The 56,326-nt window shown below is 56.6% G+C and carries 52 protein-coding genes and 10 pseudogenes (2 of these 62 only partly in view); 31 read left to right on the top strand and 31 right to left on the bottom strand.

The features are described 5' to 3' along the window. The 8 genes and pseudogenes from V0Z78_RS18235 to V0Z78_RS18200 form a co-directional block, all read left to right on the top strand. On the top strand, window positions 1-419 hold the 3' portion of the coding sequence (locus V0Z78_RS18235) for a M14 family metallopeptidase (RefSeq protein WP_336346101.1). The gene continues 229 nt to the left of window position 1, outside the view; 419 of the gene's 648 nt are visible here — the last part of the coding sequence; the start codon falls outside the window, past its left edge; it ends in the stop codon at window positions 417-419. Window positions 420-621: 202 nt separating this feature from the next. Then, window positions 622-750: pseudogene (locus tag V0Z78_RS18230) on the top strand (3-hydroxyacyl-CoA dehydrogenase NAD-binding domain-containing protein); the annotation flags it as partial. A 155-nt stretch (window positions 751-905) separates the two neighbouring features. Further along, window positions 906-2,201, top strand: a complete 1,296-nt coding sequence (locus V0Z78_RS18225; RefSeq protein WP_336346100.1) for an ABC transporter substrate-binding protein — start codon at window positions 906-908, stop codon at window positions 2,199-2,201. A gap of 6 nt (window positions 2,202-2,207) precedes the next feature. Continuing rightward, on the top strand, window positions 2,208-3,065 hold the full coding sequence (locus tag V0Z78_RS18220) for a branched-chain amino acid ABC transporter permease (RefSeq protein WP_336346099.1): 858 nt from the start codon (window positions 2,208-2,210) through the stop codon (window positions 3,063-3,065). A gap of 2 nt (window positions 3,066-3,067) precedes the next feature. Further along, on the top strand, window positions 3,068-4,072 hold the full coding sequence (locus tag V0Z78_RS18215; RefSeq protein ID WP_336346098.1) for a branched-chain amino acid ABC transporter permease: 1,005 nt from the start codon (window positions 3,068-3,070) through the stop codon (window positions 4,070-4,072). Next, a complete protein-coding gene (locus V0Z78_RS18210) occupies window positions 4,069-4,839 on the top strand; it encodes an ABC transporter ATP-binding protein (RefSeq protein WP_336346097.1) in 771 nt (256 codons plus the stop codon). The genes V0Z78_RS18215 and V0Z78_RS18210 overlap by 4 nt, the downstream gene beginning before the upstream one ends. Next, window positions 4,840-5,586, top strand: coding sequence for an ABC transporter ATP-binding protein (locus tag V0Z78_RS18205; RefSeq protein WP_336346096.1), 747 nt, complete (start codon window positions 4,840-4,842; stop codon window positions 5,584-5,586). A gap of 24 nt (window positions 5,587-5,610) precedes the next feature. Then, window positions 5,611-6,431: pseudogene (locus tag V0Z78_RS18200) on the top strand (acyl-CoA dehydrogenase family protein); the annotation flags it as partial. 120 nt (window positions 6,432-6,551) lie between these two features. Here the strand turns inward: V0Z78_RS18200 and V0Z78_RS18195 are convergent. Both V0Z78_RS18195 and V0Z78_RS18190 read right to left on the bottom strand, forming a co-directional pair. After that, complete coding sequence (locus V0Z78_RS18195; protein ID WP_336346095.1) at window positions 6,552-6,686, bottom strand: hypothetical protein; 135 nt, start codon at window positions 6,684-6,686, stop codon at window positions 6,552-6,554. Next, window positions 6,683-6,847: a hypothetical protein gene (locus V0Z78_RS18190; RefSeq protein ID WP_336346094.1), complete on the bottom strand. Its 165-nt coding sequence runs from the start codon at window positions 6,845-6,847 to the stop codon at window positions 6,683-6,685. The genes V0Z78_RS18195 and V0Z78_RS18190 overlap by 4 nt, the downstream gene beginning before the upstream one ends. A 312-nt stretch (window positions 6,848-7,159) precedes the next feature. Here V0Z78_RS18190 and V0Z78_RS19145 point away from each other — a divergent pair. The 6 genes and pseudogenes from V0Z78_RS19145 to V0Z78_RS18160 form a co-directional block, all read left to right on the top strand. Next, a pseudogene (locus V0Z78_RS19145) lies at window positions 7,160-7,468 on the top strand (glycosyltransferase); the annotation flags it as partial. A 261-nt stretch (window positions 7,469-7,729) separates the two neighbouring features. After that, window positions 7,730-8,305, top strand: coding sequence for a DUF7342 family protein (locus V0Z78_RS18180; RefSeq protein WP_336346092.1), 576 nt, complete (start codon window positions 7,730-7,732; stop codon window positions 8,303-8,305). Next, window positions 8,302-8,760, top strand: coding sequence for a hypothetical protein (locus V0Z78_RS19140; RefSeq protein WP_409338758.1), 459 nt, complete (start codon window positions 8,302-8,304; stop codon window positions 8,758-8,760). Before V0Z78_RS18180 ends, V0Z78_RS19140 begins: the two co-directional genes overlap by 4 nt. Before the next feature lie 26 nt (window positions 8,761-8,786). Then, window positions 8,787-9,362: a hypothetical protein gene (locus V0Z78_RS18170; RefSeq protein ID WP_336346090.1), complete on the top strand. Its 576-nt coding sequence runs from the start codon at window positions 8,787-8,789 to the stop codon at window positions 9,360-9,362. 337 nt (window positions 9,363-9,699) lie between these two features. Next, on the top strand, window positions 9,700-10,404 hold the full coding sequence (locus V0Z78_RS18165; protein ID WP_336346089.1) for a DUF2270 domain-containing protein: 705 nt from the start codon (window positions 9,700-9,702) through the stop codon (window positions 10,402-10,404). Window positions 10,405-11,126: 722 nt separating this feature from the next. Next, window positions 11,127-12,386 (top strand): inorganic phosphate transporter, encoded by a 1,260-nt coding sequence (locus V0Z78_RS18160; RefSeq protein ID WP_336346088.1) that lies wholly within the window; start codon window positions 11,127-11,129, stop codon window positions 12,384-12,386. A gap of 943 nt (window positions 12,387-13,329) precedes the next feature. Here the strand turns inward: V0Z78_RS18160 and V0Z78_RS18155 are convergent. From V0Z78_RS18155 to V0Z78_RS18105, 12 genes and pseudogenes are all read right to left on the bottom strand, one after another. Next, window positions 13,330-13,611, bottom strand: coding sequence for a hypothetical protein (locus tag V0Z78_RS18155; protein WP_336345995.1), 282 nt, complete (start codon window positions 13,609-13,611; stop codon window positions 13,330-13,332). Window positions 13,612-13,997: 386 nt separating this feature from the next. Further along, complete coding sequence (locus tag V0Z78_RS18150; protein WP_336346087.1) at window positions 13,998-14,309, bottom strand: hypothetical protein; 312 nt, start codon at window positions 14,307-14,309, stop codon at window positions 13,998-14,000. Window positions 14,310-14,490: 181 nt separating this feature from the next. Beyond that, window positions 14,491-14,676: an HVO_0649 family zinc finger protein gene (locus tag V0Z78_RS18145; protein WP_336346086.1), complete on the bottom strand. Its 186-nt coding sequence runs from the start codon at window positions 14,674-14,676 to the stop codon at window positions 14,491-14,493. Between the two features lie 1,293 nt (window positions 14,677-15,969). Further along, window positions 15,970-17,307, bottom strand: coding sequence for an outer membrane protein assembly factor BamB family protein (locus tag V0Z78_RS18140; RefSeq protein ID WP_336346085.1), 1,338 nt, complete (start codon window positions 17,305-17,307; stop codon window positions 15,970-15,972). 157 nt (window positions 17,308-17,464) lie between these two features. Next, entirely contained in the window at window positions 17,465-19,273 is a 1,809-nt protein-coding gene (locus V0Z78_RS18135) for a formate/nitrite transporter family protein (protein WP_336346084.1), read from the bottom strand. A gap of 369 nt (window positions 19,274-19,642) precedes the next feature. Then, window positions 19,643-20,662 carry a DHH family phosphoesterase gene (locus V0Z78_RS18130; RefSeq protein WP_336346083.1) on the bottom strand — a complete coding sequence of 340 codons (1,020 nt, stop codon included), beginning with the start codon at window positions 20,660-20,662 and terminating at the stop codon, window positions 19,643-19,645. A gap of 77 nt (window positions 20,663-20,739) precedes the next feature. Then, window positions 20,740-21,405, bottom strand: a pseudogene (locus tag V0Z78_RS18125) (universal stress protein); the annotation flags it as partial. Between the two features lie 183 nt (window positions 21,406-21,588). Continuing rightward, window positions 21,589-21,804, bottom strand: coding sequence for a hypothetical protein (locus V0Z78_RS18120; RefSeq protein WP_336346081.1), 216 nt, complete (start codon window positions 21,802-21,804; stop codon window positions 21,589-21,591). Then, window positions 21,804-22,196, bottom strand: coding sequence for a HalOD1 output domain-containing protein (locus tag V0Z78_RS18115; protein ID WP_336346080.1), 393 nt, complete (start codon window positions 22,194-22,196; stop codon window positions 21,804-21,806). The genes V0Z78_RS18120 and V0Z78_RS18115 overlap by 1 nt, the downstream gene beginning before the upstream one ends. Before the next feature lie 62 nt (window positions 22,197-22,258). Next, a complete protein-coding gene (locus V0Z78_RS18110) occupies window positions 22,259-22,909 on the bottom strand; it encodes a helix-turn-helix domain-containing protein (protein WP_336346079.1) in 651 nt (216 codons plus the stop codon). 361 nt (window positions 22,910-23,270) lie between these two features. Further along, entirely contained in the window at window positions 23,271-23,681 is a 411-nt protein-coding gene (locus V0Z78_RS19135; RefSeq protein ID WP_409338763.1) for a tyrosine-type recombinase/integrase, read from the bottom strand. A gap of 463 nt (window positions 23,682-24,144) precedes the next feature. Beyond that, window positions 24,145-25,116 (bottom strand): LLM class flavin-dependent oxidoreductase, encoded by a 972-nt coding sequence (locus V0Z78_RS18105; RefSeq protein WP_336346078.1) that lies wholly within the window; start codon window positions 25,114-25,116, stop codon window positions 24,145-24,147. A 443-nt stretch (window positions 25,117-25,559) separates the two neighbouring features. Here V0Z78_RS18105 and V0Z78_RS18100 point away from each other — a divergent pair. From V0Z78_RS18100 to V0Z78_RS18090, 3 genes and pseudogenes are all read left to right on the top strand, one after another. Next, window positions 25,560-26,024: pseudogene (locus tag V0Z78_RS18100) on the top strand (IS5/IS1182 family transposase); the annotation flags it as partial. Between the two features lie 340 nt (window positions 26,025-26,364). Beyond that, window positions 26,365-27,450 carry a hypothetical protein gene (locus tag V0Z78_RS18095; protein WP_336346077.1) on the top strand — a complete coding sequence of 362 codons (1,086 nt, stop codon included), beginning with the start codon at window positions 26,365-26,367 and terminating at the stop codon, window positions 27,448-27,450. A gap of 176 nt (window positions 27,451-27,626) precedes the next feature. Continuing rightward, window positions 27,627-27,989 (top strand): annotated as a pseudogene (locus tag V0Z78_RS18090) (transposase); the annotation flags it as partial. 281 nt (window positions 27,990-28,270) lie between these two features. Here V0Z78_RS18090 and V0Z78_RS18085 read toward each other — a convergent pair. After that, on the bottom strand, window positions 28,271-29,059 hold the full coding sequence (locus V0Z78_RS18085; protein ID WP_336346076.1) for an NAD(P)-binding domain-containing protein: 789 nt from the start codon (window positions 29,057-29,059) through the stop codon (window positions 28,271-28,273). Between the two features lie 218 nt (window positions 29,060-29,277). Here V0Z78_RS18085 and V0Z78_RS18080 point away from each other — a divergent pair, with 218 nt between their 5' ends. After that, the gene (locus tag V0Z78_RS18080) at window positions 29,278-29,637 is read left to right on the top strand and encodes a winged helix-turn-helix transcriptional regulator (RefSeq protein ID WP_084569086.1); all 360 of its coding nucleotides are present in this window, start codon (window positions 29,278-29,280) and stop codon (window positions 29,635-29,637) included. A gap of 334 nt (window positions 29,638-29,971) precedes the next feature. Here the strand turns inward: V0Z78_RS18080 and V0Z78_RS18075 are convergent, their stop codons facing one another. From V0Z78_RS18075 to V0Z78_RS19130, 3 genes and pseudogenes are all read right to left on the bottom strand, one after another. Beyond that, window positions 29,972-30,412 carry a DUF6653 family protein gene (locus V0Z78_RS18075; RefSeq protein ID WP_336346075.1) on the bottom strand — a complete coding sequence of 147 codons (441 nt, stop codon included), beginning with the start codon at window positions 30,410-30,412 and terminating at the stop codon, window positions 29,972-29,974. Window positions 30,413-31,625: 1,213 nt separating this feature from the next. After that, window positions 31,626-31,883: a MarR family transcriptional regulator gene (locus tag V0Z78_RS18070; RefSeq protein WP_336346074.1), complete on the bottom strand. Its 258-nt coding sequence runs from the start codon at window positions 31,881-31,883 to the stop codon at window positions 31,626-31,628. Between the two features lie 153 nt (window positions 31,884-32,036). Beyond that, a pseudogene (locus V0Z78_RS19130) lies at window positions 32,037-32,135 on the bottom strand (CBS domain-containing protein); the annotation flags it as partial. A 252-nt stretch (window positions 32,136-32,387) separates the two neighbouring features. Here V0Z78_RS19130 and rocF point away from each other — a divergent pair. Continuing rightward, a complete protein-coding gene (gene rocF / locus V0Z78_RS18065; RefSeq protein ID WP_336346073.1) occupies window positions 32,388-33,338 on the top strand; it encodes an arginase in 951 nt (316 codons plus the stop codon). Window positions 33,339-33,426: 88 nt separating this feature from the next. Here rocF and V0Z78_RS18060 read toward each other — a convergent pair whose 3' ends face one another. Both V0Z78_RS18060 and V0Z78_RS18055 read right to left on the bottom strand, forming a co-directional pair. After that, window positions 33,427-34,602 carry an MFS transporter gene (locus V0Z78_RS18060; RefSeq protein ID WP_336346072.1) on the bottom strand — a complete coding sequence of 392 codons (1,176 nt, stop codon included), beginning with the start codon at window positions 34,600-34,602 and terminating at the stop codon, window positions 33,427-33,429. Between the two features lie 563 nt (window positions 34,603-35,165). Further along, on the bottom strand, window positions 35,166-35,492 hold the full coding sequence (locus V0Z78_RS18055; protein WP_336346071.1) for a DUF5789 family protein: 327 nt from the start codon (window positions 35,490-35,492) through the stop codon (window positions 35,166-35,168). A gap of 122 nt (window positions 35,493-35,614) precedes the next feature. Between V0Z78_RS18055 and V0Z78_RS18050 the strand changes: the two genes are divergently transcribed. Continuing rightward, window positions 35,615-35,824 carry a hypothetical protein gene (locus V0Z78_RS18050; protein WP_336346070.1) on the top strand — a complete coding sequence of 70 codons (210 nt, stop codon included), beginning with the start codon at window positions 35,615-35,617 and terminating at the stop codon, window positions 35,822-35,824. A 580-nt stretch (window positions 35,825-36,404) separates the two neighbouring features. Then, window positions 36,405-37,358 (top strand): alpha/beta hydrolase, encoded by a 954-nt coding sequence (locus tag V0Z78_RS18045; protein ID WP_336346069.1) that lies wholly within the window; start codon window positions 36,405-36,407, stop codon window positions 37,356-37,358. Window positions 37,359-37,377: 19 nt separating this feature from the next. On the opposite strand, the gene V0Z78_RS18040 is transcribed toward V0Z78_RS18045, so the two are convergent. The 3 genes from V0Z78_RS18040 to V0Z78_RS18030 all read right to left on the bottom strand — a co-directional run bounded on the left by V0Z78_RS18040 (window position 37,378) and on the right by V0Z78_RS18030 (window position 39,783). Further along, window positions 37,378-37,875: a hypothetical protein gene (locus V0Z78_RS18040; protein WP_336346068.1), complete on the bottom strand. Its 498-nt coding sequence runs from the start codon at window positions 37,873-37,875 to the stop codon at window positions 37,378-37,380. An 82-nt stretch (window positions 37,876-37,957) separates the two neighbouring features. Then, entirely contained in the window at window positions 37,958-39,472 is a 1,515-nt protein-coding gene (locus V0Z78_RS18035; protein ID WP_336346067.1) for a sodium:solute symporter family protein, read from the bottom strand. Then, window positions 39,469-39,783, bottom strand: coding sequence for a hypothetical protein (locus V0Z78_RS18030; RefSeq protein ID WP_336346066.1), 315 nt, complete (start codon window positions 39,781-39,783; stop codon window positions 39,469-39,471). The genes V0Z78_RS18035 and V0Z78_RS18030 overlap by 4 nt, the downstream gene beginning before the upstream one ends. A 48-nt stretch (window positions 39,784-39,831) precedes the next feature. Between V0Z78_RS18030 and V0Z78_RS18025 the strand changes: the two are divergent. Beyond that, window positions 39,832-40,046 (top strand): annotated as a pseudogene (locus tag V0Z78_RS18025) (phosphotransferase); the annotation flags it as partial. 402 nt (window positions 40,047-40,448) lie between these two features. Here V0Z78_RS18025 and V0Z78_RS18020 read toward each other — a convergent pair. Together V0Z78_RS18020 and V0Z78_RS18015 are read right to left on the bottom strand one after the other, a co-directional pair. Then, on the bottom strand, window positions 40,449-40,796 hold the full coding sequence (locus tag V0Z78_RS18020; RefSeq protein WP_336346065.1) for a DUF6788 family protein: 348 nt from the start codon (window positions 40,794-40,796) through the stop codon (window positions 40,449-40,451). A gap of 98 nt (window positions 40,797-40,894) precedes the next feature. After that, the gene (locus V0Z78_RS18015; protein WP_336346064.1) at window positions 40,895-42,016 is read right to left on the bottom strand and encodes an alpha/beta fold hydrolase; all 1,122 of its coding nucleotides are present in this window, start codon (window positions 42,014-42,016) and stop codon (window positions 40,895-40,897) included. 630 nt (window positions 42,017-42,646) lie between these two features. On the opposite strand from V0Z78_RS18015, the gene V0Z78_RS18010 reads away from it, so the two are divergent. The 6 genes and pseudogenes from V0Z78_RS18010 to V0Z78_RS17990 form a co-directional block, all read left to right on the top strand. After that, window positions 42,647-43,723 carry a metal ABC transporter substrate-binding protein gene (locus tag V0Z78_RS18010; protein WP_336346063.1) on the top strand — a complete coding sequence of 359 codons (1,077 nt, stop codon included), beginning with the start codon at window positions 42,647-42,649 and terminating at the stop codon, window positions 43,721-43,723. Continuing rightward, window positions 43,705-44,508, top strand: coding sequence for a metal ABC transporter ATP-binding protein (locus tag V0Z78_RS18005; RefSeq protein WP_409338762.1), 804 nt, complete (start codon window positions 43,705-43,707; stop codon window positions 44,506-44,508). The genes V0Z78_RS18010 and V0Z78_RS18005 overlap by 19 nt, the downstream gene beginning before the upstream one ends. Continuing rightward, window positions 44,505-45,515, top strand: coding sequence for a metal ABC transporter permease (locus V0Z78_RS18000; protein WP_336346061.1), 1,011 nt, complete (start codon window positions 44,505-44,507; stop codon window positions 45,513-45,515). The genes V0Z78_RS18005 and V0Z78_RS18000 overlap by 4 nt, the downstream gene beginning before the upstream one ends. Window positions 45,516-45,610: 95 nt before the next feature. Continuing rightward, window positions 45,611-46,018 (top strand): metal-dependent transcriptional regulator, encoded by a 408-nt coding sequence (locus V0Z78_RS19125; RefSeq protein ID WP_409338757.1) that lies wholly within the window; start codon window positions 45,611-45,613, stop codon window positions 46,016-46,018. 115 nt (window positions 46,019-46,133) lie between these two features. After that, on the top strand, window positions 46,134-48,017 hold the full coding sequence (locus tag V0Z78_RS17995) for a polysaccharide deacetylase family protein (protein ID WP_336346060.1): 1,884 nt from the start codon (window positions 46,134-46,136) through the stop codon (window positions 48,015-48,017). 164 nt (window positions 48,018-48,181) lie between these two features. Next, window positions 48,182-48,425: pseudogene (locus tag V0Z78_RS17990) on the top strand (NAD(P)-dependent alcohol dehydrogenase); the annotation flags it as partial. A gap of 28 nt (window positions 48,426-48,453) precedes the next feature. Here V0Z78_RS17990 and V0Z78_RS17985 read toward each other — a convergent pair. Further along, complete coding sequence (locus tag V0Z78_RS17985; RefSeq protein WP_336346059.1) at window positions 48,454-48,948, bottom strand: cupin domain-containing protein; 495 nt, start codon at window positions 48,946-48,948, stop codon at window positions 48,454-48,456. Between the two features lie 80 nt (window positions 48,949-49,028). Continuing rightward, window positions 49,029-49,208, bottom strand: coding sequence for a hypothetical protein (locus V0Z78_RS17980; RefSeq protein ID WP_336346058.1), 180 nt, complete (start codon window positions 49,206-49,208; stop codon window positions 49,029-49,031). 520 nt (window positions 49,209-49,728) lie between these two features. Here V0Z78_RS17980 and V0Z78_RS17975 point away from each other — a divergent pair. After that, on the top strand, window positions 49,729-50,457 hold the full coding sequence (locus tag V0Z78_RS17975) for a DUF7282 domain-containing protein (protein WP_336346057.1): 729 nt from the start codon (window positions 49,729-49,731) through the stop codon (window positions 50,455-50,457). A gap of 1,137 nt (window positions 50,458-51,594) precedes the next feature. Here V0Z78_RS17975 and V0Z78_RS17970 read toward each other — a convergent pair. Continuing rightward, a complete protein-coding gene (locus V0Z78_RS17970) occupies window positions 51,595-52,002 on the bottom strand; it encodes a hypothetical protein (protein ID WP_336346056.1) in 408 nt (135 codons plus the stop codon). A 440-nt stretch (window positions 52,003-52,442) separates the two neighbouring features. Then, complete coding sequence (locus tag V0Z78_RS17965; protein ID WP_336346055.1) at window positions 52,443-53,561, bottom strand: SPFH domain-containing protein; 1,119 nt, start codon at window positions 53,559-53,561, stop codon at window positions 52,443-52,445. A gap of 123 nt (window positions 53,562-53,684) precedes the next feature. On the opposite strand from V0Z78_RS17965, the pseudogene V0Z78_RS19120 reads away from it, so the two are divergent. Beyond that, window positions 53,685-54,001: pseudogene (locus V0Z78_RS19120) on the top strand (hypothetical protein); the annotation flags it as partial. Between the two features lie 966 nt (window positions 54,002-54,967). Continuing rightward, window positions 54,968-55,345, top strand: coding sequence for a thermonuclease family protein (locus tag V0Z78_RS17960; protein WP_336346054.1), 378 nt, complete (start codon window positions 54,968-54,970; stop codon window positions 55,343-55,345). Between the two features lie 373 nt (window positions 55,346-55,718). On the opposite strand, the gene V0Z78_RS17955 is transcribed toward V0Z78_RS17960, so the two are convergent. Together V0Z78_RS17955 and V0Z78_RS17950 are read right to left on the bottom strand one after the other, a co-directional pair. Continuing rightward, the gene (locus tag V0Z78_RS17955) at window positions 55,719-56,099 is read right to left on the bottom strand and encodes a PIN domain-containing protein (RefSeq protein WP_336346053.1); all 381 of its coding nucleotides are present in this window, start codon (window positions 56,097-56,099) and stop codon (window positions 55,719-55,721) included. Continuing rightward, window positions 56,100-56,326: the 3' portion of a winged helix-turn-helix domain-containing protein gene (locus V0Z78_RS17950; RefSeq protein WP_336346052.1), read on the bottom strand. It continues 151 nt past the right edge of the window; the window shows 227 of its 378 coding nt (coding positions 152-378); the start codon falls outside the window, past its right edge; its stop codon occupies window positions 56,100-56,102. It lies immediately after the preceding gene.

The raw sequence follows: 56,326 nt of genomic DNA, 5'->3' as shown, positions 1-56,326 counted from the left end.
TGGTGGCATTGAGGCTGCTCATCTCGCTACTGAGTATACGATCGAGTGGGACGCTCGTCGTCATCCCCGAGACAAACAAGCCTGCAGTCAAGCGTGACAATAACCACGGCTCGAACGGCGATCTGAACCGCCAATTCCCCATTGGATCGGAACCGATGACAATGGCCGCTCGCGGTATTTGGGATGAAGTCGTTGACGTCGATCCGGATTACCTGATCGATATGCACAATGCGACTGGTATCTATGGCAGTGACGGCATTGGTCAATCGATTTTTCCGACGGCTAACGTCGTGAGTGCCGCTGAAAGCACTGTTGACTATATGAACACGACCCATCTTCCGGATACTGACTCACTTTCCGCGCATGATTTCCATGGTCGGACCAGCGATCTCGGAACAGCATCCGCTTCTTATTCATAAGGCTGCAGCCGATCTGGACATTGATGGCTGGTTGACTGAAGTTACTCGTACCGCGCTTACCGTCGATAATATGGCGTTTTTACAGGATATGATAACACGAGAGCTACTCAATCAGAGCGGTGTTGGTGTCGTTTCCGAGCCAGCATTTTCGAACCCGTTGTGAACTACCCTACCCTACAGCTCGCCTGACAACTCGCGGAACATGGGCCACGGGATCACGGAGGTCGTCGCCATCGCGGGCTACGACGTGATGATGCGCGACGTCGAGCGGGAGTTCGTCGAGGACGGCTACGCCTCGATCGAGTGGAGCCTCAAGAAGCTCGCCGAGAAGGGATCCTCGAGGAGTCCCCTGAGACGGTGCTCTCCTGTGAACTCCTCTCGCTCGTCAAGTGATCGCGCCAGAGTACGTTACCGTGGTCAGATCGTGCGAAACCATTATACATGATGTTAAATAACACCGATAGCATGGTTAACAGAGATAATGCCATGAGTGAACATACGGCTCGGATCGCCCGGCGATCGATCGGCCGACGGGGGTTTCTCGGTACGGTCGGGACGGGTGCGGCGGCGCTCGCGGGCTGTCTGGGCGGCGGCGACGATGACGTCGTACGGATCGGTCACCTCGCTCCGCGGGAACTGGACATGGGAATCGGCGCGACCCGCAGCGCGGAGATGGCCGTCGAGGAGGTCAACGACGACGGCGGCATCATGGACCGGGACGTAGAGCTGGTCGCGGAGGACAGCGCGGGCGTCCCCTCAGAGGCGAGTACCAAGGCACAGGAGATGGTCCAACAGGAGGACATCGACGTAATGATCGGCACTTTCGTCAGCGAGGTCGCACTCGGCATCATCGACTTCTTGGCTGACCAGCAGGTGCCGTTCATCGTCTCCGGATCGGCCTCGCCGGAGATCACGCGCGATCACGCCGGTCAGGACTACGAACAGTACAGGAACGTCTTCCGGGTCAACTCGATCAACACCAATTTCCAGGCTGAAGCGCTCGCGGACTACGCGGAGTTCCTCGCGGACGAGCACGGCTGGAACTCCTTCGCCGTCACGCCTGAGAACGCGGCGTGGACCCAGCCCTTCTCCGAGATCCTGCCAGCTCAGCTCGAGGAGCGGGGACTCGAGGTCGCGCTCGACGCTCGGATCGCCCGCGACACCGACGACTTCACTCCCGTTCTGGACCAGGTCGAAGCAAGCGGGGCCGACGTCATGCTGAAGACGTTTGCCCACATCCCCGGCCCGGGGATGCTCTCGACCTGGCGACAGAACGAGTACCCCTTCGCTCAGGAGGGGATCAACGTCGCCTCGATGTCGCCGCAGTTCTGGGACGACACCGGCGGGGGATGTCTCTACGAGACCACCGCGGAGTCGGGAGCGGGCGGGACCGCCACGGTGACCGAGAAGACGATCCCGTTCACCGATGACTACCAGGAACGCTACGAGGATCGTCCCACTGCACCGATGTACATGGGGTTCGGCAGCTACGACGCGGTTCACATCTACAGGGAGGCGGTCGAGCGGGCGGGCACCGCCGACTATGCGGAGGACCCCGACGCGTTCGTCGACGCGATGCTCGAGACCGATCACGTCGGGACCGCCGGCCGGATCCAGTTCTTCGGATCCGACCACGAGTTCCCTCATGACGTGAAACCGGGTCTCGATTTCGCTCCGTTCCCGGTCCAGCAGTGGCAGGAATCCGGCGGCGGGGAGAAGGTCTGTACCTTCCCCCGTGAGATCGCGACCGACGATCATGTGATGCCGGAGTGGCTGGCCTGACCGCTCATGGTTGACCTCCTGTCAATCCTGATCACCGGGGCGATGGTCAGCGCCGTCTACGCGCTGATCGCGATCGGATTCACCATGATATTCGGCGTGGGCGGCGTGTTAAACCTCGCTCACGGTGGCCTCCTGATGATCGGAGCATACGTCTTCCTGGCCGCCACGAGCAGGATCCCGCCGGTCGTCGCGTTCGTCGCCTCGGTAGGCGTCGCCGCCGTGGTCTCGTACGCGATGTATCTGGGGCTGATCCGGTACATCGAGAAGGACGTGGTCATCACGTTCCTAGCGACGTTGCTGATCGCGTTGCTGTTTCAAGAACTCGTCACGATGACGTTCTCCGCACAGCCGCGGTCGCTCGCGACGCTGGTGCCGGGTACCGTTCAAATCGCGGGGACGCGCATCCGATACAACCAGATCTTCGGCTTCGTCGTCTCCTGGGTCGCAATCGGCGCGCTCTGGTACTACGTCACGCGGACGGGCTCGGGCCGGGCGATCCTCGCGACCTCGATGAGCGAGCGGGGAGCGATGCTTACCGGCGTCGACATCTCGCGCGTTCGGGCCGAGACCTGGCTGATCGCTGGCGCGCTCGCCGGCGTCGGTGGCGTCTTCCTCGGCTCGCTCCAGACGACCAGCCCGTTCATGTGGCTCGATCCGCTGGCGCTCGCGTTCATCATCGTCGTCATCGGCGGCGTCGGCAGCATCAAGGGGTCGATCGTGGGTGCGTACCTGATCGGCTATCTCGAGACGCTGACGGTCTCGCTTGCGGGCAACGGCGTCCGCGGTGTGTTCGCGCTCGTCGTCGTCGCACTGATCATTCTGTTCCGTCCGCAGGGGCTCTACGGCCGCGAATTCATCGAATGACCATGACTCTACAGGACCACATCACGAGACGGTTCAGCGAGGCGAATCGATACCAGTTCGGACTGCTCGCGATACTGTTCGTATCGCTGTCGACACTCCCGCTGTGGGCACCGATCACCGGATTCGGAGGGCTGATCTACCCGCTCGCGCTGGCGAACATCTGGGCCATCTTCGCGATGGGATGGGATATCATCAGCGGCTACACCGGTTACATCAGCTTCGGCCACTCGGCGCTATCGGGCGCGGCTGCCTACGCCACCGCGATGCTCGCGACCCATCTAGAGCTCCCCCTCGCCGCGACGTTCCCCCTTTCGGTCGTCGCCGCCCTGATCGTCGGAATGCTATTCGCGCTCCCGAGCCTCCGGCTTCGAGGGCCGTACTTCTCGCTGCTGACACTTGTCGGCGCACTCCTGTTCTACCGTCTCCTGTTCGTGTTCAACGAGTACACCGGCGGCGAACTCGGCATGTCGGTCGAGGCGATCACCTACGACACGACGGTGCTGTACTACTACACCTTCGTTCCGATGGTATTCATCGCCCTTGGCCTGCTATACGTCAGCCGATCGAACGTCGGCGTCGTGCTCGTCGCGATCCGGGAGAACGAGCCGGCGGTCGAGTCCGCCGGGATCGACACGACGAAGTTCAAACTGTGGGCGTTCACGCTCAGCGCGGTAACGATGGGCGTCGGCGGTGTGATGCTCGCACACTTCTACGGGAGCGTCGATCCGACGACGATGGTGATCCTCGACCGTAGCATCGAGATGATCGTGATGGCGGTCATCGGCGGCATGAGTTCGATCCTCGGCCCGATCGGCGGCGCCTACGTCTTCATCCTGCTCCGGGATACGATCCTCCCGGGAACGTTGGGTCTAGGCGGGACCCAGCGCTGGTTCGCGCTGTGGGCGGTCGCGCTCGGACTGATCGTCTTCGCGCGCGAGGGTGTGTTTCGGAAGCTCTGGCACGGACTCGGTGAGCAGGGGAGCGAGAACGAGAGTGAGACCGAATGAGCCGAAGCACCGACCGACGATCCCACGCGACGGACACCTCCACCCTCGAGATCGAGGCGCTCACGAAACGCTTCGGCGGGTTGGTCGCGGTCGACGACCTCTCGTTCGGCGTCGACGAGGGAGAACTCCTCGGTCTGATCGGTCCGAACGGGTCGGGCAAATCGACGCTGTTCAACTGCGTAATGGGCGTCTACTCCGTTACCGACGGGCACGTTCGATTCCGGGACGAGGAGATCACGGGCGCGGCCACACACGAGATCGTCAACCGCGGGCTCGCCCGCGTTACCCAGGAATCCAACCCCATCGACGTGATGACCGTTGGCCAGAACATCAAGCTGTTCACCCTCCCCAATAGCCTCTTCTCGTTCGAGGGCGGCGCGAGCCCCGACGAGATCCGCAGCATCGCGGCACGGGTCGGGCTCGAGGACCGCCTCGACGACCGACCCGGATCGCTCCCCCACGCCGATACGCGTCGACTCGAGATGGCAAAGGCGATCGCGACCGATCCCGAGATGCTGTTGCTCGACGAGCCGTTCGCCGGGCTGAATCAGACGGAAATTCGCAACCTCTCCGATCTCATACGATCGTTTCGCGACGAGGGGATCACCACGGTCATCGTCGATCACAACATGAAGGGACTGATGGCGCTCGTCGATCGAGTCGTCGTCATCAACAACGGTCGCAAGATCGCCGACGGAACGCCCGAGGAGGTCGCCGACGACGAACGGGTCCAACAGGCGTATCTCGCCGGTTCGGAGGGGACATAGATGAGCAACCACCGACCACGGAACGCACGAACCGAGGGAGCACCGATGCTCGAGGTCGAGGGGCTCAGCGTTTTCTACGGCAAGACCCAAGCGCTCGACGACGTGTCGATCAGCGTCGAGCGCGGCGAGATCGTGGGGGTAATCGGTCCCAACGGCGCCGGCAAGACAACGCTGCTCAGCGCGATCTCCCGTTTGATCGAGTACGAGGGCACCGTCCGGTTCGACGGCGAGGACGTCACGAATCGCTCGAGCCGTGAGCTCGTCGAGCGGGGACTGATCCAGACGACAGAGGATCGTGACCTGTTTCCCTTCTTTACCGTCCACGAGAACCTGCTCATGGGAGCACACGTCCGCAACGACGATGCAATCCAGCGCGACCTCGACCGTGTCTACGAGCTCTTCCCTCGTCTCGACGAGCGCCGCGACCAAGAGGCCGAGACGATGAGCGGCGGTGAACAGCAGATGCTCGCGATCGGCCGGGCGCTGATGGGCGATCCCGAGGTACTGTTGCTCGACGAGCCGACGCTCGGGCTCGCGCCGGTGATCATCCAGGACATCGGTGAGACACTGTCGACGCTGCAGGACGACAGGATGACGGTCCTGCTGGCCGAACAGAACGCGAGCTTCGCGATGGAGCACTCGGATCGCCTCTACCTCCTCGAGACCGGCACCGTCGAGCGGTCCGGGACGGCCACCGAGTTCCGGAACGACGACTACGTCCGTGACGCCTACATCGGCGTCATCTGACGCTCACTCCCCGTGTTTCGAGAGGTCGTTCAGGAGCTCGAGGCCGGCGATTCGGGCATTCGGCCGATGGCGAGCGTCTAGGGTGCGCTCGTGATGTACCCCATCCACGCCTACGGCAGCGACGACCAGAAGGAACGCTGGCTCCCCGACATGGGGAAAGGCGAGGCGATCGGCGGGTTTGCTCTCACGGAGCCCGACCACGGCTCAGACGCCGGGGGCATGGAGACGCACGCCGAGCGCGACGGCGACGAGTACGTTCTGGACGGCGAGAAGCGCTGGTGTACCAACTCGCCGATCGCGGACGTGGTGATCGTCTGGGCGCGCAACAGTTCCGATGAAGACGAGCCCGTGCGTGGGTTTCTCGTCGAGACCAACCGGGAGGGCCTCGGAATCGACACCATCGAGGGGAAGCTCTCGCTTCGTGCGTCGAGTCCGGCGAGTTCACGATGAACGGCGTCCGCATCCCCGAGGAGAATGTTCTGCCGAACGTGGAAGGAATGAAGGGGCCGTTGTCGTGTCTCACGTAGGCGCGCTACGGCATCGCCTGGGGCGCCGTCGGCGCGGCCCGGGACTGCTTCGAGGAGGCCCGCGAGTACGCACTCGAGCGCGAGCAGTTCGGCGGACCGATCGCGCGCTTCCAGCTCCAACAGGAGAAGCTCGCGGAGATGGCGCGCGACCAGTCGCGGATCGCCCGGGCGATGCTTGGGGGTAACGGCATCACCGCCGAGTACGCCTCCATGCGACACATGGCGAACATGGAGACGGTCTATACGTACGAGGGGACTCACAACATCCACGCGCTGATCCTCGGCCAGGACCTCGTGCCCGCCGGAGATAGCCAGTAGTTCACGCTCCAGATTCATTCAGTAGCAATAGCAAGTGAGCATCCCTTGTGCAACATGTGCCACCAACTAGCAATCGTTGCACAAGGCACAAAACCCAATCAGCAACTCCACCGAACGATTCTAGTCCTCGCCCACAACTTCAAGCACCGCTAACTGAACCTCCTTATTCGCAAACTCACTCCCAAGCGTGACCCGCCCACGGCTATCCGCTCGCTTCTCGATGATTTGCTCCTTCGACTTGACGTAGACCTTCATCCCTCTTCCTTAAGCTCCCCACCAGTCATGTCAGCCGTTGCAGGATCAGAGTCGATATCACCCACCCATGCTTCGTACGCAGCCCCGAGAGTCTCGATAGCCACCGTATCGTCCGGATCAGCGACGACACCTTCTTCACGAGCAACCTCAGTCGGACTCATCGACTGACTATCCCCAAGCGCGTTCTGAGCCCACGTCGCTGCAGCCGCATTCGTGAGTTCGAAATGAGCAATAACGACCTAATCGAACGCCGACGCGTGTGTAGTCTCGGTCATTAATCCTCTGTCTACACTGTTGTGGGTAATATACTTATTTCGTACCCACTTACTCCGGGAATTCGCCCATAGAAGCTGATCACTCGGGCGTTCGTTTGACAACGCGACTGATGAACTCCTTCACGAATCAGTGGCGTAAATAGGTTCAGAGCATAGTGACCGGTCCGTTTTTCACTGCCTCACTAGAAGGCACCATCAATGGCCGACCGTCCGCCGGTGAGCGTCCTCCTGCCAACACCACGCTGGACCGACGCCTGTACGGAAGTGGCCGCCCAACTCAAGGACCACGACGAGCTCCTCCTCATCCACGACGTCGAAGACGACCCCATCACCGAACGACAATACACCCCCGAGAGCGTCCGGCTCATCGCCGCCGGCGAACCCGAGCACTGTTCGGGGAAGGCTAACGCCATCGCCGCCGGGATGGAAGCTGCACGCCACGATCGGCTCGTCTGGACCGACGACGACTTTCATCATCCCCCGGACTGGTTGGCGACCCGTAACGCCTTCTCATGTGGTCGATCAACAATCGGATTCAGACTCTCCTTTGAGAGACCAGTAAAGGAGTACTCTCTTCATATAACCCTTCGACGGTGTTCGACTGACCGGTGGCCCCGTTACTTGAGCCTACTAGAACTTGGCCGGCAAACCAATCTATCTACTAAGCGTATAGACCAACCACATAGAACCATCTCATAGAATACGCCGTTTATACTGAATATCTCGTGTAGGCAAAGACTTATTCCGACAAATCCCCTGTGTTCGTTCATGGAGGATCCAGACCAGGACCTGAAAGCCACCGACGGCGAGCGTTCTACTGCTCCTGATTTCGACGCCTTGGTGAGCCCTGAGGAACTCGTCCGAGGTAACCGTACACGCGACGACTTCCTCGACGCCGTCCTCGGACTGGATAGTCCAGCAACCATCGACGAGATCGCTAACCATGCCGATCACGGCCGTGACGCGGCCAAAGAATACCTGGAGTGGTTCGATCGGATGGGGATCGTTACCCGCGTCACTGACTCACCAGTGACCTACGAACGTAATCAAGAGTACCTGATCTGGCGGCAGGTACAACAGCTCCGCGAGCAGTACACCACCGACGATCTACTTGAGTTTCTACAGACCGAAACAGAGCAAGACGAGATCTACAGAGAGACATTCGATGCTGAGTCTCCGGAGACAGTGTCGATCTCGGCGCATGCAGCCGATACTGACCGTTCAATCGAGTCGGTATGGGATGCCCTCTCAGCGTGGAAAACGACACGACGGCGGATCACGCTCCTCGAGCGGGCCTTAGCCAGTGCTCCCGACGGTACTACCGACCGACACGCGGCAGCATGACGAATGAGTGCGGTCGTACTCCTGTCTCTGGAACTCCAGAGGACGAAAGTAGTGCCCCAGTCGATTTTAATCGCCTCTCCGTTATCGAAGAACGCCTAACTACCGGTAACCGATTCAGCCACATCAAGACACAGCCCGAGTTCGCTCCAGATCGGCTTGTCTGTGTCTACGATTCCCGCTGGTATCCTCCCAGCGTCCAGACGGCTCGTCTTGAGATCATCTGGTTCGAAAACGGTGACTTCTCGCTTCATTACCACGAAACCCACGAGGACGGAGCGTTCGATCATCGATGGGATCGACACCCCTCAGGCCACAACACCCGGGATCATATTCATCCGGGACCGAACGCACCAACACCTGGCGACGACACATCGCATCCAGAGGATTGGCGAGACGTTCTCTCAACGGTTCTTACTGAGATAGAAACTCGACAACGTGGTTTCTGGAACGAATAATCGGCCTGCTGTGGCCAGTATCAGAAGTGCCGTACTTCGTTGGACGGGATCCCTTCTCAGTAGTACTCGAACCACTGTATGCCTCGGCGGGGTCACTGAGTATCTATCGCGACAACCGCATCTGGGGTGGCGCGATCATCTCCGCGCGAGGCGACATCGACGAGGCTGCATTCGTCGAGCACCTGCAGCGAACCGTCAGCGACGACGGACTCTTCATGGAGTATCTCCAGGTGACGACGGTCGACCGAACGCGCACAGTCCCGATCGGGGGCACGATCCGCGAGACGGTCGAACGCCAGGTCCGGTGGACACAGATTCTTCGGTGGCATTTTCCCGGTCTCGTCGTCGGAACCGTGCTCGTCTTGTTGTTCGTCCTCGCCGGTGCAATCGTGGTTCCACTCCCGACAGCGGTCCTCCTTACCGTGTTACACCTCACCGTTAACGAGATCCTGGGCGTCCGCCGATGGACGGCCGTGCTGGCCTACCCGGCGATATTCGTCTTCGTACCCCTCACTCTGTATGCCTTGGCTCGTCGGACGTTCGTCTGGGGTGGTCGGCGATACCGCGGGCGTGGGAAATTCGATGTGATGGTCCTCAAGTAGCAACCCCAGCGTCTCATCAATACCCCTTGTGCAACAATTTCTGTTGTGTATCGGTCACTGTTGCACAAGGCTAAGCGATCACTGTGTTCGACGCGACATGACGGTGCTCGGATTGAGACGATCATTATCTTCCCCTCTGACAGCATAACTATCAACTAAATATCCAGCCTATTTGTAGACTCATTCTTGGCGCTGTTCCAGGGAGTTAGAGGATCAGCAGAGACAGAAGAGTGTGAGTATCGCCACCGCGAGACCAGATCAATCTGTCCCACTACCGATGGCAGGAGAAAAAGACAGCTCACCTCTCAGTTAAGGGATCTTACCGCAAATAGAGAGTATGACACCCTCAAATTCAGACGAATTCGACCCAGAGGCACGTGACCAACGCGAGATCGGCCGCGAAATGGTCGATCAAAGCACGGGGCTTGGTTCGGTCATGGCACACTTCTACCGCGGAGAGATGGATCGCGAAACTACGTGGCGACAACGACTTGATGAATCAACCAAGTGGGCCGTCACGGTTATCGCCGCGATCCTCACCTACGCGTTTGCATCAAGCGGCACCTCTCATGCTGTTCTGCTGGCCGGGATGGTGATTGTCGCTATATTCCTCGGAATCGAAGCCCGTCGGTACCAAGATTACGACGTGTATCGCGCCCGCATCCGATTACTCCAAGAAAACCTGTTCGCGAACGCTCTTGATCCGTCCTCTGGTGTTGAACACGACGACTGGCGAGAGGAATTGAGTGACGATCTCCGCAACCCGACACTAAAAGTCCCGTACCGAAGTGCACTCAGTCACCGGCTTCGGCGCGTGTATCTCGCACTCTTCGCGGTTCTGCTCGCTGGGTGGATCTTCCGTATCACTGTGTTGTCTTCGGGGCCGGTCTCGGAGGTTGCTGCGCTCGGCTCCCTTCCTGGTATCGTTATCCTCGCTGCCGTTGGCATGTTTTATATTGTAGCAATCGCAGTCACGTTCTGGCCCCACCCCCGCTATGCGAAAGGTGAATTTAGCGAGGTGGACGCCGGCGAATGGAAGTGATCACCAGACTAGTCCAGTTGACAGTGCGCTACTCCGTCCGACGAGTACCTGCATTTCAACATATCCCAAATCGTACAATAGTGTTAAATAATTACTTAATTATAGTTAATATGTAGTGGTTCCGGCGTGAAGAAAGACAGAGAACACCATCGAAGCCCTCCTCGGGGTCAGTGGTGTGTACTCTCGTGTCGCTTTCCGTCGGGACTTGCTATACCCGTTCCATGGACCGAAACCCACCCATTACGACCGTTTCAGGGCCGTAGGGAGCAGCCTCTCCCGACGTTCTCTCGGTACTATGCCATTTCTTCAGATAAACCCCCGATTTAAGACAAGGTCGATTACTGATGATTACGTATTCAAGTTGTCTGTAAATAGGGGCGGTCACTGAAACATAACTCCACCTTTATCGATGATACGTTCGGTAGCCAGCAAATCGAGCACTCGTCTGAATCAATAGCACACTCCCGGATTGTAGTAGAGTGAGAAGTAGGAGAACAATTGGCCGTACTGGAACTCTCGATGGTTGATAGAAGTGACGTGCTGAATACAATGCGCATATCGGTCACCGATCTTTGGGCAACCCGTGTGGAGACGCATTGGTAGAGACTAGTGGGACTTCAGTTGTGAATTACTAGATCCCCGTGTTACTGAATCTATCGGTCGTAGCCAGCAGTTTAGCAGTGAAACGGCACTTTTTTCGCGTGCAAACCGAACGCAGACACGTGGCAGAATTACTGATTCTCTTGGGGTTGCTGGTGGCAGTGTTCGTCGGGTATAATATCGGAGGGTCATCAACCGGTGTTGCCTTCGGTCCGGCGGTCGGCAGCCGGGCCGTCAGAAAAGTCACCGCCGGAGCACTGTTTACCGTGTTCGCGTTCCTCGGAGCGTGGACGATTGGGCGGAAGGTCATCACGACGATGAGTACCGAAATCGTCGATGCAGCAGCCTTTACACCCGCAGCGAGCGTTGGCGTCCTCTTTTTTACCGGGCTCGCACTCCTGATCTCGAACCTCTACGGTGTCCCGGCGTCAACCTCGATGACAGCCGTCGGAGCAATCGTCGGACTCGGATTAGCAACGGGGACGCTCAACGCTGCGCTGATGTTTACCATCCTGTCGGCATGGATCGTCGCCCCGCTGATTGCCGTGTTCACAGGTGCGTTTATCGGCAGATATCTGTACCCGCATCTCGACGCCAAATTCGCATTTGGTCGACTCATGAACCCGTTGATCGCAATCGATACCCAGGGGAGGCTCCCACGACTATCGGTCAACGATAACGTGGCACCTCGGGATCTAATCGGGTCGGCGCTTGTGGTGGCAATTGCCTGCTACATGGGGTTCAGCGCCGGAGCCTCGAACGCGGCGAACGCAGTCGCCCCGCTCGTCGGCAACGGTTCCCTCAACCCCAGCCAGGCGATTCTCCTCGCGGTCGGGGCCATCAGCGTGGGCGGCTTCACGATTGCCCGGCGGACGCTGGCAACCGTTGGCAACGATGTTACTAATATGCCGATTCTAGCAGCGCTTATCGTTTCGACCGTGGGTGCGACGATCATCACCGTCCTATCGTGGCTCGGAATTCCAGCCAGTCTCGCCGTGAGCACGACCAGTTGCATCATTGGGCTCGGGTGGGGCCGTGCAAGCCGAGCCCGGACGCTCGCGGAAATAGTCAAACAGTCTCCTGCTGATGAACCCGCTCCAAAGATTACGACTGGTGCGCTCAAACTCCCTCCAGTTGAGGGCGACGAGGGGGTCGCTGCGAGCCCGACTGTGGGCGAACTCGCTGAAGGCGAGATTCCTGGCCCGGACAGGCAGCACTCATCCGGGGATCGTGTGTCTAGCATTGGCGAGAAAGACCCGAAGGAACTGTCCGCCGAAAGTCTGTTCGACCCCGCAGCGTCAGCTCGCATCGTGACGCTCTGGGTCATTACGCCGACGATGGCGGTCGTGGGATCCTATGCCTTGTTTTCACTCCTCGCCTAAGAGATGTGCATAAAATGATGGTTCGTTCGTCTCTAGATGCGCAACGTATTACCACCAGCTGCCGAATGCACTCTCTGCGTCAGTCACGCGCTATCTGACAGAATAGCGGAAAAGCGATTTGGGGTGTGCAAGATACAGGGCGCGAATCTTGTAATCCAGATCGTGCTGAAATCGTCAGTAACGATACCACGCTTCGTTTTCAGTCTCCCTTCAGTTCATCCATACACTCGGCACAAACTTCTATACCACTCTCCCCGGCAACGGCTTCTTCGCCGTGATCAATTGAGTCGATTAGTTCTTTCGTGATAACATCTGGCGAGATGCTTTGAACTTCATCCACATCACGGCCGCATCGAGCACATTTGACCATAGTATAGTGTAACAAGAACACAGGCTATTATTGTTGGCCACGAATCCTACCGTTAACGCTGTACCCTATCGTTACCGATTTGCTGAATACGTCCTCTATATTCACAGTCCATTCTTGTCACGATCTGAGGGTTTCAACAGAGCTACTCGTCTCCACCCGATCGACGGAGAGGGGCCTAGCAGGCCCATAGCGAGGCGACAGACCAGGGCAACCTCAACCACTCACTCACACCCAACAGGGCAGAGCGAGGATGTGAGAGGCATCTATGGGAGGATGGCCTGAACTCCCCGGTTGGGGATGAAGGGCTGTCAGCGTGTAGGAACGGGACGTGAACGGGGCCTTAGGGAGGACAACAGGGCCACACCAGGACAGGTAGATCGCTGCCTCCTTCTTCGGAGTGAGAAGTCGCACCTGACTGACTGAGATGAGCGCCTGATTTTCGTGATTCCTCGGGGAAGATCGGCCGTGGTTTATAAGGGTCGGACCAATGACGTCTTCTCCCGCTGAGTCAGAAATCGAGCGCTCGTCTGAAGCAATAGCACACCTCGGCAGTCTTCACTAGGGACGAAGCGCCTAAATCGGATCGTCTGGATCGTGTACGTTCGCCATCCGCGTCGCCTCAGTCGCGTACTGATTTTGCAACGTTTCCTCGCCAACTGGGTCAAGATCGTCTGGGTCAACCTCAACCGCAGCGGTCGTAAGATGCGTTTTGGAGATGCCCGTAATGGCGTGCTCCTTCATCGTGTACCGTTCACCGTCAGTTGTCGCATACACGAGTACGATGAGGTTCGACTTGTCTTCAGCAAACATCCGTTCAACCAACCAGACTTGCACTGGGGCTGTATCCTCCGTCATAGCCGATCAGACGAGAGATACGATGTTAGTTGTTCGCATCTAGCACCCGAACACGCTTCTGACCAGTGGACCGATCAGTACGCAGGTTCTCTGGGGTAAATCAGGTTGGCGACGTGAAATAAAGCGTGTCGCCATGCAGTGTCCGTCCGCTGTCTTCAACACGCCGATCTCAATAGATCGGTAATGTGTGGCGTTGGAATTCAAGCAAATCCAATGATAGAGAGAAGCCAGAATAGATAGACACGCAGGAACGCGCATGACTGGTGCTTTATCTTGTTCCGTGCGAGCACCCGGAGGCGACGGAGATAGGTATGGATGGAGCGATGGATGTGGAGCCAGTACCCCACTACCGTGCTTGTGCAGTTTGATACCACGTCGGAGGGGTGTTACTCTTGTCCACGCTCGGTGATATTCTCCTGTGCGGCAATCCAGAGATCCTGGTTGGCGAGTGTCTCAACCCGGTCCCGCCAATCAAAGTCGCAGTAGCTGACGCCTTCCTCGACTGAGATTACGGTTTGGGCTTCAATGCGGGTCACGTTCTCCGTGTTCAGCACGCAATGATTCGCGGGTGTATCCGGACGCAATGCATACAGCCAGTCCGAGTCGTACTGCCTGATGACGACGCTGTAGGCTGTCGCTGTTCCGTCAGTGAAGTAGACGGTTGTTGGATCTTCCGCCTCATCGTTGGTCTCGCTCATTTGTCTCACCTGCGTGTGGGACTTCATGCCAAGGGGTAGTAACTGTCGTGGTAAGCCACGAAGAGTCCCTCAATGGATGGATGTCCACTCTGTGGAGATGGTTCGCAGCAAATCGACACGCAACTCTACATGGTGTGATCGGGCTGCGTGATCATCTGTGCAACTGATAACGATGAGGCATCTATCTGGTGAAGGTGAACGTGTGTTCACGGTTGGTATCACAACTCGGGCAGGTATGGTGATAGACGATCTGCTGGCCGTCTGTCTCGCTTGTCCAGTTTCCCTCTTTATCAATGTACCCACACGTTGGACATTTTTTCTCAGTTGTTTCGTAGCGCCGTCGGACTCGTTCGAAGGATGTTGACATATGACTCACTTAGTACCATGTCGAAATAAGAGTTGAGCCGATCTCTGAGGACGACGACAGTGGAGCAATTATCGATGACTAACCGACGAAGAACTGGAAGATAGCAGTAGATATTCCATACAAATACCACGATCAACATCAGTCGTACTGGTGTGGAAAGCTCGATCGATTCTAATCAGTTCTATAGAGGACTCCCAGCCACGCGATCCATCCGATCCCACCGTCTCCTAGGTCAGCGTTCTGAGCGATCACCGTCGCGATCAGTACGAGGAGTGCGATCAGCGCTAAGAGGATCAGTATCGTTATGATCATCCCCCTTATAGACATATTCGCTACCCGATCAGGAAGCGATGTGTTCGAACCGCGGTTCATAGCTTCACATTATCCTCCCAGACCATACGTATACTGGCGGTGTTGTCCCGACCACCGATCAGCGACCTTGTACAACATTCGCTGTTGAAAAGAGGAGGGGGGTGTTGCACAAGGCAGTGTCTGATTAATCACACTGTGCTGTGATATGCTCTCAAAGCAAACCTCGCTGACTTCGGTTTCATCCACAGTAGTACTATAACCAAGGAACTCCCTCCATCCCTGCTGCTACTACTGCCTTGCTTCCGTGGTTCGCTTTCGCGGACTATTCTCGTCGGTGGCACGTTACTCGCTTGATATCACGCCTGCCGGAGTGGTCGGACTCTTCTCCCTATTACAACGATCGTGATGAGCCGCATATCTCGTGGCGGCCTCCGGATCAACGACCACGAGTTTCGTTCCTCGTCGCTTCTTGAGCTGGACGTCGGTGGACGCAGATTCTCCGGTAGCATGTCCCCGGTGTCGTCGCCGGGACAGTGCTCGTCTTGTTGTTCGTCCTCGCCAGTGCAATCGTGGCCCCACTCCCGACGGTAGTCCTCCTGACAGTGGTGTACCTCGCCGTCAACGAGATGCTGGGCGTTCGCCGGTGGACGGCCGTATTGGCCTAACTTGGTCTGGCACCGAAACGTCTCGTAGTTCGTTCTCCGTCGCGCGTTCGAACGTCTCGCGATCGATCGACATTGCTGTTCTCTCTATCTTTAGTGCCGGGATCGATATGGGCGTTCGGTCCGTAGGTGATGATGGCTCTGAAGGCTCCGATGAGAGTTGATCGCATACTACCTTGTGCAACGAATCCGATTCAGGAAAACCGGCTGTTGCACAAGGTAACCTGCTCACACCGAGTGGTAGCCATCGAACGCAGTTCAGCCTGGTCAACGGCTGGCTCGGCGTTCTAATGGACCCGAGTAGATGCGTGTGAGTTGCTCATTCCTCGGTGGTTGGCTCCCCAATCGCATAGAGAACCCCATCTGAAATCACATAGACACTCCCTTCAACGACAACGGGATTCCTCGTGATCGGTAGATCGAGTGTCGCGATGAGTGTGCCAGTCGACGCCTCGATCGCATAGAGCGCATCGGTCTCGACCCCAAACGCGTCCGAATGAGCGCCGACGTAGAGCACGTCGTTGGCGACGACTGGCGCCGTCGAGACGCCGAAATCCATCGAGTATTCGGAGATCGACCAGCCACCCGTTCCATCAGCTTCACTACCAGCCAGAACGGGAACCATATCGTAATCGACTGCTGTCGTATAGATCCGGCCATCGCCTGCAGCGATCGGCAACAAGTCGAACCCAGCCTCAGTACTCACTCGCTGTACGTCCTCACCAGTTGCTCTGTCGAGTGAAACGAGACTGTAGATCGGGGCGCGAAGAACGTCCTCTTCACCACCAGCTGTGATGCGGAGATAGACTCGACCGTTGGCGACGACAGGCGGACCTTCGATATTCGCCTCGGAAGCAAACGGCGGATCGAGTCGTTGTTCCCATTGGACACGCCCGGTCTGGATGCCCAGAGCTAGTACCGTTCGATCCAATCCCCCCTCACCGGCAACCCGGCCGACATAGACACACTTTCCATCTACTGCTGGAGGGGTAAGACGGCTCCCGAGTGTCCGTTGCCAGATGACTGTGCCGGAAGCGGTGTTAATGCTAGAGACCGTCTCTTGATCCGTGACGTAGAGTCGGCGCCCAAGTAACACGATCCCGCCAGTCGTCAACGGTGCGGCTGTCGAGATCGGATTCGTCCATTGAATACTACCGTCCGACCGGGAATACGCTCGAAGCGAGCCACCGCTTGCATAGACGTGTCTATCGTCAACAGCGAGTGCATCTACTTCCATCTCAGGATCAACTATCCAGCGGGGTGTTCCATCGGTGGCATCCAGCGCGTACAGCCCCGCAGGAGGCTCGTCGGTATCCGAATCGGGTACCTGTCCACTCGCATAGACAACGTTATCGCTAACGACGGGATCGACTGTTGTATTGGCCTCGAATCGCCACCGTTCTTCGAGACCGGTTCGTGGTCCCTGGGCAGTTGGATGATACCCGGTATGTGCCCCGTTGTACCGCTGTTGTGGCCAGGCTGTCTCAGTCGCTGCTGAGGACGTCCCCTGAGAGACAGCACGAACCCCCTGATCCGAGTGTGTCGCTGTTGCTGTCGAGGCGAACAGACTACTGACGGTGACCGCTCCGGCTGCCAGTAAGAATTTGCGCCGGGTTGGACTCACATCGAATAGCTGACTGGGCGAAGTAGTATCCATTAGAGCTTCTATCGCTCTCTGAGGAGATAAACTAAGTAGGCGTCAACCCCGCAGACTGGATCGATGGACTCGCGTAAGCCCTGCTACGTAATTGACGTTATTCTGTCGTATCGGATTCTTCACGATATTCATCAATTCGATCTCTTATAATTTGACATTATTGGAATAATCGACGGAAGAGACTCCGTTTTGTCGGGCGCTCAACCAACAGCACTGAGCAGTCGATCTCATCAATCACGTCGAAATAAAGTGTGCTGGTCACCAGTCGTGAGAGTAGTCCTCGCTCAATCGAGCCAATAATGAGCATCGTGTGATTAGTAGCTTCGCGGCCAATTGCAGCTTCAACATCCCCAGAATCATCGACTGTGATAGTGGCATCCTGTAACTCGTGCTCAGCAGCCCAATTACTGATAAATTGCTCACCAGCATCACGGTTTTCGGCCCCATCAACAATGTGTAACAAAGTGATCTCCGATCCAACAGTCGACTGAAGCGTTCGTGCGATCTCACCGCTGAGATCAGAATCGGGCCCTCCAGCAATTGGGAGGAGAATCCGTGACGTATCGTAACCTCGGTTTCTGAAGACGAGAAAATCACACGAAAGCTGACTGGTTAACTCATTGAGCGGCCGGTCGGTACGAGCTGCATTCCAGAGTTGATTATTGCCCCACTCCATCACTACCAGATCCGTTTGATTGCGCTTTGCGATGCTGAAAATCTCTTCAAATGACCGTGGCGAAACGACTGTTGAAGTCTCATATTCGACATCATACTGACTGATCTGCTCACGGACGTTCTCGAGTAACCGATCGGATTCGTCGACGATCTGGTGATGCTGTCCCGCATGATATTGGTGGGAAATGTGACTTGGCGTTTGGACGATATGGACGACATGGACCACTGCGGATTCCTTCTGACTAGCAAGGGTACAGGCCAGATCAACAAGTCGTGATTCGGTACGGGGATTCGCGATAGGAACCAACAACCGATAGTTTGAGTCCTCAAACACGAGAGAACCAGTAGTGTCGATCACAGGAACGTAGGATTGACCGGCAAGTCCACCAAGCATCCATTCTCGGATGGAGAGCTGGCGATCGGTCCCTTCCAAGCGAATGGAATCGAGGCGGCGCTCGCTCGTCTGGAAGTAGTTGACGACGGTCACCAGCGTAATCCCGCCAATCGTGTTGCCTAGCAACACTGGCAGGACGAATTCGATCATTCCCGTGACGACAGAGAGTTCGCCGGCGAAGACCACGTAGAACATCTCGGTGAAAGACGTAACCACGTGAAACAGATTCCCAATCGGAATTGCGAGAAAGGCTAGATACACGACCACAACCCGGGAGATCGTATCCTGGGTTGCATACTCAACCCAGACGACACCAGCCACGATCAGTCCTGCGAAAGTAGCTTTAAAGAATACGCTCCACCACGGTGTCTCAACACCGTGTTCGCCGAGATGGATCGCCGCAGTTGCCGCCTCAGGGGAAAATACACCTCCCCACGCGAGTACCGCAGCACCGATGACGCCGCCGATAAAGTTACCGGTGAGGACGATCGACCAATGACGAAACAGTGATGGGATGCTGGCTAGTCGCTCAAGGGTGAGCGCCACTGGTGGTAGTGTGTTTTCGGTATACAGCTGGTAGCCGCCAATGATGATGTAGATAAATCCCAGTGGATACAACAACGCACTGAGCACTGGATGTTCATTTGTTGTTGCAGTCAGATTAGCCGTGAGTAAGACAGTAATTGAGATCGCGAACCCAGCTGCGATAGCGCTAAAGAGGAGTTCTCGCTTGCCTGAGGTGAGTTCCTCGTCTGCAGCGGCAACGATGCGTTGGAACACCTCATCGGCTGAAAATCGATCTCGAATCACCGCTCCTGCTGCAGGAGCCCCGCTTCTAGATCGTTCAACGGCATCTCGTACTTTCTCTGATCCATCTGATCGGTTGGGATCAGCCATTGCTGGACTGATTCCCCAGAGTGACTAAGGTATTGGCTTTTCCCAGGGTGAACTACTACAACCGTACATCCTTTCCTGAAGAATGATTGAGAAGGGTGAGTAGAGTAAGAATCCACACTGTACATACTATCGAGTATCATTACTGGATTCCGTTCGGTTCTGCTGGCCCCTTGCGGCAAGAAGAAGCGTTACGATCGTATTCATCGTCTCTCAGTCATGATGAGAAACTAGCTTGTGTTGGACAGTCAGGTCGAGAGATTCGGCTGGAACGTACACTACCGTATCCGGAAGATGTCGGGCTCAGAATCCACTTGGGACCTTAAGACCAGATTAGCTATAGGGTGTTTGGGTGGGGATGAATAAAGAGGGTCAATCCGTCGACTCATCCTCAAGACCGAGTTCTGCGATGAGACGATCGGTAATAACCCGTTCAACGATGTCAAGTAACTGTTCGCCGTCAGTCGTGTAATCAGCAAAGATACCCAACGGGATCTCACCGCCTGCCGAATCGTGGTGGCCACCGGCACTTCCGACGTCCTTGAACGCTTCTCGGAGCACGTCACCGACGTGAATGCGTGGGTCCGGCGATCGTGCACTGAGGTGAATGGAATCGTGGGCGATACCGAAGACGATGACCGTCTCGACGCCTTCCAGCGTTGCGAGATAATCGGCGGCTTGCGGGAGTGCATCTCGCTCAGTTGTCCGGCCGACATGCGTAATAAGCACCGCCGATCGTATCATTCGGTTACTGATCGCAGTCGCGATAGCATCGAGAGTTGCGCCAGTAACTGACGGGGTCGACAGCTGTCGGAGCAGATCCTGATCCACGTACTCATGAAGATATCCCGCTGCATCGTACTCCTCGCGGGTCGCTCCACGAAGGAAGTTGAGAGTCTCACGACGAATGGCAAACAGGAGGGCCGTCGCAAGTGCGGTATCGGGCTCGATGTCGAGGGCACGGACGTACTCCGTGAGAATGGTCGCAGCGGCCCCGATATCCTCCCGATGGTCGACGAACCGGGCATCAATATCCTCGGCAGGATGATGGTCGATTACGATGTCCACGGGAGTCCCCTGCGGAACATCGTTGTTCGCGCCTGGAATGGCATGATCGACGAATGCAAGCAACGAATCTGCAGGTCGATCCTGGACGGCCGTAGGTTCAAATCGGTTGAGGTCGATATCGAGCAGATTGACGAATGCCCGGTTTTGCTGATGGGAAATATCGCCACTGTAGAGGATTTGATGCGCATCAATACCAGCTTCGGACGCAATTCGACCCAATGCGAGCGCACTGGCGAGACAATCCGGATCGGGGTTATTGTGACAGACGATGTTGATCTCGCTGCCATCGGCAAGCAGTTCGTGGAGTTGCTGGGCTCGACTCATTCTGTATTCTATGACCGCGATATACTTAGAAGAGTGAGGCAAGCAGACCCTGAACAGTATGTCAATGGGTAGATTGATTAATCGTTGTCGTCGGTACCAGAGCCGAACAGCCGCTCGTGAAGCGAGCGTGTCAAGGGGCGTTCAGCCAGTAGTACCGAGCACTCGACATCCTCGACCACATCGTAGGCCAGTGACCCTCTAAGTAACCGCGAGAGCAGCCCACGCTCGGTCGCGCCGATGATCCCCAGTGTCCGGTCTTTCACAGCGCGAGTGATTGCACTTTCAACATCGCCCGAGTCGTCGATTAATACTTCTGCATCCTCTAAGTCGTGGCTTGCGGCCCATTCAGTGAGGAACGTCTTGCCTTCCCCCTGGTCGTCTTCATCGTCAACGACGTACAACAACGCGATCTCGGAAGCGGACTGCTCGCGTAACGTGCGTGCGATCTCGGTACTGAGATCTGAGTCCGGACCACCTGCAGTGGGCACGAGTATTCGGTCGACGTCAAGCCCGCGGTCCTTGAGCACGAGAAAATCACACGGTAGGTCGTGTGCGAGTTCGTCGATCGCCCCTTCAGCACGGCCGGCGGTCCAGGGACGATCACGACCCCAACCCATCACCACGGTGTCGGCCCCGGTCCGGCGAGCGACATTGAAGACTTCCTCGAACGACTCGTGGGCGACGATCGTCGTCGTCTCGACGGGCGCGCCGAACGTCTCGGCGTCCTCTCGGGTGGCCTCGAGTCCCGAGAGTGGTAGGTTTCCCGACGCCGAAGAGGGGTTCGGGCCTGTGAATCTCCGCGATTGTCGCCATGAACCGTGCAAGTGCTTAGAGACAGATATAGATTCGATCTCAGCGCTCTTCTGTGGGATCGTCCCCCGATGACATCGGTCTGCTCTCGATTGCCCTCTGAGCGATTCCTGACGTTACGTGTCGTCGATCAGTGTGATCTTCTTGAGGTGCCCTTCTTGATAGAGAGCCATCATAAGCTGTTGGAGATCCCTTCTACTCGCGTTCCCGTTTTGAACCATATTCGAGACAACGGCGTCAGTTGTATCGGTGAATTCCCCGTCATACTCGATCGTCCAATCTGGGGCAATCGTTCCCGTCACCCCCTCAATATCGGCGAACACTACATGCATTATCGTGGGTTCACCTCGATTACCCCGTGAGTGCTCGCCATGATCTCGAAGCCGCTGTATCGAAAGACAATCTGCCCCCGCCGTCTATGGGCCGGAGACGTAGCAAACAGGCCATCGAGCACACTCGGATCAATCGCCGAGTAGAGTGGATCGAGGGCCATCGGATCCGTGCGGATCATCGCAGCGACCGCAGCGACCACAGCTTCACTCGGCGTATCGACCGATGGATCGTACTCTAATCGATAGACCTTCTCGTCCTCGTGGTAGGCGATCTCGTCCGCTGAGTCGAGCAGATCATCCTCGATACGCAGATCGGGATAGTCCCCATCGTCGACGACCGCCTGTTGTGGAAAGGCACCCGCTCTACTGGTGGTTGAGTCCTGTTGATCCATAGTGGAGTTATGGTCGTTTCGCGGATGAGACTGACTATTGCTTGTGTAATCCTTTTATATACTCATTCGTTCAGAGCAATCAGGGTACTCGCAATAAGGCGTCTGGTACCCCGTTTGAGTCGGGAGGCCACCGCCTGTCTCGTAATCCCAAGCTCGTCAGCGAGCGCTTGTTGCGGTAGTTGCCGCGGCGAATCATAGTACCCGCGGGTATACGCAAGCATCAATACCTCTCGTTGGGCGTCAGTCAGATCATACTCGTGCCCTGATCGTAACGAGGAAAGCGCGTGTAGTTGGGTCAGTTCGACGGGAATCTCGTGCTCTTTGCAGTACGTGTGGAACTGGGAGATTGCCTCTTGCTCCTCGGCGCGGATGTCGAACGTCCACTTTGCCTGTGTTCCAATGGCCGAGATAAGTTCCACTTCCGTTTCAAGGATGGCGGTTAAGATACTCTCGTACTCGAAATCCCAGTCGATGCGGATGAACGCATTACCGTGGACGGTATCGATCACACGAATATCGTGAATTCCGGGATGGGCAACGTTATTCATATCAATAGTAGCGACATCCGCGTCTTCGATCCAGAAATACGGGATAATCGCTCCATCAGTGGGAACAACGCGATCAAGTTCGATTTGCGTGCCGGGGAAATCCCTGAACACAGCAGCTAAGGGGAATTCGCCCTCGGTGGCCGTGAATGTGGCTTCAATCGCCATACAAACAGTGAAACTGAGCGGCGTCCTCCATACGACCGGCCAGTTGGACGTTGGTCAGATCTTCCATGATGAAAGTGATCACTGAAATGACTTAGCTTTGCTCCCGCCGGCTTCTGGTCGAACAGGCATTCAATTCGTGAGATCATCTCGCCACAGGGCCCAATAAACTGGTGGTACTCTTCTCCCTAGAACACCATCGAAGCTATGAGGGGAGTGGATTCGAGGATAAAAAGGGGGCGCAGCAGGTGGGGAGCGCCGATTGCCAGCACTCGATTGCTCTCGCGTAGGCTTCTCTTTGAAAGGTGGTTTTTCGGTCCTATTGGTTCTGCTCGAGAGCCGTTTCCGCCATTAGAAAAATCCGTTATCGCCGGCGGAAGTGCCCATAGACTTCATCTGTGGTTTGCAAGTTCGCATGCCGAAGATGGAGCATGACATCCTTGAGCCGCTTGTTCTCCCGGCGGATCATTCGAAAGGCAATCGAGTGGCGGAACGTATGAGGGGACGCTTCGTGTGACTTGTCACGCCCCTCTTCGATCCGATACGGACGGATATCTGCTTCCTCTGCAACTCGTGTCACGGTATTCTGGACAGAATGGTCGGTCATGCGATCGGACTGGCGTGAAGGGAATACCGCTTTAGTATCCTTCCAGACGCGATTTCGATACCCACGGAGCTGTTGGCATGTCTCATCAGCAAGATCAAGGTAGGAAGCCCCTAGATTGCCTTTCTGGATTTTACTGGGTAAGTAGAGCTCGCCGGGCTCAGCATCCAGATCGAGATATGTTTCTGAGTTGCCGGATTTCTTGACGAGGTTTTAGTCATCGGTTGGGTATATAAGCGGTGTCGAGACGGCAGGTGATATAGCTTGGTGAGTTGCCGAGTTTCCAGCAAAACCGGCAACTCACTATAATTAGTGGCAAGGTGGTCTACTTCGAATGAGCGAAACCCGTGCTCTCTAATTATCAGGTTACGGACCTATTGAAATCGGCGTGCTGAATACAGAGCGCGAATTTCGCATGGTAGCCATACAAGAAGTGGGTGTTGGAATCGATAGGTACAGAGGGTGAGTTCAGTAAACAACTTTCGTTTCTTCCGGCTCTTCTGCGCTGAATGCCTCTCGAATAGGTGTGCAGATCTTGTATTCGCTTCTTAGGGAGGTCCGTATGACTGTCACACTCTCCTCGAAAGCGCGAGTCCACCGGAAGCGGCCGCCATTCTCTTCACTAATGGCCCAACTATTCGGGAGCTAGTTCCCCAACAGTCCGCTTGCGAAGGTTATCGCTCGCACCAATCGGGATTGTGATGATTATGTCGTCAACGACGTTACGCGCAGCCAGTCTCTCGAACTGCTCACGAGCCTCGCTCGGACGACCGACGATTGCCAACTGATTCATCATCTCGTCGGTGACCGCGTTACGGGCTGCGTCGCGGTTACCGTCGCGCCAGGCAGCAGAAATTTGGGCGGCCTGATCCGGAAATGAGAGTGCGGCAGCGTTCTTATACCCCTCGCTGCTCCCCAGATAGTATGCGAGGTGGTTCCGGATCGTCGCATACGCCTCGTCGGCGTCCTCGCTTACCGCGCATGGAACGTACGGCGAAACTGTAATGTCATTCGGATCTCGGCCCGCTTCCCGAGCAGTTTCCGCGATGGTCCTGTATGTCTCTGATAACTGATCGAAGGGAATGTTGTGAGGCAACCAGCCATCGGCGACTCTCCCGGTTGCGCGCCGATTCGCCGTGCCGAGGGCTGCAGCGTAAAGAGGAATGTTCTGGTCTAGCGATGGAAAGTCCGCGACGGAGAACAGTTGTCCGTCATAGGTCACTCGGTCGCCACCATTGAGGAACAACTTAACGAGTTCGATGGTCTCGTGGAGTCGACGTGGCGGATTGTCGAAGGCCATGCCGTGAAGATCAGTGATAACTTTGGCGGTACTCGTCCCAAATCCAAGCCGGACCTGTCCATCTGCGGCGTCAGCGAGGGTTGCTGCGGCCTGTGCCAAGGTAGCGGGCGAGCGACTGTAGACGTTGACAATTGCTGTACCGAGATCGATCGTCTCCGTCTGTTTTGCGGCGTTTGTGAGCGTTATGAATGCGTCTCGACCCCACAGTTCGGTCACCCAGAGAGAATCGTACCCCAGCGATTCTGCACGTTCGGCGAACGCTGCAACGTCGTCGTGATCCTCGGGGATCAGGAGGCCAGATGCCATAGTGTCATCACCTATTCCCGGATATAATAACACTACGGGCGACGTGGCCTTGTGTCGTCGCCACCGCGGTCGTATCCAACTCCGTGACCGTCTTCGCGAACGATGTTTTCTCCGCGGGCGACAGCGAGAGCGTAGTATCGAACTGCAATAGCAGCATAGTCTCATTTGCACCACAACTGACTCGGTCCACCCAGTCGGGTCGCATCGGTATCACTCGGTAGCTGGATGGCCGTTGAAAGAGAACAACTGCGAGGCAGTCCTACAAACGATCGATAGTTCAAGAGACGACGGCACTGGACCGTCTGCTGAATCGATCCTCTGTATCCATCATGCTGATTTCAATAGGTCAATAATCAGCGGTGTTAGAAAGGACGAAGACTTCCACTAATCCGGCTCTGTTGAAACCCCCAGAGAGTTACATTTTCGTCCTGTAATTCCACGAGATGAAGGCCCTCCCGAAGTCGCAGATTCTCCGGTTTACTGAGAAGGCGATCCATCTGGCACGCCGAGCGGTCTCTCGATACTCCTCGAAGTTCTCTAAACACCGCTATACACTCCCGCAGCACGTTGTTCTGCTGTGTCTCAAAGTTCGGAAGAACACGACCTACCGTGGCCTGCTTGACGAACTGATCGAGATGCCACGCATCCGCCGAGTTCTTGGATTAGCCGAACTTCCGACGCCATCAACGCTCTGTAAGGCATTCAATCGACTTGATATGGCTGTGTGGCGGATCTTATTGACTCTCTCAGCGACGCTACTTCCGACAAGCGGAGTTGTTGGGGTTGATGCGTCAGGGTTCGACCGCAGTCACGCTTCGAAACACTACACAAAACGAGCTGAACTTACGATTCAGCAGCTCAAAGTGACGTTGTTGGTCGATGCGAAGGTCAACGCAATTCTGGCTCTGTTGAAATCCTCAAGCGGTGATAGGTTCAAACAGACGTGCTGAATACAGAGCGCGTATCTCGCACGAAGCTTCAGCCGTTCGAATCGGTCGATACAGGGCGCGAATGCAGCACGAAATTCTGTTTGGTCTGCGGGAGTAGTGATCGCTCAGTACACACGACTTTGTAATAGCTGCGCTTACCGGGAATCTCCTGTAATATACGCACTCTGCATGGCATTTTATTTTTATATTTATATATTAAAATATAGGTGGGATGTAGAACACGGATACAGAACCCAAACGCTCAGTGGGTACTTCCAGCCAGGAAATTCCCTTTATCGCTTGGTCCTGTCTACTGACCATGGACGACGAACTGCGCTTCCAGTCCCTTCGCAATCGCCTTGACAGATATTCCGACCAGTATTCTCGCCCGCAACAGTCTCGCCTCAAACGATGGTTTCTCTTTGACGGAAACCGGATGCACGTCACAGCTGTATTGCTCGGTGGGGTCTTCGTCGTATTGGTCCTGTTCGGAGCCGTCTGGTCGATCGAATATCGGCGATTGGTATCCGAGACGGCGATGGTGCAGACTATCTTCAATACGTTGCTCGGTGGTGTGATCCTGCTCGTTTCGATCGTCGTCGCTGTCACGTCGGTGGGCGTCAGCCAGGAACTCACCTCACTGGGCAAGCAACACGACCGCATCAAGACCGCGGTGGAGTTCCGCCGTCGAATCGTAGCCCACGACGAGATCAAGACGAGTCCGGCCCGCCCAGGCCAGATCATCATCGCCACGCTGCAAGCAATTCACCAGCAGGCCCACGAACTCGAATCGATCGTAGCGGACCATCCCGACTCGAATCTGCAGCAGGACGTCACAGCTCTCAAACTCGATATCGAAACGAATATCGAAGAATTGATCGGAACGCTGGAGAACATACAGGCCGGGACCACAGACGAACTACTCGTCGGGCTGGATTACGACAGTTCGTGGCAACTTCACCAGACCTACCGACTTCAAGAAAACTACGCCGATCAACTCTCAGAGGACCATCGAGCCGTCATGGACGAACTCGGAACGGCTCTCCACGAATTGATGAGCAGCCGCGAGTACTTCAAGACGCTCTATTACAAACGAGAATTCTCCGAGCTCTCGACGATGCTGCTGATCGCTTCGTTGCCGGTGATTGTCTTCATCACCTACGTATTGCTGGCACTCGACACCGGACTCTTCCCCGAGGTCACAATCGGGGGGCTGTCGCCGCTGGCAGTGTTCATCAGCCTGGCGTATACGATCGCACTCACTCCGTACGTCATTCTCACCGCCTACGTGCTTCGAGTAGCATCCGTAACCAAACGGACGCCTGCCGTAGGCCCGTTTGTCATCGGAACCGATCATCAACTCCCGTTCGACAGTACTGTTCTCAAAAACGAACCTGAAACGTAATATAGTATTACGTCCCTGCCGGAATGATGTACATGCGGTGTATCGGTCAATTTGCAGGCTCGACCAAGCAGCTGATTCAGCTGTATTCGTGTGAATAGAACGTTGCTGCTGTGCTAAATAGCGCCTCTGTATTCAGCACGCGATTCCTATCAATTGCTGAGGGTTTCAACAAGGCCGCAATGCTTGATCTCCACGTGACGACAACACGAAAACACGATAGCCAGATCGCTCCGTCGTTGATCAAGCGCAATCCCGAGAATATCGACATCCTTCTCGGTGACAAAGGGTACGACGATCAGAAAATCAGACGACTTGCCCGTCAATACGAGGTTCGTCCACTGATTAAGCATCGTGAATTCACGTCACTCCACCGGGCATGGAACGCGCGCTTAGACACTGATCTCTACGGCCAGCGGAGTCAATCCGAGACTGTCAACTCAACGCTCAAGCGGAAGTACGGTGCATTCGTCCGGTCACGACGCTGGTGGAAACAGTTCCGTGAACTCACTATCGCCTGTCTTATTCATAATGTAGACTGATCACTCTGAGCGGTCAATACAGGGGACTCGCGGATCGCTCAGTACAGGTGAAAGCGTTACAGGAGTAGCCATCAATCTGTACGATAGTTGTTAAATTTGGATGATCACTGACTCTTAGTAGCTGGAAATAGTGTTCTCAATCAAGATATTGATTGATGAGTTGCTCCGTTCCTTGCCGAAGATGTTATGGGATTAATCATTCCTCATATTCAATTCATTGGCCAGTTCGGCTCTGGTGAATCCCATAACGGCATAGACTTCAACCGGAGAGCTTGTGAGTCTTAACTAAAGGGGAATGACTTAAGATATTGACTGATGAGTTGTTCTGGCCCCCGATGAAAATATTCTGAGAGAGACTCTTCGCTCATGTCTAATTCATTAGCTAGTTCTTGGATTGTGACTTCCTGCGAGGGGCTGTAATAGCCGTTTTCATATGCAGCCACAGTCGCTTTGAGTGCCGCTAACCGTGTCCGTGCCTCACTCGCGGTCAGTGAGCCAGTATAGATCGGCGAACCCGGTTCTATGTGACGGCCTCCCTCAGTAAGTAGACCTGTATCCACAGGAGTGAATCCAATATCTTCGATAAGACTCGAAACTACACTTTTCGCCTCATCATCATCCCCAGCGATAAATATCGCAAGACGATCATCCGGATCGGCCTCAAGCCGTTGTCCGTCTCGGAGGTTTTCCCAATAAATAGAATTGAATGCCTTGATGACTCTTGAGTCTTCGAGATGATCCGCAATGAGGTCCGTATGTGTCTTTCCTACGTCGGTTAGTCCGTCACGTCCCGGATAATAATTTGAGGCACTGATAACGATCTTATCACTGAGAGTGTCCGCAGGGAGGGATTTGTATGCATTGAACGGAATCGCCTCCATGACGACTTCGCCGAAATCGGCTGCTTCAGAGACGGTCCCCGCATGAGCGTTGCTTCCCAGATCGTCAACGAGATCGGTGAGTGTTTCTGGTCCCCGAGAATTGCTAATCATAACCTCGTGGCCTGCTTCAACGAAGTTCTGAGCGGCTGTACTCCCGACATTCCCTGCGCCAATCATTCCGATTTTCATCAATGGTCTCCCGTTCCAGCCTATGAGTGGGGACGTGAAAAGCTACCAAGTTAGGAGTCTGGTTGCTACTACCGAGAGTAGAAGTGAGGGGATCAACTTATCGATCCATACTCCTCTCAATTGAAACCTGAAGTACGTGGCTCGGTCCTCCTGTAGTATCCTCAACTGAAGATACTCCTCTTCGGAACGTCTATTACTACGAATTTCGTAGTGGTGCTATGAGCGAGGGCAAAGGAAGTCAAGGGTCAAAACGGGGTGAAGGGGTTGATGAGAGTACGCTCTTCTCACTTCTTGGGAAGGCACATACCTTAGCAATTCTCAATGAAATTGTCACTACAGACAAGCAGTCGATCCGTTTCGGCGAACTCCAAGATTCGCTCGAACTTTCGCCGAATACACTCTCTCGACGACTCGATGAACTTGTCGAAGTTGGGTTTCTTGAACGGACACAGTACGACGAAATTCCTCCACGAGTAGAATACGAAGAAACAGAAATGGTAAACGATCTCACGCCAGTTTTTCGAGGACTCGAGATATGGATGGAACGGCACGGATCAGATCAACTTGAGTGTTCCTGAGATTCAGTAGTTCACAAAGCCGTTAGTTGAGACATGACTAGAAGTCAATGTGATAAAGTCTGAAGTGGTTCCGACCATTCTTCCAGCCATTGATAGATTGCCTTGCTGAATATACGCTCTGTATTCAGCACGCCAGTTCTAACAACTGGAAGGAACGCTCAAGTCGAAATTCCGAATATATTGTAAACACGGTAACTCGCTATACCTGGTGACAAGGTGGTCTACCTGGAACGAGTGAAAGTCCCCGTGTTCTCTAATCATCAGATAACGAATCTATTGAACTCGGCCTGCTGAATACAGAGGACGTAGTCAGAACCGAACAGTGGGAGTACTATCACCCAGTTCGTTGGTCGTAGCGTTTGACCAACACCCGGGCCCACCAGAGTTTCAGGGCGATACTGGTCACGACGCCAAGTATCGCTCCTTTCGGTGAATGTCGCCAAGCGGCGTATAGTGCGTAGACGAACCCAAGCGCGGCGACGGCGTTACAGACGTTTGGGTAGCCGAGTCCGACCGTCCGGTTCGTCTTCTCCTTGACCCACCACCGCTCGGCGAGGACGACGCGAGTCATCCAAGCGTCTTCAGTTTCGGGTGGCGAGAACAGGAACGGATTGATTGCCGTCCATATGAGCGCGGCACCGAGGAGTCGCCAATTGCGGTGATAGATAGCGTAGACGATGACGGCGCCCGACGGGACGCGCATCCAGCCGCTCTTTGGATTCGAGTGACGGGCCCAGAATTGGTCTTCGAACTGCTTAGGAATACCGGCGACCATACTCAGTGGTTCCCCGGTGGATCAAATAATCTTGCCTGGAGTCAGAAACCTCGGCTGGCTATCTGCTGAATATGCGCCTTGTATTCAGCACGCCAGTTGTAACAGCCGAAGAGAACACAGTAGCTGAATCTCCGAACTCTCTCACCCAGATGCCTATTCTCTGGTAAACACGGAAACTCGCTATAACTGGTGACAAAGTAGTCTACTTCGAGCGAACGAACGCCCCCTATGGTCCCTAATCATCAAATTTCGCATTTCTCGGAATCGGCGTGCTGACTACAGGGCACGTACTCAGCAAGTCGCGAGTGTCAAAAATGGAGTATCGAATCAGTTCGGCCTTCCAGTGATTCCTTCCGCGTGAGTATTTCCAAGTGACACCCATCCACGACTAACGAGAAACCTCTCGATGAGCTAGTCGGTAGATTCGATAAAACTCATCATCAGTTGTCCTTAGGCCCTGTACCGGCCCTAGCAGCCGTTTCAAGACCGGAACCGATTGTACGATCCAGCTTTCGAGCTTAATCCCACCGACCTTGAAAGTCCGCCCGGTATTCGAATGGCCACCAGTATCACTTCAGCAGCGTGTAGACCGGAACATGCAACCGCTGGAAAATTGACTCCACTCTAAGTCTTGCCTACGATCGGATGGCGTACGCTGACTGTATGTTACTCTTATCAGCGCTTGATGTGCGCTAAGACGGCCGAAATCATCAACAAACTACCGATCACCATGAATGAACGCCATGTGTGCGAGAGTGTTGGCAACAGATCTACGGAAACAAGACTCAGAATCGAGACCGCGATGATAACGGTTAGCGCACTAGGTGACAAAATCCGAGCCGCCTGTGGATTCGGCCCTTGACCGTCCTCCCAGTGCAGTCTACTCTGCTGGAGAACGAGAAGCTGATCCGGACACCCGGTGCTACTGGTCGTCCGGGCGGTCTGAGAGATCTGCTCCTGCCATTCTCTGGCAGCCGTTTCGTCGATACTACGCTCTATCAATGAACACCGTCTGTTATTGCAGCGAGCATAAAACCATACTCATTCTAGTACCTGCACAACTCGGTAGTACAGCCTCGCTAGTGGTGGTCGAGTGTCGGAGCGCGTTTCGACTACAGGGCGGTATGTCCGGGTTGCTCAGAACATCGCAAACGAGAGACTGAGTGTTTGTGGATTCCCCCATTCGACAGCGGCCCCTGTGGAGACAATCCGATTATAATCGTTGAGCGATGGCTTCGCCACGTTCGGAGAGCGAATGAATCTGCTGTCGTGCATCTTTAAGCGAGGATCGGCTGTCAACTAACCCATTCTCGGCTAATCGTGTCAGTGCATATCGCACCGTTCGAGAGGTTAATAGCGACTCGGACTGGAGTTCTTGTTGGGTGAGCGAGCCGTGATGGTTGAGCACATAGAAGACGAGTTTAGCACTTGGTGACAATTCCAGAATCTCCTCTGTAGAGTACGTAGCCATTTTTTATCGTTCACGCAAAGCTCGTTGTAGCCGTGATTTGCGGAGGTACATAGTGTTTGCAAGTGAATCTGCTACTTATTGGTGACTATATTCACACCGATCGAGAACCGCTGGCAAAGCAACTGAGAAGGAGAATTTAGCGACGCCGACTCGTCACGGACTGTAATCCGGAGATTGGACCTCGATTGTATCAGCAACGTTGTCAAGCTGTTCATCGATCGTTGCGATGAGATCGTCAAGTGTCACAACTCCCCGATCCGTCTAAGCGTGCGGAAAGACAGCAGACTGTGACAGAGTATCCGTATTCCGTACGGCGAAGTACCGTCACCGACGAACGAGATCATCGGATTGAGCTGCATCTACAACGTCCCTTAGTACGTGACCTATTATCACGAATAGGAGATAGAGGTTTCGTTTGAGCATCCGCACATATGGATTGCTGAACGACTACAAATCGACGAATGTAACAACATTTAAGCACTGGATCGATCCTCGGATAGACGAATGTCTCAACTCCAGATTATTGGCGTGCCCATGGATTTGGGCGCCGATCGACGCGGTGTTGATATGGGGCCGTCAGCCATCCGCTATGGGGATATAACGGATACAGCGAACTTCAAGAGCAAATTAGAAAGTCTCGGTTATACCTGTCATGACCAGGGCGACGTTCCGGTCCCAACACCAGAGACGCGTAACCCAACGGCAGGAACAGCAGGGACAGCGAGTATGCGCCAGGCGAAGTATGTGCCTGAGGTTAAGGATGTCTGTGAAAACGTCTCGACTGCAGTGAGTACAGCACTTGCCAATGGGAGGTTTCCAATGGTCCTCGGGGGCGATCATTCGATTGCGATTGGGAGTCTCAACGGAACCGCTGAAACGGCGGACGTTGGGGTGCTCTGGTTCGATGCTCATGCGGATTTAAACACACCGGAGACGACACCAAGCGGAAACGTACATGGAATGCCATTAGCTGCTGTACTAGGTGTCGGCGCTTTTCAAGAATCCGAGTTCGAGTGGGCACACGCACCGAACGTTCGAGCGGAGAACATCGCTATCGTCGGTCTTCGAAGCGTCGACGATGCAGAGAAAGCCGTCATTCGCGATAGCGATATCACGGCCTATACGATGAGTGATATCGACGAACGCGGGATCGCAGCCGTTGTCTCCGAAGCTATGGAGATCGTCACCGAGAACACCGAGCAGTTGCATGTGAGCTTCGACCTCGATTGGTTAGACCCAGTCGAAGCACCTGGCGTTGGGACCCCTGTGCCCGGCGGGGTGAGCTATCGGGAGGCACATTATGCCTTGGAATCGATTGCAAGATATCACGAACAGGATCCAATTCTTCGATCGCTCGAATTCGTCGAGGTCAATCCTGTTCTCGATGAACGGAACAAGACCGCTGCTCTCACTGGAGAGTTGGCTGCAAGCGCCTTAGGAAAACGTGTTCTGTAGGACTAGTTACCACGTCATCTCCGTAGTGAATGAGCCCCGGAGGACCAGCCGAAGACGATCGACGAAGACGTACCGTGGTACTACGTTCTTACGCCTGTCTACCCAGTGCGGCTCCGAGTATGAGTGCACCAAGTATGACCATCAGCGCTGCCACGCCGAACACCCCACGAATACCGAACAGCGGGACGACTAGACCGAACAGCACTGGAGAGAGGAACTGACCCGTATAGCCCGATGATGCGAGATACGAACTAAACTGGCCCTGTCGATCCGTGGGTGCGAGGGCCTCAATCCAGGCAAAAGAAGACGGGAACACTAAGCCCTGTCCCAGACCGAACGCGACAACTGTTGGAACTGCCGTTAGCGCCGAGTTTGCGAGAGTTGCGCCGATGAAAGCGCCGACCCACAGAAGGAGAGCTATCGCGACGAGCACATGCCTGCTCGTCCGGGCTACAAGGCGATCGTAGATCGCGGCAGAGATACCACCGGCGACCCCGTTGGCGGAGAGATAGAGGCTGATCGACAGCGATGAGGTGATCCCGAGTCCTGCGAGGAGTTGCGGGTAGAAGACGACGATGCTGTAGAGGAACGCGTTCGCCGCAAAGTACAGCACGTAGACCGACACGAGTGCTGGCCGTCGTCGAAGGATAGCAATGACGCCGGTGATTCCTGCATCCGACCGTACCCTAGTGGTGTCTCTGCTTCGTCCCGTTTCGGGAATGGTCACGACTGCGAGGAGACCTAACGGGAGTGCAATTAGATAGACACCGAAGGGGGCTTGCCAGGAGATCGTTCCCAGCGCACCCCCGATCAGGGGCCAGACTACGCCGCCGACGCTGTTGGCGCTACTTCGCAATCCGAGCGCACGATTCATTCGCTGGCCCTCGTAAAGGTCGTAGATGAGCACCGTAATGCCGCTATAGACGAACGCTACGCCGACACCCAAGACGGCTCGTGAAACGAGCAGCGGGATGAATGAGTCGATAATCAGTCCGGCCCCGCCACCGGCGGCATACAGCAAGAGGCCACCAATGAAGGGGCGTCGCGGACCAACGCGGTCAATGAGTGTACCCGCGATCGGACTGACGAGAACGATAAGTGCGCCATGGGTCGTAATGATGAGGCCAGCAAGTGATTCCGAAACGCCCAGACTCGATTTAATTGCTGGTACGATCGGTCCAAGAATGGCCCCAGCCATCACCGTCAGCGTCGCCGAAGCGAGGATAACCCATAGTGTCGCACGGGCCTCCGATGACTTCGTCATTCAACCACACTCACGGGGCAATCGGCAACACGGTTCTGATTCTCCTCATCTCCAGTCAGAGATGAATACCGCTAGTATGCTGTCCTCTCCCGCTGTTTATGGCAGGAGACGGATGGGGAACTTCGTGCTCGTCTGGCTATCGATGAGGAATCCAGCAGGTGCCTTCTCGGCATAATCGCGAACGTCGCGAGCAATGAAGCGAGTCCGTTCCTAGTTAACTGTCAATTTCCAGTTGGTGATTTACTCAGAAATCCCACAGATCCGTTCCAAGGGCGTCTCTGTAGTCTGTGCGGATGTCTAGTCGGCTGCCTCGCTGGTCGTGGTATCTGTCGAGGACTCTCATCATGCCAGTCAGAACTCAGTACGTTAGCAAGTATGAGAACGGGATTCCGGTAACGGTCTATACGCTGACCGAGGAGGGCCAAGCGCTCCTTAAGAGATGGTGAGCACGCAGCCCATCTTGAATGGGATGATCACTTCTACTCTACCCCCAGTCCAAGAGATCGCTGGGACGTCTCTAAGTGACCAAACTTGACTTATGGGGACGCTCCTCCCAAGCCAGTTTAGAACGATTCGCCTGGCTGTTCCGATTCTTCGCCGAGTGCTGGCGGGTCCCGATCACTGTAGCCTTTCCGCCCGATCGCCTGCTCGTTCACGCCATTAAAGATAGCCTGACGAGCGTCCCTCGGTGAGTTGAACGATTCGGTTGCCATCGCTTCGAAGACCTCGCGGAGCGTCTGTTCGCCGTTCTGGAATATCAGAACGGACTCGCCGTACTGTTCAACGAGTTCGTCGTTCGTGGCTGGATACTCGTGTTCTTCGAGTTGCTGGGCGAGCGAACCGAAGTCAATGCCGATCTCTCGCGTACGATCAGTGGGTGTGTCACTCATCTGCCTTTGTCATTAATTATTATCCAGATGGATAGCGTTTGTGTCTCCACTAATTTTTCGTGCGAAAGAACAGTTGGAGAGCAAATACGGATCTACGCCGGGTGATTACCGCTGCCGTTCGAATGCCACGTGCACAGGAGATCATCCTGCGAGACCCCATTATCGAAGCGTGCAGTCCAGTAGAACGCACGGCAGTAGATGCGGTATTCGAAGCGTTTTCGCAGCATGCACTGACGTGGTTTCTCACCCGAAAAGAGCTGGAAAAAGTCCGAGAACGGATTGAAGGAGACGACAATTCGGAAGAATTACTTTTAGAACTATTTGGGGGATAACGTCCTCGCGGACGCCGAACGCCAGAACGAACTGTGCGCTCTCTTTGAGTCCATCCACCGGAATGGTGGATCGATTAGACCGACCTCAGCGTCGGTCTGCTAGTACGATCCTCCCTAATACGGCGTTCGTGAGTGCTGAACTCGCAACGCAGTAATCGTGCATCCGCGGCGTGTACTCTATTGCGGATTTTGTGGCTACCGAAGAGGTCCCGTTGAAGCCACGACAGTACCAGATTCAGCAACGAGAGGGGGGAGGGGCCGCGGCAGGGTGAAGGGGCAATGAGCCAGTCGCGGCCACCCCAGGCAACTGTTGCATGCCCTTGCTTATCAACATCATGGTGCGCGCTCCAATGGGAAGCGAAGAGTGGATGAGCTCCTGGTTTCGCCAGTGATCGACTCACGACTGGTAGGCGCCGCTGATTTGCCTCTCGCACCGCCTCTCCGATAATGACTGTAAAATACTTAACACACATCCTCACGCGTAGAGATCGAACATACTGTCTGCGATCGGTTAGAGGACGTTGACCCGTATAACGGGACCGCCGAAAGGGTTAGCATTGAGGGATCGAATGGCGAACGCATGACCGTCAAGGCACACGATATCGAGGCGGCGGACGGCACGCGACTCCGACTCTGGGAACGCTCAGCAGCTGATCCGGAACGGGCGGTACTGTTCGTCCACGGGGCCACGTACGCGAGCCGTGCGATCTTCGCTCCACGCGGCGCGCCGGAGCACTCGTGGCTTGCCGCGGTCGCCGACGCCGGCGACGCCGGATTCGCGCTCGATCTCCGCGGCTACGGCGACAGCGAACGGCCGCCGGAGATGGACGGACCACCGACGGCGACAGAACCGGTGGTCAGGGCTGCGACCGCCGCCGGGGACCTCCGTGACGCGGTCAACGCCGTCTCAAAGCGGACCAACTGCGACGTTCATCTCGTCGGGACGTCGTGGGGAACGATGGTTGCAGGGCGACTATTGGCGGCAGATGACTCGCCGGAAATCGCGTCCGCGACCCTTCATGCGCCGGTCTACAGGCCAACAGCAGAGCTGCTCGAGGGATTCGACCTTGGCGACCCGCCCCGGGCCTATCGGACGGTGAGTCGCGCCGAGGTACGCAACCGGTGGGACAGCCAGTTTCCCGACGACGAGCCGGCGGCGGCTTATCGGGGTGGCAACGAAGCATCCGATCCAGTGTTCGACGCGTTCTGGCAGACGCTCGCCGACTCCGGACAGGGTAACGAGGACGACCAGACGCTCGACGCTCCCAACGGAACGCTGCTTGACCTACTCGACGCCGCGAACGGCGACCCCGGCTACGATCCGTCGGCGATCGACGTTCCGACGCTCGTGATCCGTGGCTCGCTCGATCCTACGTCGACCCGTTCAGACGCCCTCTCGCTGTACGACGCACTCTCCGTTCCCAGAGACGAGACGACCTACGTCGAAATCAGCGGTGGAACACACCTCCTCCATCTCGAACGCCGTCGACACGCCCTCTACGATGCCGTCCGATGGTTTCAGGAACGACACTGACCATCCGAACCAGCTCGGTTCAGAGGCGACGCCAGTAGCCCCACAGTATCTTGATTTTGTATCGGAGCAAGACCGCCAGCTGGAAGCCGATGTGATGGCTCACGTTCCACGGTGGTCGGTCGCTCTCGGCGATTACCCGGTTCATGAACGCGGCCATGGCGTCCCGGGTCGTATCGTCGATCTCTCGTAACGTTACTACTGAGAGGTCGTCGGTCAGCTCCTCGCGACGTTCCTCCGTGAGAACGAACGAGAGCGCCACGCTGGTGATCGGATTGATTCTCGCTCGAATGACCTCGATCTGAAAGGAGGCGGGATCGGAGACGATGATCCGATCGCCCGTCTCATCAGCGCCGAGCATCGTCCGTTCACCCTCCGTAGTCGATATCTCCTCGACGGTGTGCTGGTATCCAAGTTCGTCGAGCACGCCGATCGCCAGCGCCAAGAATCGGTCCGGTCCGAGGCCACAGAACGCCCGCCATTCCGATCCGACGAGCAGTTCGATGGCCTTCCAGAGCATACCAACGATACGGAGGTGCTGGACATTAATTCTCTGTTAGCGGTGATGACCTGACGGCGGCTCACGACGTTCCCGTGTTCGATCAATCGTCACCGGGAACGCCGGATTCAGGCGAGATGGAGTCACTGTGGAACGTCTGGAACCCGATCAGCTCGTCGCCGGTCGGTCGACGTGTCGCTAGGGAGACGCCGAAGAACGTGAGCAGGCCGATCGGGACGGCGATCAGCGCCTCGGCGAACAGCGGCCCCAGGAATTCGCCGAACAGAAGCACGCCGTAGGCGATGAAGCCGACGATCATCGCCGAGATGGCGCCCCACTCGTTGGCACGCTTCCACCACGTGCCGACGGCAATAGCCGGGAACAGCCCGCTGGCGAGCCCGCCGGTAACGAGCGTGGTCATCGTCGCGATCAGCCCCGGCGGATCGAGGGCGACGAGCGCTGTCGTCAGCGCACCGCCCCAGATGACGGCCTGTCCGACGAGCAGCTCCTGGCGGTTGCTGAGTCCCCAGCCCATCGTTTCCGGAATGTCGTGGCTGAGGCTGGCGCTCAGCGCGATCAGGAGTGCGTCGGTAGTCGACATGATCGCGGCGAGCAGGGCGGCCGCGCCGAGCCCCTGGACGAGCGGACCGAAGAACTCGTCCAGTACGAGGTAGTAGAAGAAGTCGGGGTTGGCGAGGTTCGGCTCTACCGCCATCGCCCCGCCGGCGACGATGAACGACGACAGGCCGAACGTGAGGATGTACAGCGGGACCATCCACATGAACCCGCGGCGCGCGGCCTTGTCGCTCTCGCTGGAGAGGATCCGCTGGCCGAACTGCGGCAGCGACAACACACCGAGGATCCAGACCAGGGATATCCCGAGGTGGGTCACCCACGATTCGGTCGAGCCGGCGAAGCCGGAGTCGGACGCGATGGCCGCCGAGAGGGTGCCGCCGACGCCGCCGAACTCCAGCAGGATGACCGGAAGGGGGATCAGCGAGAGAGCCACCATCATGATCCCCTGGATGAAGTCAGTCCAGGTGACCGCCCACATTCCGCCCAGCGCGACGTATAACGCGAAGCCGACCGCGGCGACGGCGACGCCGAGCTGATAGCCGAGCTGCGGGAGCACGAAGCCCATGGTTATCCCACCCGCGGTCAGCTGCGGGATGGTGTAGGCCCAGGCGGCGACCGCGAAGATGATCGCGCCCACGAGGCGCACCCGCTTGCTCTGATAGCGCATCTGCAGGTAGGCCGGAACCGTGTAGACGCCTGCTCGCCGGATCGGCCCGGCCAGGAAGATCATGGTGAACAGGCCGCCAGCGGCGACGGCGACGGTCAGCAGCATCGCGAAGCTCGCGCCAAACGAGTACGCGAACCCACCGATGCCGAAGAACGAGCCTGCGCTCGCCAACACCGCGTAGAAGGTGAAGACCTGGACGTACGTCTTTATCTGCCCGCCCGCGATCCAGAAGTCGCTCGTTGATGAACGCGAACGCTTGTAGTAGTACACGCCGATGCCGACGACGACGGCGAAGTACGCGATGATGACCGCGATCGCCGTCAGGCCGCTCTCTACCTCCGGGGTGACGCCGTTTTGGAGGGGTAGCGGTATCATGTCTCACCCTCTGAGGCGCGCTGGTTCAGGCGGAGCCAGTACTCGTAGACGAACCCGAGGCTGCCGACGATGATCCCCCAGACGACGACGGTGTAAGTCATCGTCGTGATCCCGGCGGCGTCCCCCTCGAACCCGGGAATGACGCCGCCGAACACGACCAGCGTCCCCACGACGATCAGGCTGACGACGATCGTCGGTTTGTACCCTGCCGTTAGGTTGATATCAACGTCGTCGTACGAGAGGGATTGCGTCGACGTCTCGAGCTTATCGCCTTCCTCGTTTTCGAGTGTCGACGTCTTCTCCGAGACCATGTGTCAGAAACACACACGTGAATATAAATAAACCATGGGTAGAAGTCCCTGACAGCGTACCTCGAAAACCAGTTAGAGACGGCGAACGAGTACACGATCGAGCACCATCAGGAGGGTACTCCAACGAGACGTTGTTCGTGACGTGGGGTGATCGCGAGCTAGTCATACGGCGACCACCACCAGGCGAAGTGGCCGAGTCCGCGCACAACGGCTTCCGAGAGTACCGCGTCATCGACGCATTCCAAGATACCAATGTCCGGGTATCGCGCTCAACCGATCGAGGAGTCCGGATCGATAGTCGCCAATCGATACGCGTTCGAAATAAGACTGGAGTCGGGCCTACGACGTTCGGGCCGTGGTTCTGTCGGGACTCGGGAGTTGATCACGGTCGTAGGGTCGTTCGTAATCGAGGCCAGGCCCGATCGGTGTGATCTCTCCCTGGTAGTAGCCGCCGTCTTTGATATGGTCCATCCGCACCGTCTCCGCGAAGCCCGGCGTCTGATAGAGATCGCGCAGATCGGCCAGAGATTGTCGTACTGGTGGAGATACCGCTTGTTGCATTTGAACGTCGTATGATAGCACTCATCGACCGAATCAATGAATCAATGATTCGGTCGATTTCGTCGCGGGACGACAATAGAGGATATAGATTGCATTTCTGCGCGTTACTCGGCTTTTCCGAGATATTCCTTTTTGACCTCGCCCTCCTCGCGGTATACCCGGTATCGGTAGGGACCGTGTTTCTCGCCGCCACTCATGCAGTGACAGCTCTCGTCGCCGCAGGTCCTGAACTCGTTCATGATCGAGCCTTTCGGGGTCTCCTCGACGAGCTCGGCATCCTCGGGGAGATAGCTTTCGTCGATCGGTTGCTCGTCAAGCAGGGCGTGATAATTGAGCAGCGCCTCGACGTACTCGCGGACGTCCTCGAGGATCTCGCGGTCCTGCTTCGACAGGCCGTCGGCGAGATATTTTGGAAGCGAGTCGGGCGCGACGGGTTCGGATGGTGTGGTCATGGTCTCAATCCGCGTCTCATCTGGTGTGAAATCCGTCTCAACGCTTCTCGATCACGAAACGTACCGTCCCATAGCCGAGACAGCCGACGAGAGGAACATCAGACCGGTTCCGCGAGCAGTTCGCCAAGTCGTTCGTCGATGAACTCGAAGTCCGAGGGGTCGAACCCAAACATCCCGAAGTGGCCCCACGGCGAAGGAATGGGATGGAACTCGCTATCGGAGATCATCTCGGCCTCCCGCTGGCAATCCGCGACTGGGAACACATAGTCCTTCTCGAACGGCATTACGTACGTTTTCGCCTCGATACGGTCGAGTGCAGCCGCGAGGTCGCCGTCGGTGATCCGCCCCACGTCGGCGTGCTTCCATTTCCACGCCATACACCGGAGGTCGTTAGGATCCATCGGGAGAAACCAGTTGTCCCACAGGTTAAACAGGAAGTCATCCAACGACGAAAATCCCGCATCGCGCCAGCTCTCCTCGCGCCACAGCTCTGCGCTTGTCCCCATTAGCGCCCAGATTCGGGCATGGTGTCTAAGCCCCCGCCGCAGGTCGCGCTGGTTCTCGTAGTAACCGTCGTCCCAGTTGGGATCGGTCTCGAGGGCCATGATCAACGCGTCGACGAGGAGACCACTGAGAACCGGGTTCCTCGCCGTGCCGCCGATAGGTGCGGCCCGTCTGACCATCTCCGGGTAGCGAACGGCCCATTCGTAGGTCTGCTGGGCGCCCATCGACCAGCCGAGTACGAGCTGAAGTTCCTCGATACGGAATTTCTCGGTGACGAGTCGATGCTGAGCCCGGATATCGTCGCTGATGCGGATGTCCGGAAAGTCACCCTGTCCCATCGGCCCGCCGACGTTATGCGGCGAGGTGGAGAGTCCGTTGCCGATCTGGTTCGGCAGAATGATGAAGTACTCCGAAGGGTCAAGCGCCAGCCCCTCGCCCACATACATCTCCATATCCTTGCTTGTCCCCGAGTACATGTGCGGAAAGAGGATGGCGTTGTCCTTCGCGTCGTTCAGTTCACCGAAAGTCGCGTACGCGATCTCCAACTCCCGGATCGTCTCGCCCTCCGCCAGCTCGAACGCATCGATGGTGAAGTACTCAAGCGGACCGTGGATCTCCTCGGTGTAATAGTCGCTACCAATACCGCTGATTGTCTGGCTTGCACCTGGGGACGGGGCGTCTGCGGGTTCGTGGTCTCTAGCGTCGTCATTGGACATGATAGCTAATTATTATCCTTATCTACCATTATGTTTTGGGCAACTCTGATGGTCCTCCTAGCTGGCATCGTGTACTCGCTCGTTTTGGGGATCAGTGTCGTCGTCGCCTGGCATACGAGCGGAGAGAGTTCACACCAGTCTCAGTGGTCGAGCGTTCAATCCAGTTCTACCTGCTCCATCGTGATTTTCTAGCGCCAGAGGAATACGTCGATCACACGGCAGTATATCGTCGTGGGGAAAAAGGCAGGCCTGTACGATGCCGAGATTCGTGATCGGCTGCTTGCTCTCTGGAGAAACAATCGGTCAGAGATATACCCGCTCACACGGTTTTGAGTCGAGTTCCCCGACTGTACAGTCCTTTTCGCGAGCGGCGACAAACTCGGCCAGGTCTAATACAGTACCTGTACTGTCCGGTGGCTGGTCGGCCAGATATTCGATAGTCCACCTCCTGCACTCGGATGATATGATGTTGATGACGCTACTGTGATCGATTTCCGTAGTACTGGCATCGCTGTGAACGGGCCCATCTCTTCATTCACTACCACGAACACTATCTCGCGTATTAGACTAGTCTAATTATAAAGTTAGGTCGAAACCATTATCTTCTTAGTCCCATACTCGCTAGTCGAGATGGACGATACGAACCAGTCTTGGTTGCAGCAACGTTTTTCGCGGAGGAAAGCCATTACTGCCGGTGCAGGGGCTCTTGCCACGGGGCTCGCCGGTTGCATGAACAGTAGCAGCAGGGAAGCCGAAAGCAACGACGGTGCATCTGGTGACGGCGAGACCGTCGCAGTCGCGTCCTTTTTCAGCTTCTATGACTTCGCACGCAATATCGTCGATGGGACACCCGTTCAGGTGAAGAACCTCGTCCCCACCGGGTTGCATGGTCACGGTTGGGAGCCTAATGCCAGCGTCTCGAAAGATATCATCGAGGCCGATGCGTTCGTCCACGTCGGCCCAGGCTTTCAGCCGTGGGCTGACCGCGCGATTCAGACCCTTAAAGACGACAACGTCGACACCCAGCTGATCAACGCCCGTGAAGGCGTCGAGTTGGTCGATCTTGCGGCGACTCTCGATCCAGAAGAGGAGGGTGTTGGCGAGCAACAGGGGAAAGACCCACACTTCTGGCTCGACCCACAGCGTGCGAAGACGTCAGTCGACAACATCACCGAGGGACTCGTCGAACTCGCGCCCGATCAGGAGAGTACGCTACGAGACAACGCCGAGACCTACAAGACCGAAACGCTCGAACGAATCGGCCAGGACTATCAGGCCATCTTCGACGCAGCAGAACGTGACGTCGTCCAACTCGCGGCCCACAACGCCTTCCAGTACATCGGCGTTCGCTACGACGCCACGATGCGTCCCCTCGTCACGAATCTTGCAGCGAGTGGCGACGTCAAACCGTCGGACATCAAGGAGGCGAAGGAGGTTATCGAGGAGAACGACATCAACTACATCGCTAACGGCGTCTTCGAGGCGCGGAAACCAGCAAAGCAACTGCTTGCCGAAACTCAAGTGGAGGCGTACTTCCCGGTAACCCCGTATGCGGGCGTCCGCGATGATTGGGTCGAGAACAACTGGGGCTACGAAGAGATAGCCTACAACATCAACATGCCCACGTTCGAGGTCGTCCTCGGCAACAAACAGCCCGAAGAAGCCGGCCCCGACGGCTGGGCCGAAGAATGGAGCAACTTCGAATGAGCTCTCAGCATACCAGTACCTCTGAGACTGCCGAATCAGCGATCAGCGACGATTCGATCATCAATCTGACGGGCGTTGACTTCGGATACACGACGACACCGGTCGTCGAGGATGTCTCGCTTCGGATCGACCCGGGCGAGTACGCTGCGGTCGTGGGGCCGAACGGGTCAGGGAAATCGACGCTGATGATGCTGATGTTAGGGTTGCTCCGACCGGACGATGGGGTCGCCGAACTGTTCGGCGAACCGTCTCATCAGTTCGACGATGGCTCGCGCATCGGGTACGTCGCCCAGCACGCGAGTGCGTCCAAGGAAATGCCGATCACCGTCCGCGAAGTCGTCAAGATGGGCCGATTCCCGCACGTCGGGTTCGGTCGTCTCTCCAGCGAGGATTGGGACATCGTCGACCGGGCGCTCCATACGGTCGGCATGGGGGCGTTCGCCGATCGTCGCGTCACACAGTTGTCGGGCGGCCAGCGCCAGCGGGCGTTCATCGCCCGCGCGCTCGCCAGCGAGGCCGACCTGCTCGTGCTCGACGAACCGACCGTCGGTGTCGATATCGAATCCGTCGAGGCATTCTACGGTCTGCTGGATTCGTTGAACGAGGATGGAATCACGATCCTCCTCATCGAACACGACCTGAGCGCCGTCACTGAACACGCTGAACGCGTCATCTGTCTCAACCGTGAGATATACTTCGACGGACCGACTTCGGAATTCGTCGAGAGCGACGCCTTGGCTCGCGCATTCGGCACCGCAGCGAATTTCTTAGGAGATGGCTCATGAGTGGAGCAGTCCTCCTTCCGCTCCAAGCGGGGCCACTAGACGCTGTTCTCGCCCCGTTGTATTGGTTTCTGCAACTCTGGTCGGGCTTCATGTCCTGGCTCGCGGGTATGACCGGTTTGGAACTGCTCCAGTACGGGTTCATGCACCGAGCGATCCTGGTAGGGCTGTGCATCGGCGTGATGGCCCCGCTCATTGGCACCTTCCTCGTCCACCGCCAACTGGCGCTCATCGGGGATGCACTGGCCCACACCGGGTTCGCCGGCGTAGCCGTTGGGTTGTTCCTCAACGCCGTCCTCGATCTCGGCGTCTCCCCCTACCTGACGGCGGTCGTCGTTGCGATGATCGCTGCCCTGTTCATTGAACTCATCTCGGAGGCAACGGACGCTTACAATGACGTCTCGATGGCGATCGTCCTCTCGACTGGGTTCGCATTGGGGACGACCCTGATCAGCATCAATGCAGGCGGGCTCGCGGTTGGCGTCAATCAGTTCCTCTTTGGCAACCTCTCGACGGTCTCCGCCGAGAGTGCCGCGATACTACTGGTGTTGTTCGCCGTCGTCATCGGAGTCGTCGGACTCACCCGCAACCAGTTGCTGTACGTCACTTTCGACGAGACCGCAGCGGCGGTCTCTGGCCTTTCAGTGAGCTGGTACAACCGCATTATGGTGATGATGACGGCAATGGTCGTCGTCGGCGCGATGCAAATCATGGGCGTTATCCTCGTCGCAGCCATGCTCGTCGTGCCCGTTGCCGGTGCAACACAAGTCTCCCGGAGCTTCAACGAATCGCTACTCGTGTCGGTCGTCCTCGCGGAACTGGCCGTCATCTTGGGGACGGGAGTCTCGTACTACGGTGAAGCGACTGCTGGAGGTGTGATCGTTCTCATTGCAGTCGCGATATACATCATCGCGGTCATACTCGGAAAGCTCCAGACTGCCATAGGCGCAGAGTCAACCCTCGAAATGGGCAGTATCGACGTCGAACAGACCGACTCGAAGGGAGACTAAGAGATGGCCACACGACGGCAAGCGCAGAGATACTAATTTGAAATGTCGCCGAGCGATACATCGAGACGACCTCACCTGATCCTGAATACTCGAATATGATGAAGCCCACAGCAGCGTTGACGCCGAAAATGGAGGATTATCTCCGCCATCTCTACCGACTCGAACAGGAAACCGATGGCCGGGTATCTAACTCGGCCATCGCCAGACGTCTCGGAGTCACTCGAGCAACGGTTTCGAGTATGCTCGAAACGCTCTCAGACCGTCGACTAATCGAACGAGAACGGTATCGCCCAGTTCGACTCACGACCGAAGGAAAGGAACTCGCGCTAGGGGTATTCCGCAGACACCGGCTGGTCGAGACGATGCTCTCTGCGTGGTTTGATCACACGATCAGTGAGGGTGACACCGAAGCCGGCATCCTCGAACATCATCTCAGTCCTCACTTCTGTCGAGAGATCGAACAGAAACTCAATATGCCAGCTCTCCTTTTTCCTTCGGAATAAAAACGATAAGGTTAGAATACGAACGACGACCATACCTAAAGCGCATACGGACTCCGTTATGAAGGACCCTATCGACAAGAGATCGGTGATGGATCGTTACACGACCCGCCGGCGAATGCTAGCGACAGTTGGGGCGGCGTCAGCAATTATCGCGGGTTGTCTCGAGGAGGACGACGAGGGAAGCAACTCGAGTACCGGAAACGGCGACACAGACAGCGACGGGGGGTCGGACGAGAACGAAGACGAGGAATCAGACGAGGAACCGGACGAGAACGGAGATGAGGTGCTGTGGCCCGCGATCGATTCAGGTGAGGTTATCGACGACTTCGACGACCTCGATAGCTGGGAGACGATCAACGGGTCGGTCGAGGGCTCCTCGGAGGAGGCACGAACCGGCTCGCAGGCGGCGGTCCTCGAAAGCGAGGACGGTCAGGCTGCGATCGGCCGACAGTTTTCCGAGCCGCTCGATCTCGACGGCTGGCAGGCTTCGATGGCGGTCAAAGCCGAGGCGGTCCCCCGGATCGTCATCGAGTTCATCGCCCCAAACAACGACAGACGCCTTCACACTGTTCGGCCAGTTCTTGATACGTACGATGGCTGGTTCCGCCTCGATTGTGGATACAACGACAAGCCCAGAGACGAACCGGACATCTCCGAAGTGACGCAGATAAACATTATCGCCGACGATCCAGACGACGAGCCCATCCGGATGGTCGTCGACGACCTACGAAGGACCGAAACCGCCGACAACGGGAAGGCGATCCTCGCGTTTTACGAGGGCTATGACTCCCATTACGAGATCGCCGCGCCGATGCTCGAGGAACGCGGCTGGGCCGGCACGGTTCCGGTCGTTCCCGAACACGTCGGCACTACCGGCCGAATGGACATGGAGGAACTGCGCGAACTCAGCGATCGCGGCTGGGACGTCTGTTCCTCGCCGGGTGGAAATAGAGACCTCCTCGAGATCGACGAAGGAAAGCGCCGGCAGGTCATCGATGTCGTCCGCAAGTCCCTCGTTGATCAGGGCTTCGAGGACGGCGCGCGGCACTTCTTCGCTCCCGAGTGGCGGCGGATGGACCAGGCGACCGTCGAGATCGTCCGCGACATCCACGAGACCGGGTTCATGTTCGGCAGCGGTCCGGTCGGGGCGCCGCCAACCGGTCTGCACACTATCCCGGTCGTCTGGGGACCCGCCCTTCACTCGGGCGTGCGGCGACATATTAATCTCGCCGATCAGTACAGCCAGCTCACCGTCCTGCGCATCCCACCGATCGTCGAGACGGATCCGGAGAACAGTGAGATGTCCCTCGAGGACTTCGAGCACCTGCTCGATCACATCGAGCACCGGGGACTCGACGTGATCACGCCCTCCGATCTTGTCGACGGGCTGGGCGACGGATCGGCTACCGGCAACGAACCGGCCGAGCGACCGGACGGCACCATCTTCGAGGAAGGTGAGTCGTACACGCTCGAAGGGTCCCAAAGCGGCGAGTCCGACGAGTTCGAACTGCTCGAAGGGGTGCTCGTCGCCGAGTTCTCACACGATGGCGACGGGGAGTTCGTGGTCGAGGTGGAGCCGGTCGACGGCGACGTGAGCCACGACGTGCTGGTCGATACCAGCGCCAACGGGAGCGGCGAATCGATTGTCATCGTCGACGAGGGAACCTATCGGCTCAGCATCGACGCCGACGACTGGTCGATCGATCTCAGCCAGCCGGAAGTCCATAGCGACGATCTCGAGGACCTCCCGGTCGAAGCCAGTGGTAACGGCACCTCGTTCGTCGGGCCTCTGTGGACCGAGAGTGACGTCAGACTCACCGCGACTCACGACGGCAACGAGGAGTTCCGCGTCGACGGCCACGGTGCTGACGGCCACAGAGAATCACTCATTGTGACGGACGGCGCGTTCGACAGCTCGCGATCGTACAGCGCCGGCGGCGTCGTCTGGCTCACCGTCGAAGCCGACGGCAACTGGTCGCTCGAACTCGAGTCGGCCTGAACAGGGGTTTTCGATTGACCCCTGGGAGAGGCACGATCCCGCTCCGGCACCCCGGTCCGAGACGAAACGAGAACGAGATGATATCGACGAGGCTGCATTCATCGAGCACCTCCAGCGAACCGTCAGTGACGGCGGACTCCTCATGGAGTATCTCCAGGTGACGAGGTGATCACCACACCCTCGGCTATGGCGGACACGTCCACGAACCCGCACAGGCCCTGGTCAACGGTGAGTTCTCCTTCGTGGGAATATCGTCGGCCGCTTCGCGGAACTCCAGGAACTCATCGCGCTGGTTGAGCAGGGTGACGTCGACCTGTACACGTCCTAGTACGAACTCGAGACGTCAACACGGTCGCTGAAAAACTCGAACACGGTGAAGTCGACGGACGGGCGGTCATCAGACCGTAGCTGTCGCCGGCCGGGGACCCGACCGTCCCTACGGGACCTCCCCCTCCATCGACCCCTCGAACCATCTCCCGGTCTCCGCGCCACACCGCTTGCAGTAGGCGACGACCGCTGTCTCGTCGTCGGTTCGTTCCAGCCACGTGTCGGTCTCGGTTTCGCAGTTCGGACAGTGTCGCAGTTTGCGTTGTTCCCCGTACTCCAGCGGTGCACCGAATGCTACGGCCTGGATTAGTTCGTCGCTTCGGTTCCAGCCACGCTGAAACTCGCCGCGGTCGAAGCGGATCACCTCGCCCGCTTCGACCGTCACCGGACCGTCCTCGGTCTCGAACGTCGCCGTCCCCGACTGGACGTAGAACACTTCTTCCTGCACGTCGTGGCTGTGATAGGCGAACGCGAAGCTGTCCCCTGGTTCGAGTTCGTAATAATTGATCGCGAAGTCCGTGAGACCGAGCGGTTCCGTGAGGTGCCGCATTACGGCCGCCGGCTGCAGGCTGTTGTCAACATCGTCGATACGAACCTTCTCCATACGCTCCCTAACGGAGTCCGACACATAAAGTAAGACGAGAATACGGGATCGGCCCGCAGAGGTGCCGGTGACGGTATCACTTATGTCAGGACTTCTACCAGGCATTCGGTGATCTTTTTCGGCCGATCCTCCGGGATCCAGGGGTTCACCTCAAGTCCGATCAGTTCGCAGGAGTCACCGTCGGTTTCGAGCCGTTCCACCCATCGAACGCGGCATATTCCCTTCTCAATTTCATGATTCCGACATATGTCGTCGATCATGTCAGCTAGATTGATTACGAATTCATCATCGTCTCTTGCCCACCGCCCTGCCGTCGCGCGGAAAGCAGGCATTCTGCTGATGGATAGCGTGGAGGGGTCTCCCAATTCGGAAGGATATCGGTAACTCAATGCAGCACAAGGCGTCAGCAATGCTGCCGTTTCGCTCCTCCCCTATCGTCTCACTTCATTCGTGGTTACTATCTGTGTTTTGGATTCAGGAAACTGACACTCTCAGGACTTCCGTGCGACGATTGGCCAAAAAGCCACCGAAACCGCGGATGTCCACCCCTGCATCGCCGGTGCTGGATGTGGCAATTCGGACGATATCTTATCGCACATGTTTCGCCACTCAATCGCGTTTCAGATGGCCCAACGGGAGAATAAGCGCTCTGAGTACGTCATTGAGGGTGAATGGAGCCTCTAACTACAGCTAAGGATCTTAATTATAGAATAATTGTTATTTAGATGATGATAATACAACTGACAAAAATGAGTTAGTATCATAACACCTCCGTATGATATGGTAACTGCGATGATAGAAATCGCAGACAACTCAGATGGAACTGAAGACGAATCGTCAGACAAGACAACCCTTGTATCGAACGCTGTTCCGTCCCGTCGACGCATCCTACAGGCAATCGGCGGCGTCGGTGCAGCGCTCGCGATAACCGGCAACGCCAGCGCTCACCCAGAGGACACAAAGAAGAAGCACGACCACGGGAGGAGATCTGTCTCCGACCATTCATTCAGCCGATTCTCGGATCAGGTCACCGACGGCACATACGTCGTCGTTGACGAGGTCAACATCACCACCGAGGAGGGCGGATTCATGTCGATTCACCTCGCGCGCCCTGAGGAGGGGATCGCGGACGTGGGCTTCATTAATCCGGAGGACGGAAGTCCGCAGAACGCCGCCGATACGATCATCGGCTACTCGGAGTACCTCGAACCGGGCCTTCACCAGAACCTCAAGGTCCCGATCTTCCAGGACGAGGAGCTCAATGCGGTCCCGGATGACGTGGATCGGCTGCCGGAGCCGGCCGTGTTGGTCTCGTTGCCCCACATCGACAGCAACGAGAACGAGGATTGGGACTTCTTCGACGAAGAGAACGAGGACCCCGCCTACGGTCCCGGGGTCGGCGAGCCGACTGACGGCTTGTTCGCCCCGCCCGGACCCGACCGCCCGACCGACATCGCGGCGGTCGTCCCGCTCAAAAAACACGGAGAGGAGTTCGAACTCTCACGCTGAGATAGTCGTTCTCTAACTACAGATCACTTGGATCCGCATATGTCCGCTCTATCCTTGCTTCTATTGCTCGTGTAACGATATGGACGCCGGCCATGAGTGCAGGTGATTTCCCTGAAGAAGGGGAGGGGACCTCTGAAAGGCTAATCGGTAGTAGTGGTGGTAACGTTACCGGAAAAACTGGACTATAGCACCTTCTTTGGCCCGTTTATAACGACCTAGCGCTGTTTCACATCCTGGACAGACATCGGGGTTGGCATTCATACTGATATTTCATAAAGACTCATCAGGCAAATTCATATTTGCTAACAATACTATTGCATAATAATACTGCCCAGACGGGCAAGGGACCCTGCCCGGCACTGACGGTGACAACAGAGGCGGGTCGGGCACACCCATCAGGAGGGTTAACCCGTCAACCAGTCCGCACGAGTCCTACACCTGTAGAGCCACCCTGACTACACGGTACCTTACCGCGAGAATAACTGATCTATACACGTCCGTGCATACCAACGAAACGAAGCCTCGGGGCAGATCTCGACACCTTGCACGAACGTGTATAGAATCTACGCCAGCGAGTCGTAGTGATTCCGCACCTTCTGTAACAGCACCCACCCGATCGACTGGGGATCTATTAAATAAGGTTCCTCCTGTCGTGCTTCAAGTTACACGCTCATCGTCACTGTCCGCCGAGCTACGTCGACGGCTCGTCCGCCGGCAGCGGGACGCTCTCTGACGTAATATTACTAATCGTCTCCTACTCGGTCATTCTGGCGGCCGTCCTCGGAACCTCCGTTCTCACGCTCGTTCCGCCCGCAGTCGGCGATACTAAATTCCGGCTGCAGATGTCCCAGACGGCCACTGGAATCGAGATCCGCCCGATCACGGTCGGTCACGAACTGGACGTTCTATACGGTAGGGCGGAACACCAGTCCACACGTTCACCAGTAGCGATCTCGGATCGGCGGTGACTCGGGGACCATTTCCACGAGACGAAGAACTACTGGAACGGCAATATTGACGACGTGCGGATCTATCGAACGCCACTCCCGGCGGCTGAAGTCGCCGTCCTGCACGAACGCGGAACGTCGTAATGCTGGATGGGTAACCAATGCAATAGCTCGCGTCCGAGATAACGCCTCAGGTGTCGAGAACGAGAAACTCGATCGGACCGTAGTTCGTCGCTGGCCGCGCGGTACGTCCGTTCGACGATGTGTCGGGCTGAGCGACGAGTTCGGGGGGGTACTGGGGCGTTAGTGGCGCATTATCGCTGAGATCAATGATGTACTGGTCATCGTGAGGTCCGGACAGCGAGATTTGCTTGGCTCGGTAGGTTACGCTCGCGGGGGTCGAAACCGACTCCGAATCGTCGCTAGCGGCGGTCTGTGACCGCTCGCTCGTGGCGACATCCTGAACGATGAACGTCTCCGGACGGGTGAACGGTTCGACACTGGTTCCGAGTTCAATGAGATCGTTCGGTTCGACGCGATGGAGGGCGGTAGCGATCGGATCTGGCTCTTGCGCTCGCAGTTGGAGGAGTGAGGCCATTGGATTCTCATTCTATGATAGATCATGTGCAACCATCCCCCTTCTGCCTAAGTATGTTGGTTGTAAGATTAACGACAACTTCTCAGGAGAAGTTTGACCCGATCAGCAAGGCCAAATCACTACCGAGGATCGCGCTAATCTGTGCAATAGCGATCTCTATGAAGCCATTCACGGAACCAGTCGGCAGTTCTCGGGCCGGCCTTCTCGTTTTTCATGCGGAGGTCTTCGGACACCTATCGGGAAATCGGGTTCGGGCTGTTACCTGCGTGCCCTATCCTGACCAATTGTTCTCCTTCGTCAGTTGCCTTTCGGAGAGCGCTGCATACGCGTCCTGTATCATGTACGCCGTTTCTGGCAACAACTCGGTAGCGTGGTCAGACCCTACCGAATAGAGGGCACAACAGATTTTGCACACACCGCTCGCTGGTGCTCGCTCAACACTACTCCGTCTCGTATTCGGCTTCGGCTTTCGACACCTCGATGTCGTCATCGGATTCGGAGTCGCCATCTCTGCCCTGCTTGATCGCGTCTGCCTCCCGTTCCATTGCCTCGAGATCCGGTTGTGCCTCCTCCTCGATCCCAGCGATCATTTCGGCGATGTCGTCGAGTCCAAGCAGTTCGCGGGTTTCCTCGTCGAAGTCGCGGCTGTCGAGCTGGTCCTCGGTGAGTTTGGTGTCACTACCGGTAAGGTGCGTGCCGTAGCGCCCGACCAGCGATGTGAGCTCCTGGGGCAGAACGAACGTGGTCGACTCGCCCTGGCCGATCGATTCGAGGGTCTCCATGCCTTTCTCGATGATTGCCCGCTCGCCCATTGACTCGGCGGATTTCGCTCTCAATACGGTCGAGACTGCATCTCCCTGCGCTTCGAGGATCTGGCTCTGCTTTTCACCCTGAGCACGGATGATGTTCGACTGCTTATCGCCCTCTGCCTTCTCGACGGCCGACCGGCGTTCACCCTGCGCCTCGAGGATCATCGCCCGCCGCCTGCGCTCCGCGGAGGTCTGTTGCTCCATGGCACCCTTTACACCCCGGGATGGTGTGACCTCGCGGACCTCGACGGACTCAACGCGGATGCCCCACTCGTCGGTAGGTTCGTCGAGTTCCTCGCGAATTCGTGCGTTGATCTGTTCGCGTCGACTAAGCGTGTCGTCGAGTTCCATCCCTCCAATGACGGCCCGTAGTGTGGTCTGGGCGAGGTTCGAGACGGCCCGCTTGTAGTCGTCGACCTCCAGAAACGCCTTCTTCGCGTCCATCACCCGGATGTAAACGACGGCGTCTGCGGTCACCGGCGAGTTGTCGATCGTAATTGCCTCCTGGCTCGGCACGTCGAGGGTCTGGGTCCGCATGTCGAAGCGGTGGGTCGCCGAAACGAATGGGGGGATGAAGTGGATCCCCGGCTCGAGCAGTTTGCGGTACTCGCCAAAGACCGTCAGCGCGCGCTTCTCGGTCGCGTCGACGATTTCCACCATCTGCCAGACGGTGACGATCGCGAGGACCAACAGCAACAGCGCGACGACCGTGAACGAGAGTGCCGCCTGCAGCGGTACGAGGGGGATCATATCCTACGTTTAGGGGGTCGCTGCGAAAAGGGTTCGCTCGGTCGCCAGATCGGGTACTACTGGTCGTGCTCAGGCTGACTGTGATGTAACTGACGGTCCAGTCGGTCGAGCTTGTGGTGGATTTTCCCCCTTGATGACGGTGAGAACGCTGCTGGAACACTCACGAATGAAAGAGATTAGATTCCCTTCGCGATACTGGGGCTGCACTCTTTTTATGTGATGAGTTCAATCGGCTCGGTCTTATTCACGCCTCACTCGCTGATACACGTCTTGTAACGACGCTGACGCTCCTCTGCGTATTCGTTCGTACTGGTCAGCTATCGTCTCTGGATGCACGTACGCTTCTCGATACGATCGATGACGCCCGGAGTTGGAACGTGAACAGCTACGTTCAGTGGACACGCTCACTGCTTGCTGATTCCTGCTGTCACGGGGTCTGATCTCTACCTCGTTACGGCCGAAACGGCGATAGCAGTCGCTTCCAGAGCCGTTCTGCGAGATCGTCTGGTAGTCCATTTGTGCTCCACTTTCACCACGGTTGGCGCGTGCTTTTGTCGATAGGGGACCGTTAGTCAGGTGGAGCCTGTCACACGCTCCATGTCCTTCACTACCAGCGCCAGATCACCCCTCAGAGCAACTGAACGGGTCAGTCTGTGGACAGAGATTCGAAGAGGAAGTAGAGAAATTCACTGTTCACGCAGGGCCAGACGTGACATGCGCGAAAGAGCGAGCGAACGGTGCTCCGCTGTCTAGCACACAACGGGAGACGAACGGACGTTGGTTGCTGTCGCTGGGCGACACGAGCGGTTTGCCACTAATCAGAGATGAGCACGAACGCAAAATCAACATCATCCAGAGAACAGACACGCGATCACGACCACAGGATCTGTCGTACTCCCAACTGCTTTAGTCGTAAGGATGTGCAGTTTGTTCGGGCGTTTGGTGAATCATCCCCACTCTGTCGCTCCTGCCGACGGTTCTATTTAGGAGTGAGTTCATGAGCTCGAACGAGCTACCGTCCGAGCGAACGCCGCTTGAGCAGGTACTACGATATGAACAGCAAACAGATCGTCGCCCAACGGATTGTGATTGTCTTCCGTCGTTTGATGATCTCCCCTGTTGGCCCTGCTACCGAAGTGGCTTCAGGACGCCGAATCCTGACGCCACATCGGATGAATAAGAGCAGTATGCTGTGGTAATTCGTCGAACGATGTTGCTTCCATGAGAGCTTGCGTTGCTCTCGCTTTAACCGCTCACGTTCTCCGAGAGGTCGAGACCTTCGACGGCGATTCCATCAGAATCGTGGGCGTACTTCATTCTTTAGAGTGTCTACTGATCTCAAGAACCCTCTTGGCAATCAGTATCTATTTCGGTAATATTATTCATTCACATCTACACATATAAGTATGGAACTGTGGCAATATCGCGCTGATGTCGAACGGGTTGTTGATGGCGATACCCTCGATCTCAGTATTGATCTTGGGTTCGGTGTGATACTCACAGGCGATGAAGCCCGGGTTCGACTACGAAATATCGATACTGCAGAAATCTTTGGAACAAGCAAGGAGAGTGAAGAGTACGCTGCTGGACAGCAGCACAAAGAATTTGTTGAGGAGTGGGTTGCTCAAGGGGCAGATGAAGAGTGGCCATTTTTCGTCGAAACACAGAAAGACGACGAACGAGGGAAGTACGGACGGTGGCTTGCTGACATCAACCGTCGCACTGATGGAGCGAGTCTCAATGAGGATCTCGTCGAAGAATTCGGTGATACGGTTCGCTCGTAAACTCGATTTCTACACAGAGCAATTAACTCCTCCACTTTGCTAATTCGGTAGCATTGTTGCTTCTTTCAGGACTGAACTACACGTTCGCTGGCATCAACTGGAATCCAGAGGGGCACTCGCCAGTCGGTATCTGGTCAATGCCACACTTCGATCACCACTACTAGTTCGTAGATGAGGCGGACGTGGATGCGATTACGGCACCCGGCTCACTTTCGTTGGAATTGCAACTTACGATATCCCACGTGTACGAGATCTCGCTTGGAAGAATGGAGTGGTTCGAGAGCCACTGATTACTCCTACGCCCCACATCGTGAAGGTTGGCCCCGTCCCTTCTTTCCTAGATAGGCCTCGTTACTCCAGCGGTTGATTCGCCTCAATAAGAAATAATATCGATTCCGACAACACGGCTGAATTCGCTAACGTTGCGCGTGAGCACTCGAGGGTCCGCACTTTCGGCAGCCGTCGCCGCGATCAACGCATCGACTGCGCCGATCGGTTCGCCTTGATCGTAGAGCGTGCGCTGAATGGAAAGCGCTCGTCGAGACTCGGCAAGGCCGAGCGGAAGGATAATCATCGACATGAGAATCTCTTCAAAACGCTCGCGCTCCCCCTCTTGAAGGCCAAGCCCCGCCTCATGAACTGAGAGCGGTGATACTGAGACAGGTATCTCAGTTACGATCAAATTGCGGAGCTGGCTCTCGGCGGCGTCACTGCGGTCGAGTAGATCGATTAGGAACGTAGAATCGAGGAGCATCTACTCTTCCTTTCGTCGCCGGTCCATCCGATCGTCGAACTCGTCGCGGAACTCCCGCGAGCGCTCTTTGACCCGCTGCGCACTCTCGTCAGAGACGAGCCCGACCAGCTCGAGTAGTGGCTCTGCCGAGCCCCCTGTAATCTTCTCGGACCCGGTAGTGGGCCACCATACCGTATTCCGTCCACCGGTCTGTTTACGACTGAGGACGCCGTTATCGGCGAGCCGCT

The organism is Halalkalicoccus sp. CG83 (genome assembly GCF_037081715.1).
Taxonomy (GTDB): domain Archaea; phylum Halobacteriota; class Halobacteria; order Halobacteriales; family Halalkalicoccaceae; genus Halalkalicoccus; species Halalkalicoccus ordinarius.
Note: the sequence above shows the minus strand (reverse complement) of the source record. Positions and strands in the feature narration are given on the sequence as shown.

Excerpts from the sequence above, each read along its gene's own strand:
- V0Z78_RS18010 (WP_336346063.1), top strand. The coding sequence starts at position 42,647 with ATGGACGATACGAACCAGTCTTGGTTGCAGCAACGTTTTTCGCGGAGG.
- V0Z78_RS18150 (WP_336346087.1), bottom strand. The coding sequence starts at position 14,309 with ATGAGCGAGACCAACGATGAGGCGGAAGATCCAACAACCGTCTACTTC.
- V0Z78_RS18190 (WP_336346094.1), bottom strand. The coding sequence starts at position 6,847 with ATGAGTCCGACTGAGGTTGCTCGTGAAGAAGGTGTCGTCGCTGATCCG.
- V0Z78_RS18095 (WP_336346077.1), top strand. The coding sequence starts at position 26,365 with ATGGACGACGAACTGCGCTTCCAGTCCCTTCGCAATCGCCTTGACAGA.
- V0Z78_RS18005 (WP_409338762.1), top strand. The coding sequence starts at position 43,705 with ATGGAGCAACTTCGAATGAGCTCTCAGCATACCAGTACCTCTGAGACT.
- V0Z78_RS18115 (WP_336346080.1), bottom strand. The coding sequence starts at position 22,196 with ATGGATCAACAGGACTCAACCACCAGTAGAGCGGGTGCCTTTCCACAA.
- V0Z78_RS18195 (WP_336346095.1), bottom strand. The coding sequence starts at position 6,686 with ATGAAGGTCTACGTCAAGTCGAAGGAGCAAATCATCGAGAAGCGAGCG.
- V0Z78_RS17965 (WP_336346055.1), bottom strand. The coding sequence starts at position 53,561 with ATGATCCCCCTCGTACCGCTGCAGGCGGCACTCTCGTTCACGGTCGTC.
- V0Z78_RS18040 (WP_336346068.1), bottom strand. The coding sequence starts at position 37,875 with ATGCTCTGGAAGGCCATCGAACTGCTCGTCGGATCGGAATGGCGGGCG.
- V0Z78_RS17995 (WP_336346060.1), top strand. The coding sequence starts at position 46,134 with ATGCTAGCGACAGTTGGGGCGGCGTCAGCAATTATCGCGGGTTGTCTC.
- V0Z78_RS18035 (WP_336346067.1), bottom strand. The coding sequence starts at position 39,472 with ATGATACCGCTACCCCTCCAAAACGGCGTCACCCCGGAGGTAGAGAGC.
- V0Z78_RS18145 (WP_336346086.1), bottom strand. The coding sequence starts at position 14,676 with ATGTCAACATCCTTCGAACGAGTCCGACGGCGCTACGAAACAACTGAG.
- V0Z78_RS18085 (WP_336346076.1), bottom strand. The coding sequence starts at position 29,059 with ATGAAAATCGGAATGATTGGCGCAGGGAATGTCGGGAGTACAGCCGCT.
- V0Z78_RS18020 (WP_336346065.1), bottom strand. The coding sequence starts at position 40,796 with ATGACCACACCATCCGAACCCGTCGCGCCCGACTCGCTTCCAAAATAT.
- V0Z78_RS18060 (WP_336346072.1), bottom strand. The coding sequence starts at position 34,602 with ATGACGAAGTCATCGGAGGCCCGTGCGACACTATGGGTTATCCTCGCT.
- V0Z78_RS18130 (WP_336346083.1), bottom strand. The coding sequence starts at position 20,662 with ATGAGTCGAGCCCAGCAACTCCACGAACTGCTTGCCGATGGCAGCGAG.
- V0Z78_RS18165 (WP_336346089.1), top strand. The coding sequence starts at position 9,700 with ATGACACCCTCAAATTCAGACGAATTCGACCCAGAGGCACGTGACCAA.
- V0Z78_RS18155 (WP_336345995.1), bottom strand. The coding sequence starts at position 13,611 with ATGACGGAGGATACAGCCCCAGTGCAAGTCTGGTTGGTTGAACGGATG.
- V0Z78_RS18215 (WP_336346098.1), top strand. The coding sequence starts at position 3,068 with ATGACTCTACAGGACCACATCACGAGACGGTTCAGCGAGGCGAATCGA.
- V0Z78_RS18000 (WP_336346061.1), top strand. The coding sequence starts at position 44,505 with ATGAGTGGAGCAGTCCTCCTTCCGCTCCAAGCGGGGCCACTAGACGCT.
- V0Z78_RS18075 (WP_336346075.1), bottom strand. The coding sequence starts at position 30,412 with ATGGTCGCCGGTATTCCTAAGCAGTTCGAAGACCAATTCTGGGCCCGT.
- V0Z78_RS17980 (WP_336346058.1), bottom strand. The coding sequence starts at position 49,208 with ATGATCGACGACATATGTCGGAATCATGAAATTGAGAAGGGAATATGC.
- V0Z78_RS17975 (WP_336346057.1), top strand. The coding sequence starts at position 49,729 with ATGGTAACTGCGATGATAGAAATCGCAGACAACTCAGATGGAACTGAA.
- V0Z78_RS18070 (WP_336346074.1), bottom strand. The coding sequence starts at position 31,883 with ATGGCTACGTACTCTACAGAGGAGATTCTGGAATTGTCACCAAGTGCT.
- V0Z78_RS18140 (WP_336346085.1), bottom strand. The coding sequence starts at position 17,307 with ATGGATACTACTTCGCCCAGTCAGCTATTCGATGTGAGTCCAACCCGG.
- V0Z78_RS18015 (WP_336346064.1), bottom strand. The coding sequence starts at position 42,016 with ATGTCCAATGACGACGCTAGAGACCACGAACCCGCAGACGCCCCGTCC.
- V0Z78_RS17955 (WP_336346053.1), bottom strand. The coding sequence starts at position 56,099 with ATGCTCCTCGATTCTACGTTCCTAATCGATCTACTCGACCGCAGTGAC.
- V0Z78_RS18205 (WP_336346096.1), top strand. The coding sequence starts at position 4,840 with ATGAGCAACCACCGACCACGGAACGCACGAACCGAGGGAGCACCGATG.
- V0Z78_RS18220 (WP_336346099.1), top strand. The coding sequence starts at position 2,208 with ATGGTTGACCTCCTGTCAATCCTGATCACCGGGGCGATGGTCAGCGCC.
- V0Z78_RS18030 (WP_336346066.1), bottom strand. The coding sequence starts at position 39,783 with ATGGTCTCGGAGAAGACGTCGACACTCGAAAACGAGGAAGGCGATAAG.
- V0Z78_RS18045 (WP_336346069.1), top strand. The coding sequence starts at position 36,405 with ATGACCGTCAAGGCACACGATATCGAGGCGGCGGACGGCACGCGACTC.
- rocF (WP_336346073.1), top strand. The coding sequence starts at position 32,388 with ATGTCTCAACTCCAGATTATTGGCGTGCCCATGGATTTGGGCGCCGAT.
- V0Z78_RS18210 (WP_336346097.1), top strand. The coding sequence starts at position 4,069 with ATGAGCCGAAGCACCGACCGACGATCCCACGCGACGGACACCTCCACC.
- V0Z78_RS18135 (WP_336346084.1), bottom strand. The coding sequence starts at position 19,273 with ATGGCTGATCCCAACCGATCAGATGGATCAGAGAAAGTACGAGATGCC.
- V0Z78_RS18225 (WP_336346100.1), top strand. The coding sequence starts at position 906 with ATGAGTGAACATACGGCTCGGATCGCCCGGCGATCGATCGGCCGACGG.
- V0Z78_RS18050 (WP_336346070.1), top strand. The coding sequence starts at position 35,615 with ATGCCACGTGCACAGGAGATCATCCTGCGAGACCCCATTATCGAAGCG.
- V0Z78_RS19140 (WP_409338758.1), top strand. The coding sequence starts at position 8,302 with ATGACGAATGAGTGCGGTCGTACTCCTGTCTCTGGAACTCCAGAGGAC.
- V0Z78_RS18120 (WP_336346081.1), bottom strand. The coding sequence starts at position 21,804 with ATGCATGTAGTGTTCGCCGATATTGAGGGGGTGACGGGAACGATTGCC.
- V0Z78_RS18105 (WP_336346078.1), bottom strand. The coding sequence starts at position 25,116 with ATGGCATCTGGCCTCCTGATCCCCGAGGATCACGACGACGTTGCAGCG.
- V0Z78_RS19125 (WP_409338757.1), top strand. The coding sequence starts at position 45,611 with ATGATGAAGCCCACAGCAGCGTTGACGCCGAAAATGGAGGATTATCTC.
- V0Z78_RS17960 (WP_336346054.1), top strand. The coding sequence starts at position 54,968 with ATGGAACTGTGGCAATATCGCGCTGATGTCGAACGGGTTGTTGATGGC.
- V0Z78_RS18055 (WP_336346071.1), bottom strand. The coding sequence starts at position 35,492 with ATGAGTGACACACCCACTGATCGTACGCGAGAGATCGGCATTGACTTC.
- V0Z78_RS18180 (WP_336346092.1), top strand. The coding sequence starts at position 7,730 with ATGGAGGATCCAGACCAGGACCTGAAAGCCACCGACGGCGAGCGTTCT.
- V0Z78_RS18110 (WP_336346079.1), bottom strand. The coding sequence starts at position 22,909 with ATGGCGATTGAAGCCACATTCACGGCCACCGAGGGCGAATTCCCCTTA.
- V0Z78_RS17970 (WP_336346056.1), bottom strand. The coding sequence starts at position 52,002 with ATGGCCTCACTCCTCCAACTGCGAGCGCAAGAGCCAGATCCGATCGCT.
- V0Z78_RS18080 (WP_084569086.1), top strand. The coding sequence starts at position 29,278 with ATGAGCGAGGGCAAAGGAAGTCAAGGGTCAAAACGGGGTGAAGGGGTT.
- V0Z78_RS17985 (WP_336346059.1), bottom strand. The coding sequence starts at position 48,948 with ATGGAGAAGGTTCGTATCGACGATGTTGACAACAGCCTGCAGCCGGCG.